This window comes from Pseudoxanthomonas helianthi (genome assembly GCF_017939625.1).
Lineage (GTDB): Bacteria > Pseudomonadota > Gammaproteobacteria > Xanthomonadales > Xanthomonadaceae > Pseudoxanthomonas_A > Pseudoxanthomonas_A helianthi.
Genome location: NZ_JAGKTC010000001.1, coordinates 1,384,718 through 1,440,448, shown reverse-complemented (window position 1 = coordinate 1,440,448; position 55,731 = coordinate 1,384,718). Strand labels below are relative to the sequence as shown.

The window sequence follows — 55,731 nt, the reverse complement described above, 5'->3', positions numbered from 1 at the left end:
ACTCGGCGTGGGATTCACCCTCCAGGTCGCCAGTCAAGCCAATGAACAGATGGCTCGCCGTTGCCGCGTACCAATGCCGGATCGATGGGGTCGCCAACGGCTCGGTCGACTTCCAGGTCCGCTATTTCGATCTCCCCGCCGCCTCCGATGTCGAGGAGACGCTGCGCGGCGAACTTCCGCACGAGTACGAGAACGATCTCGGCGAAACGGTGTCCTGGCCGCTGACCCGGATCTTCGAAATCCGATGCCTGCTGGCGATGGCCACCGGCGACGAGATCGTCGGTTTCACCGCGACTACCGAGGAGCTGAGCGCCCTCGGGTTGCCGAACACGGCGTGATCGCTTTCGGAGCGGGACCGGCACCGACGCAACTTTTCGACTGCGGGTCGCATCCAAGCAAGTCCTGCCCGCAACCGCGGCACGACAACCAGGACCTTCGATGCCCTCGTCACGCTCGTTCCTTCTCGCCCTGCTGCTGGTAGCCGCCAGCAGCCAAGCCGCCGAACCGCTCGCCCGCCTGCCGCTGGAGCCTTACCGCAACCGTCTCGCGGCGCGCGTCGAGGTCGCCGGCAAGCCCCGGCTTTTCCAGTTCGATACCGCCGGCGGCCTCAGTTCGGTATCGCCCGCTTTGGCCGATGAAATCGGCTGCAAGCCCTGGGGCGCGCTGACCGGCCTGCACATGACTGGCGCGAAGATCAGCATGCCGCGCTGCGATGGGGTGAAACTGGACTGGCACGGCACCGCCTTGGAAGTGCCGACCGCCGGGATCGCGGAAATGGGATCGAAGGAATCGCCGCTCGATGGTTTGCTTGCGCTGGACGCCTTTGCCGGGAAGATCATCACCCTCGATTCCGTCAGCCGCGAACTGATCGTCGAGTCGCCCGCGAGCGCGGCGCAGCGTGTCGCAAGCGCCATTGCCGTGCCTGCGCACCTGGCCCGGGAAATCGGCGGACGGGCGCTATCGGTGTTCATCGACGTACCCGCCGCGCACGGAACGCTGCGCATGGAATTGGACAGCGGCAACGGCGGCACCATCCTGGTCTCGCGTCCGCTGCTGGGCGAACTGGGCTTGCCCGACAAGGGCGACGAAGCTCAGGACGCCTCGTTCCCCATCGCACCCGGCCTCGAAGCGAAAGGCCGGATCTTCAGCCCGGAACTGGTGATCGACGGCAACCTCGGCATGCCCTTCCTGAAAGACTGGATCGTGACGCTCGACCTGGACCAGGGGCGGGCCTGGTTCAAACGCAATCCCGTGCGGCCTCCAGCGGGCATGGGAGTGCCGCCGCCGAAAAAATAGACGGGTCTATTGCCGCTTCGACGTCTTCGCGCTTTCGGGCCGCGAGGGCTTCCCCGCGAGCCGTCGCTGCCGCCGCTCGTGCTTGCGGTCGGCAAAGCCGAGGAAAAGAACCGCCGCCCTCACGAAGAAGGCGGCGGCTCGTTGCCTGCGGGTAGCCGATGCCGATAACGTCCTGGGTCAAGGACGGGTCGGGGGACGATCCATGCCGGCAGTCGTAGTCGGCATATATCGGGTGCCGCCGGGCGCACTCCCATACGACACGCGCAGGCCGAAGCTGTTGGCAGTGGTTTCGTGCGCCTGTTCGCGCAGGAACAGGAACGACAGCGCCCAGCCCGAACCGAAGTCGATGTCCAGGCCTCCGCCGAGGCTCAGCACGTCGTCGTTGTAGCTGCGCAGCCCCAGGAGGTAGTCGCTGGAGCGCGGCGCGACGACGTAGTTGATCGCCGCATCGCCCTGGTTCTGCAACGCCTGGCGGTACTCCAGCTTCCAGTACGGCCGCCACAGCGACGCCGTTCGCCTGAAGGCGTAACGGTTCTCCACGCCCAGCGCCATCGTGTCGTTCTCCACGTCCTGGCTGGCATAGCGCAGGTCGTAGATGCCCAACCCGTTTTCGCGATACGCATCCAGGCGCATGCGGAGCATGTCGTAACGACCGTAGCCGGTCAGCGCGCCGTGTTCACCATTCCACTCGTAACCGAAGGTCAGCGAACCGAAGGTTTGTCCGCCCTCACGCCGCGCCGTCGCCTTTTTGCCAGCCGCCTCGCTCCAACGATCGATCTCGAACTCCAGCTTGCCCACGCCCAGCACGGCGTCGGCGAAGGCATGCTTGCCGTTGTGCCACAACCCATATAGCGACACCGAGCGTTGCTTGGCGTCGAGTTCCGACACGCTGCGGTCGAAGTCAGTGGTGTTCCAGCCCATACCCGCGGCCACGCCCAGTACGACCTGGTCACCGAACAGGCGGTCGATGCCGACGGTCAGGCCATCGCTGCGCCAATCGAAGCCCCCGTTCGCGTTGCGCGCATCGCGATCGCCCAAGGCGACGACGCCCGCGGTCCACACACCCCAATCCTTCGGCAAAGTGCTGGCGCCGGCCACCTGGTCGGCATTCAACGACAGCCCCGGACCATTGTCGCCGGTCATGCTCACGCTCAGGTTGTTGCTGGATGCATTGCCGCCGGTGCTGCGCAACTGGCGCAGGCGATCACTGATGTTCGCCTGTTGCGCCGTGGCGAAACGCACCGCCGCGTCCAGCTGGGCCTGCAGGCCACCGACGACTTCCGCATCCCGGGTCGGATCGGGACGATCGTCGACGGTCAATATCAGGCTGACCGAGCCGGCCAGGTAATTGCCCGCTGCCGCCTGCGTCGCCACCAGCGTGGCCTGTCCCGCGCCGACGACGGTCACCGTGCGGCCACTGATCGTCGCGACCGCCGGATTGTTGCTGGTGAAGGTGAAGGTGCCGCTGCTGTTGCTGGTCGGGTTCGGCAGGTCGAAGGCGGCTTCGCCGACGATCTTGTGCAGGTTGCCGAGCCAGCCCAGTGTCGGAGCGGCGGCGCCAATCACCACGTTCAAGGTCAACTGCGGCGCCGCAGTCGAATTCGCGTCGCCCGCCTGGTTGGCGGTCAGCGTGCAGACGCCAGCGGCCAACATGGTGACAGTGCCGCCGGAAACCGTGCATACGCCGGGAGTGGTCGAAGCGAACACCACCGGGTTGCCGGAAGCACCGCCGGTTGCCGATACGGCAAACGTGCCGCCAGCCGCGTACACCGGAGCGGCCGGATTCGCCATGAAGCCGACGATCGTCTGCGCTGCTTTGCCGATGGTGATCGTCTGCGTCACCTGCGCTGCGGCCAGGTAGTTGGGGTCGCCGGCCTGATCGGCGGCGATGACGCAGTCACCCGCCGACAACATCGTGACCGTCGTGCCGCTGATCGAACACACACCGGCCGACTGCGAGCTGTAGCTCACCGCCAGACCGCTGCTGGCGGTAGCCGGCGGATTCAGCACGAATGTGCCGTTCGCCACATAGCTCTGGCTCGGCTGCGCCGCGAAGGTGATCGTCTGGCTGGCACCGCCAACCGCCAGGGTATAGGCGATATCGGCGTGGTAGCCCGCGTCGTCGGTGGAACGGACGGTGAAGCTGTAGCTTCCTGCCAGGACCGGCGTGCCGGAAAGCACGCCCGCGGACGAAAACGCCACGCCAGGCGGCAACGCGCCGGCGGTCAACGAGTACGTGTAGGGCGCGATGCCACCACTGGTCGACAGCGTCTGGCTGTAGGCCACGCCGTTGCTGCCCCCCGGCAAGGTCGCCGGACTGATCACCAGCGTCGGCGCTGCGATGCTGAAGGTATACACGCGACTCGCGCTCTGGCCGTTGCCATCGGTGGCCCGCAGGGTCAGGCTGAAGTTGCCGTCGCTGCGTGGCAGGCCCGAAAGCACGCCCGCCGAGGAAAGGCTCATGCCGATGGGCATCGCGCCCGCCAGCAGCGAGAAGCTGTACGGCGCCACGCCACCGCTGGCGCTGAAGGTCTGGCTGTAGCTCACGCCAACCGCACCGTCGGGCAGACTGGCCGGGTTGAGGGTGATGCTCGGCGTGGCTACCACGATCGTGTAGCTCTGGTCGATGCGGAAGGGCGCGCCCGCACCAGCGCTCGAGTCTGTCGCGCGCACGGTCAGGTTGTAATTGCCCGGCGCTGTCGGCGTGCCACTGAGCACGCCCGTGGAACTGAGGCTCGCGCCCACCGGCAACGATCCGGCAACCAGACTGTACGAATATGGCGCGGTACCGCCGCCAGCGGCGAAGTTGATCGTCGTGGCTTGGCCGTAAGGCATCGACAGGTTGCCGGGCGCCGGTGTCAGCGTCAGCGTCGGTGCGCCGACGATAAGGGTATAGGCGCGCGAACCAGCGAAACTCGTCGCATCGGTCGCCGTCACGGTGAAGTTGAACGTACCGGCCGCATTCGGCGTTCCCGACAGCACGCCGTTCGAACTGGACAAGACGAGCCCCGCCGGCAGGCTGCCGGCCGTTACCGCGAAGCTGTATGCCGCAGTGCCGCCACTGGCTGTGAGCGTCTGGTTGTATGCGGCACCGACTTGCGCATTCGGCAACGACGCTGGCGATAGGATGATTGTCGGCGCAGCGATCGCAAGCGAAACCGTGGCCGGCGCCGAGGTCCCGCCGGGTCCGGTGGCGGTGTAGGTAAAGCTGTCCGTACCCGCGTAACCGGCCGTCGGCGCATAGGTCACCACGTCCCCCGCAACGTTGACCGTGCCGTGTGCCGGCGCGCTTCCGACCGCGATACTGGTGTGCACACCGGTGATCGAGCCCGACAGATCGATGGCCGTACCGGAACTGTTGTACGGCACCGCTATGCCCGACCTGTCGCTCGCGACGGGTGCCGGCGGAGTCGCCACGGTCAGGCTGACCGTGGCGGGTGCCGACGTGCCCGCCGAGTTGGTCGCGGTGTAGGTGAAACTGTCTGCGCCGAAATAGCCGGCTGCGGGCGTGTACGTGATCGATGTTCCACTGGCGATGGCCGTGCCGTGCGCCGCGGCAGCGGCTACCGCCACCGAGGTTGGCGCACCACCCGTGATGTTCAGGGCGATAGGATTGCTGCTGCTGCCATAAGCGACGGTGGCGCTGACGTCGTTGGCAACGGGCGCTACCACGACGATATAAGGAACGGCCAGCGTGTTGGTCGTGCCGGTACGGTTGGCGCCGCCGGTACGCGTCACCGCCCAGCGCTGGAGGGCACTGATCCCGCCAAGGGCCACGTCAGTGGCCGTCGTCGTATAGGTGAACGTGCAATTGGTGGTGCTCAGGATGGCCACCGGCAAGCCGGGACATGTCGGAACCATGCCCGCCGGGTTGCCGCTGGTGAAGGTCAACCCAGTCACTTCCACGTTGCCGGCGTAGAGCGCCACGTTGAACGTGATGAGCTGACCCGCTCCAGAAAAAGACGCCGGGTTGGCGCCGGTGATCGTCACGCTAGTGGCGTTCTGGGCCATCGCCGGCACCGCGAATACGCCGACGGATAACGCCAATGCGGCACCTATCGCCCGGACGCGACCGGCATGAAGGCGCAATACTGCCCACGCTCTGCGGCAATGCCGCGCCAATTCGCTCATCTTCATTGTTTTTCCCCTTGATGCCGCAGGCCCGGCTGTGCGGACCCTATGCGGCCTTATTCCCCCAACGTAGTCTAGCCGGCATTCAGGACACTCTCCATCACTCGCGTCTTGAACGAATGTTTCGCGCGCTCGGGTGGTGATAGGCGTCTCGTGTTTTTGTCGGTATGCGAAGATGCGCCGCATGAGCGCCGATTCTCCGATCCGCGTCGCCCTGATCGGCTATGGCTACGCCGGCAAGACTTTCCACGCGCCGTTGATCGCGTCGGTGCCGGGCCTGCGGTTGGCCTGCATCGCATCGAGCCGGCCTGACGACGTGCATGCCGATCTTCCCGATGTCGAGGTCGTCGCCGATCCGTTGCAGGCCACCGTGCGCGACGACATCGACCTGGTCGTGATCGCCGCACCGAACGCGCAGCACGCGCCATTGGCCGCCGCTGCGCTGCGCGCGGGCAAGCATGTCGTGGTGGACAAGCCGTTCACGCTGACGCTCGCGGAGGCGCGCGAACTGCGCGCACTGGCGAAGCGGCACGGACGTTTGCTGTCGGTGTTCCACAATCGGCGCTGGGACAGCGATTTCCTCGGCATGAAGCAGGTGATCGACGGCGGCCGCATCGGCGAGGTCGTGCATTTCGAATCGCATATCGACCGCTTTCGTCCACAGGTGCGCGCACGGTGGCGCGAGAGCGCACAGCCCGGCGCCGGCATCTGGTTCGACCTGGGGCCGCACCTGATCGACCAGGCGCTGCAGCTGTTCGGCCTGCCGCAAACCGTGCAGGCCGGACTCGCCGCGCTGCGCCCCGGCGCGCTGAGCGACGATTGGGCCCACGTCGTGTTGGATTACGAAACGCGGCGCGTAGTGCTGCACGCGAGCATGCTGGTCGCCGGCGGCAGCCTGCGCTTCGTCGCGCATGGCACGCGCGGCAGCGTGGTCAAGCCGCGCATCGACCCGCAGGAAACGCAGATGCTGGCCGGAATGAAACCCGGCGATGCCGGCTGGGGCGAAGACGACGATGCGTTGTTGCTGTATCCGGGCGACGCGCCGGTGGAAACGATCCCCTCCCCACGTGGCGACCAGCGGCTGTACTACGCGGGCATCCGCGATGCGATCCGCAGCGTGGCGCCGTCGCCGGTGACCGATGCGCAGGCGTTGGCGGTGATGGCCGTGCTGGAAGCCGGAGTGGAATCCGCGCGAACGGGACGCGTCGTCGCGCCCAGTCTCGACGGCGAGGAACGGGAAAGCTTCGGTCAGGCGAACGACCCGTAGTAGCGCCCTTCAGGGCGCGACCGGAAACTCCATCGATCGGAGTTTCCGGCAACGGCATTCTCCCGGTCGCGCCCTGGAGGGCGCTCCTACAAAATGCGCAATCGCGGTCTCAGCGCGGCAGCGGCAATTTGTCCGTCTTGTAGATCGCCACGTGCGGCACGCCATCGGCGCCGATCCAGCCGCGATACATGCCGCCGGTGTTGAACGGGAACGCGGCCACGCCCTGCGCATCCAGCGCAATCGCGCCGCCATCGCCGCCGGCCTTGGGGATGTCGCCGTTGATCACGCCCTCGCCTGCCTGGCCGATCGATTCGCCGGCCAGGCGCACGCGCGCGCAGATCTCGTGCGCGGCGGCATCGCGGATGTAGAACTCGCCCCAGCCGGTGCCGGATACCGCGCAGCGCGCATCGGCCCAGGTGCCCGCGCCGATGATCGGCGAGTCGCCGACTCGGCCGTAGCGCTTGTTGGTCATGCCGCCGGTCGACGTGCCCGCGGCCAGGTGGCCTTGCGCGTCCAGTGCTAGCGCGCCAACGGTGCCGAAATAGGCCTTGCCCGGCAGTTCCAGCGGCGTGTGGCTGGCCTGCGCGTTCTTCTCCGCGGCCAGCGCCTTCTGCAATTGCTGCCAGCGCTTCTCGGTGCGGAAGTACGAAGGATCGACCAGCTCGATGCCCTGTTCCTTCGCGAACATCTCCGCGCCGTCGCCGACCATCATCACGTGCTTCGATTTTTCCATGATCGCGCGCGCCAGGTTGATCGGGTTCTTGACCCGGTGCAGTCCCGCCGCCGCGCCGGCCTTGCCGGTCGCGCCATCCATGATCGAGGTGTCGAGTTCGTTGCGGCCGTCGTGGGTGAACACCGCGCCGCGGCCGGCGTTGAACTGTGGCGCGTCTTCCATCACGTTGATCGCGGCGGTCACCGCGTCCAGCGAAGACGCGCCGGCCTGGAGCTTCGCGTGGCCTGCGCGCAACGCCGCTTCCAGCGCAGCCCGCGCGGCTTGTTCCTCTTCCTTGTTCAAATCGCCCGGTTCGACGCCGGCGCCGCCGTGGATCACCAACATCGGCGTATCCATCGCGGTCAGCACGCCGTTGCGCACGGCGTAGCGGCGTTCGAACGCCGGCTTGTCCACGCGTCCGTCCGGCAGGTGCAGCACCGAGCCGGTGCCCGCGCCGACGGTGTCGACGCGATCCAGTTTCATCGGTTCGTCTTCGGCCTGTTTGGCGAAGCCACCCCTCACCACCGTCGCACCCGCCATCGGCGCAGTGGCATAGACGCGTGCGGTGCCATCGCCTTCGACCGCGACCGCGGCGTCCTCGTCCACGCCCAGCCCGATCAGCGGACGCCCGGCCATCGATTCGGCCTTGGCGACGAAGGCGATCAGGCGGCCGAGGCGGTTGCGCTCGGTGAAATGCGTATCGGTGACGATGCCCTTCAGCAGGTCCAGGTGCAGGAAGCCGGTCTCGATGGTGTTCTCCGGACCGAGCGGATCGGCCAGCGCGCGCGGACTGATCTGGCTGCCGCCGTCCATCGCGCCGTACAGGTATTCGCCCTGCATCGCCAGGCCGGCGCTGGTACCGCCCAGCGGCTTGCCGGCGCGCACGTGCGCGTCCAGCGCTTCGGCCACCGGCGTGCCGCGCCAGTAGCGCACGTAGCGCGACTGGTCGCCGCCGGCGATGAAGATGCCATCGGCGCGCTTGAGCGCGGCGAGGATCTTCGGATCGGTGGATGCCTCGCGATCCTTGAACACGAAGGTCTCGACCGACTTGATGCCGCCGACTTCGTTGAAGAATTCCTCGCCGATCTCGCCGCCCAGCGAGGCGCGCAGCACGACGATGTGGCCGTTGCCCGCGTGTTGCATGAACCAGCGCATCGCGTCGAAGTTGCGGTCGCCGCCGCCCATCAGCAGCAGACCGGGTTGCACCTTGCCCGGCGTTTTCGCCGAGGTGTCGCCGAGCAGGTAATGGCCGTAGTCCGCCGCTTGCGCCGGCAGCGCCAATGCCAATGCCAACACCCCTGCCGCGCCGCAACGCAACACACCGAACACAGACGCCATGCTCTCGCTCCCACGATCGAAGGTCGCGGCAGGATGCCACGCACCGATGCCTTTGGAGACGAACCGGCATGCGCTTCCCCCCATGCGGCGGGCCCCGGGCTTCGGCTAGAGTGCGGCCATGCCGACCGAGTTCGACGACTGGTTCGTTCGCGAGATCCTCGTCCACGAGCGGGCGCTGGCGCTGTTCCTGCAGCGCAACTGGCCGCATCGCGACGAACTGCACGACCTGCGCCAGGAGGTCTACGCACGGGTCTACGAAGCGGCGGCGCGCGGCCGGCCGACGGCGCCCAAGGCGTTCCTGTTCACCACCGCCCGCCACCTGATGACCGACCGGTTGCGGCGCAGCCGGGTGGTGTCGATCGAGCCGGTGGGTGATTTCGAGTCCTCGAACGTCTACCTGATCGACGAGGTTTCGCCCGAACGCTGGATGGGCACGCGTCAGGCGCTGACGCGATTGGCCGAAGCGCTGGACCGCCTGCCCGACCGCTGCCGCGAGGTGGTGTGGTTGCGCCGGGTGGAGGAACTGCCGCAGAAGGGCGTCGCCGAGCGATTGGGCATCAGCGAGAAAACCGTGGAAAAACATCTGGCCAAGGGGATGCGCCTGATCGCCGACTACCTGTACGGCGGCGATGCGGCGCATCCGGCTGCGGCCATGGACGAAGACGATGGACAGGGACGACGACAGCAGGCGGATTGAACAGGCGGCGGCCGAATGGCTGGCGCGACGCGATACGGACGCGTGGACCGAACAGGACCAGCGCGCGCTGCAGGCGTGGCTGGACGCGAAGACCACGCACCGCGTGGCCTTCCTGCGTCTGGAATCGGCCTGGCGCGAAGCCGGCCGCATGCAGGCACTGGCCGCAGGATGGCCCAAGGGCGTGCTGCCGCCACGGGGTTATTGGGCGGTGCGCACCACGGACCCGCTGCAGTCGGAGGCGCCGCGGGATGACGAAACCCCGTCGCTGGCGCCGCCCGACTTGCGCGGCCTGAGCTTCGCTCCGCGCAAGCAGGACAAAGCCAGCCGCTGGGGCCGCGTGGCCGCCGCCGCGGTGGCCCTGGTCACCCTCGGCTCGCTGGGCTGGGGCAGCTGGCAGCTCAGCGGCCGCCAGCAAGCCAGCTACGCCAGCGGGATTGGCGAAGTGAAGAGCGTCGCGATGGCCGACGGTTCCACCGCGACGCTGAGCAGCGACAGCCAGCTGCAGGTACTGATGACGCGCGGCGAACGCCACATCGCGCTGGTGCGCGGCGAAGCCTTCTTCGACGTGGCCCACGACGTCGGCCGGCCGTTCATCGTCGAAGCCGAGCATCGCCAGGTCCGCGCCGTGGGCACGCGCTTTTCGGTGCGCCGCGACGCCGACGCGCTGCGCGTGGTGGTGACCCAGGGCAAGGTGCGCCTGGACAGCGCGCCGGGCGCCGCCGGCCATGGGCAGCCGGCGGCATTCCTGCCCGCCGGCAGCGTGGCCACCGCCGGCCGCGACGGCGTGCTGGTACGTTCGTTGTCCTTGGCCGAAGCCGAACGCTTCCTGGAATGGCGCAGCGGCTACCTCAGTTTCGACGACGCGCCGCTGTCGGCGGTGGCGGCCGAGTTCAACCGCTTCAACGTGCGCAAGCTGGAACTGGCCGATCCGGCCGTGGCCGACCTCCGCGTCGGCGGCAATTTCCGCTGGGACAACGCCAACGGTTTCGCCGGCCTGCTGGAGCAGGGCTTCCCGGTGCGGGTCGAACGCCGCCCGGACCGCATCGTGCTGCACGCGCGCTGACGCTCGACGCCGTGGGGGGAACGCCGCGTTCGTTCGTCCTGTGCTTGGGAAGGCGCCTTTTCCGGGCGCGCGGGGAGAGAAGTTCCATGCGGCAGCCGTTGCGTGTCCTGTTGTTGAGTCTGGCCTGTTCCACCGCGTTGGCGGCGCAGGCGCAAGCTTCTTCCAAGCCCGGCCGGATCGACGTCCCGGCGGGCGACCTGGCCAGTGCGCTGAACACGCTGGCCAAGCAGTCCGGCACGCAACTGGTGTACCGCGCCGACCAGCTGAAGGGACAGCGCACCGCCGGGGTGAAAGGCGCCGCTTCCGCCGACCAGGCGCTGGACGGCCTGCTGCGCGGCAGCGGTTTCAAGGCCAAGCACGACGCCGCCTCCGGCGCGGTGCTGATCGTCCGCGCCGATCCCGCGCCGGCCGCCCCACCGCCGCCGCGCCCGGCCCAGCAGGAAAAACCCGCAGGCGGTGGCTCGGCCACCGCCGAGGAGCCGGCCCCCACCGAACTGCAAACCCTGCAGGTCACCGGCTCGCGCATTCCGCGCGCGCAACTCGAAGGCCCCGCGCCGATCACCCTGATCACCGCCGAGCAGATCCAGTCCGCCGGGCTCACCTCGGTGCCCGACCTGCTGCGTTCGCTGAGCCAGAACAGCGGCAGCGTCTACGGCCAGCAGAACACCACCAACGCGCAGTCCACGCCGGGCGCGCAGGCGGTCGACCTGCGCGGCCTGGGCCCGAACCACACCCTGGTGCTGATCAACGGCCGCCGCATCGCCGACTTTCCGCTGCCGCTGAACAGCCGCAGCAACTTCACCGACATCGGCAACATCCCGCTGGGCATGATCGACCGCGTCGAAGTGCTGACCGGCAGCGCATCGGCCGTGTACGGTTCGGACGCGATGGCCGGCGTGATCAACTTCATCCTGAAGAAGTCGACCGACGGCACCATCATCGACTACCGCTATGGCGATACCGAGCGCGGCGGCGGCGAATCCCATCGCCTGTCGCTGACCACCGGCTTCGAACGCGACGCATTCAGCGGCATCGTCGGCCTGGAACTGCTCGACAAGCGCCCGCTGTGGGGCACCGACCGCAGCGTGCAGGATTCGACCCTCGACGCGCCGACCTCGCGCCGTCGCCTGCCGCGCATGATCGCCCAGCTCTACGACTGGGACGACGACGTCAACATCGCCCCCGCCGACAACTGCGCGGCGCTGGCGGGCCTGAACCAGGGCACCACGGTACTGGCCGAGGACCGCTTCGGCGAACCCTATTGCGGCAGCGAACGCGCCATCGCGTACCGCACGATCCAGAACGAGCGCAAGGGCGCCAACCTGTACGGCTCGTTCGAATACCGCTTCTCCGAGAACCTGTCCTGGTTCGCGGACCTGCAATACGGCCGCCAGACGGTCAAGTTGCTGACCGGCACCAACGGCAACGACGTGACCAGCGACCACATGGCCTGGGAATTCCACGATCCGAACTCGACCGACAACGCCGACAAGATCTTCTACAACGCCAACACCGGCCACTACGAAATCTGGTCGCGCCAGTTCTCGCCCGAGGAAGTCGGCGGCCTGGAAAACCGCATGAACAGCACCGTGCAGAAGACCCTGGCGGTGACGACCGGCTTCAACGGCACGTTCGGTGCGAACTGGAACTGGGAAGCGGCCTACAACCATTCCGAGTACAAGGCCGACGTGAAGATGCCGCGCATCAAGGCCGACGTCGCCAACCGCTTCTTCCTGGGCGAACAGCAGGGTTACGACGAAGACGGCTATGCGATCTTCGCACCTGATCCGAACCGCCTGTTCACGCCGCTGACGCCCGCCGAGTTCGCCACCTTCGGCGTGATGTCGGTCTGGCATCCGGTGGCCAAGAACGACAACGTCAGCTTCACCGCCAACACCCCGGCGCTGTTCTCGATGCCGGCCGGCGACGTCGGCTTCGCCGGCGCGATCGAATACGGCGGCCAGTCCTACCGGATCAACCCCGACCCGCTCGCCCTGACCGCCGATGCCTACTACGGCCCGCGCTACGGCGATGGCCACGGCAGCCGCGACCACTGGAGCGCGGCCGGCGAGTTGCGCGTGCCGCTGCTGGCTTCGCTGCAGGCCAGCCTGGCCGGCCGGTACGACCGCTACAGCTACGGCAACCAGAACCCGGGCAAGTTCACCTACAGCGCCGGCCTGGAATGGCGTCCGATCGACACGCTGCTGGTGCGCGGTTCCTACGGCACCGGTTTCCGCGCGCCGGACATGCACTACCTGTTCGCTGGCGCGGACTACTACCGCACGCTGTCGACCGACTACTACAACTGCCGCACCGACGCGCCGGACATGAGCGACGGCGACTGCTACGACGACGGCAGCTGGGACGCGAACACGATGGACGTGTACGCCGGCAACATGAAGCTGGACGTGGAAACCAGCAAGTCGTTCACCGCGGGCTTCGTCTGGTCGCCGAGCGCCAACTTCGACCTGGCGGTGGACTACTACCGGATCCGCATTTCCAACCAGGTGCAGGCGCAGAGCCGCGAACAGCTGCGCATCGACGAAGCCAACTGCCGGCTGGGCGTCACCAACGACGGCGCGTCGGTCGACATCAATTCGCCGACCTGCGTGGACGCACTGGCTCGCGTGATCCGCGAAGATCCGAACGATCCGTTCAGCACCATCACCAGCGTCCACTTCGCCCCGATCAACATCGCCAACGAAGAAACCTCGGGCATCGACGTCACCGCCAACTACCGCTTGCGCACGGCGGACGCCGGCGACTTCAACTTCAACGCGAACTACAACTGGTCGCACAAGCACACCCGCCAGCAGTACCCCGGCGATCCCGAAGAGGACATGCTGGACGTCAGCTTCGCCGCCACCACGCTGCCGCGGGCCAAGGGCAACGTCGGCGTGAGCTGGGACCGCAACGCCTGGGGCGCCAGCCTGTTCGGCACCTATGTCGGCCGCGTCGCCAACTACGACAACGACGCCTGGACGCAAGCCACCTGGCGCTTCAATGCCGGCGCGCGCTACGACATCAACGACCATCTGCGCGTCTCGCTGTCGGTCAACAACCTGTTCGACAAGATGCCGCCGAAGGACCCGACCTGGGCCAACTATCCGTACTACGACACTTCCTGGTTCGACAGCATGGGCCGCAGTTACTACCTGCAGGTCACCTGGAAGCTGGGCGGCAAGCCGCTGTAAGTTCGACGCGAATGGCAACAAAAAAGGCCCCGGCATGCCGGGGCCTTTTTTTGCTTTTCGAAATCCGGCGGGTTCCTTCTCCCCGCATGCGGGGAGAGGGAGTCGCTATCCGGTTCCGAACTGGAACCCGGATGCCTTTACTTCGTCACTTGCCGGACGGCGGTTCGCCGACGAAATCCCGATAACCGAGATAGTGGTGGAACACGAAACCGGCGAAGGCCGATTGGCCGCGATACGCCGCTTCCACCTTGGCCGCCTCGCGTTCGAAATCCGCCGGCTCCATGCCGTGGAAACTGAGCTTGGCCGGCTCGCCGGGATTGAACTCCAATCCGATCACGACCCGCTTGCCGGTCTTGCCGGCATAGGCCATCTCGTCTTCCGCATGCGCCAGGATGCCGTCGCCGCCTTCGGCGCGGTTGCGGTAATCCATCAGCGCCACGTAATCGGTGAGGTCGATGACGTGCTCGGCGACCGGCTTGCGCGCGCCGTGCCAGTCCAGTTCGATCCCGTCCCACCAGAACGGCATCGCCGGCCCCACCGGCAGGTGCTGGCCCGACTCGCGCTTGGCTTCCATCAGCATCGCGCTCATGTCCAGGAAGCCGCGCAGCAGTCGCAGGCGCGTGGCATCGTCCCATTCGTCCAGCAGATGCGGTTCGATGTCGTAGTTGACGCCGTCGAAGCGCTCGACGGGCTCGGCGGCGGCGTTGTAGTCCAGCACTCGCTGGAGCATCGCTTTGGCCTCGGCCTGATGCCGTGGCAACACGTAACGCTCGGTGTGCAGATACCAGGAGCCCAGCAGCGCATAGACCCGGATGTCGCGCGCGTGCGCGGCGCGAATGAAATCGCGATAGAGCTGCGGTTTCTGTTCGACCAGGTTTCGCCCTTCGAAGGCGTCGGCATACAGATAGACGATGTTGATCTTTTCGCGCTGCAGGAACGCGAGCGCCTCGCCGGCGGCCTCCCGCGATTCCAGCATCGCGTAGGACGGCCCTTCCCAGGTCCACACCGCGCGCGGCGCGGAGGGTTCCGTTCGTGCGCTGGCATCACCGGCCAGCAACGCGAGCGCCAGCAGCGCCGCCCCCGCCATGCATGAAGAGCGGCTCATGGCGCGCTGGCGGCCACGTCCATCGGGATGCGGTAACGGCCGCGTCCCACCGGTTTGCCGTTGTCCGGGTCCGAAGGCAGCACCGACACCGTGTAGCGGCCCGGCGCCAATCCGGGCGCCCGCAGCGCCAGCAGCACCTCGCGACGCTCGCGCGGGCGCAACTGAATGGCGCTGCCGTAGCCTTCGCCCAGCTCGCGTCCGTCTTCTCCGGCCAGCACGGCCAACGGCACGAACACCTTCGAAACGGCGGCGTCCCCGTTGACGAACGTGGCCGTCACCCCGACTCCGCCGGGATTGTGTTCCAGCCGCACCGCATCCAGTCCCAAGCCGGGCGGCAGCGCCGCAATCGGCGGCGCGACCGGCACGGCATCCGCGGCACCCGCCTGGAACCCGACCAGTCGCGGCGCGCCACCCTCGGGCGACAGCGCCATGCGCTTCAGGAAGCCGGCATTGGCGGCGAGATAGGCCTGCAGCCGGGCGGTCACTTGCGCGCGCAGCCCAGGATCGTCGACTTCGGAAGCGCGAATGCCGTCCTGCAAGTCGAACACCTGATTGTCGTGCAGGAACCAGCGACCGGACACGAAATCGGGGACGCTGGTCTTGGTCTGCTTGAGCGGGAACTCGTGCTGGCTGCGGAACGTCTCCGCCATGTCCAACCCGCTGCCCGTCCAGGTCGTCATTGCCGGCCGCTGCAAGCCGTAGGTATTCGATAGCAGGGCCAGCAGCGAAGGCGTCACGTCCAGGTGCGAGGATACCGCCTTGCTATGCGCCGGCTTGCGCAACAGCGGCGAGTAGACGATCAACGGCACGTGGTAGCGCTCGATGTGGGTGTCCTGCGGCAGCTCCGCCAGGCGGTGGTCGCCGGTCACCAGGAAAATCGTGTCCGCGTACCAGGGCGCGCTGGCGACCGTCTCGAAATAGCGTCGCAACTGGTCGTCGGTGTAGAGGATTGCGCTGTAGATGTCGGCATGCGCGCGATACTCCGGCCGCTTCGACGCCGGAACATTCAACTCGTCCAGCCGTCGTTCCATCCTTTGCCGGTAACGCTCCTGGCCCGGGAAGGCATAGGAGGTGTGCATGCTGATGGTCTGGATGCCCAGCACGAAGGGTGGACGCAGACGGTTGCTGTCGGCTAGCACGCGCGAGACCAGTTCGCGGTCCGCATAACCCCAGTCGCTGAACGGGTTGCGCTGGTAGCCCGGACCGAAATTGCTCAGATCGACGACATCGTCGACTTCTTCCAGTTGCAGGAAGGCACGCTCGTTGTCGAAGGCGGCGTCGGTGCCGCTGTAGAAGGCACTGCGGTAGCCCTGGCGATGCAGCACGTTGAACAATCCGGCATGGGCCGGCATCTTCGGACCGAGCGCGGCGAAACCCTGCTCGGCCGTCGGCAGCGACCCGAACAACGACGGCAGCACGCCGAAGGTGCGGCCCTGGTTGGCCATGAAGTTGTCGAAGTACAGGCTGCGCGCGGCCAGTTCGTCGAGGAACGGGGTGAAGCTGCCCAACGCAGCGTCCGGACCGGAGAACGAACGTCCCAGTCCCTCGACCACGATCACGACGATGTTCGGCGGACGACCGTCGCGGGTCGGGCCGAAGTACGGGCCGAGCGCATCGGGCGTGGTTTCGCGGCGGAGGAACGGATATTCGGGATTGGCCGCGCCTTGCGCCGGCGAAGCCGTGGAAGTCGCCGCCGCAGCGACCGGCACGACCGCTGCCGCCGATGCATCGCGGCGCGCCCAGCGCAGGCTGTCGGCGACGAAATAGGCGCCTTTGCTGGTGGCGATATCGCGCGCATCGCTGCGCAAACCACCCATGCCCACCGCCACCGGCAACAGCCAAGCCGCCGCGCCGGCCAGCAGCAGGACCAGCAACGGCAGGAATCCGAACGCGCCTCGCGAACGCGCGCGCCAGGCCAGCAGCGACCACAGCAGCACCAGCGGTACCGCCATCGCGGCCCAGCCGTCCAGGCCGACGCCGCTAGCGGCCGCACCACCGACCGTGGTGCGGATTTCCGCCAGGCTGTAGCCGAACAGATCGGCGCCCAGCGGCACCCGCGACGTCAGGTAGTACTGCTCGAGCCCGGCCTGCAGCAACAGGAACAACGACCACAGCACGCCTACCGCCAGCACGCACAGGCGCGCATTGCGCAGCGCCAGCAGGGGCCAGCTCAACAGGAACAGGATCGGCAGCGCACGCAGCAGGAACAGCAGCTGGTTGCCCACCGCCAGCGCAACCACCCGCCACGCGCCATCCGGCGGCAAGGCGCGACTGGCGGTCCAGGCCGACAACGCCGCCTGCGCCAGCAGCAATGCCGGCAGCCAGGCGATGAAACGCGACGCGGCCGATCCGGCCGCGTCGCCCGCACGATCAGGTGCCATGCCCCGCTTCACCAGCGGTGGTACAGATAGAACGACACATCCTGCTCGGTGTAGCCGCCGGCATCGTCGGCATAACCGGCGCCCAGCTTGAAGCCCCACTGCGGATGGAAGTAATGCATCCAAGACGCGCCGACCGCGTAATGGCTGTCGCGCACCAGGCCGCCGTTGCGGTCCAGGTCGGTGCTGCGCCCGGTGCTGGCGTTGACCTCGACGTAATCGTCCGCGTCGCCGCGATAGTAGTTGCGCACCACCACGCGATGGCTCCAGCTGCCCGAGCCGGCGCCCGGCACGTGCTGCAGCTTGTAGCGCGCGTACCAGTTGCCGAAATATCGACCCACGCCGACGCCGTAGAACTCGGTGTCGGAATCGAAGCGCAGGTGGTCGATGCTGGCCGACAGTTCCCAGCCCTGGCCCACGCCCTGGAACAGTTCGAGCCGCCATGCGTCGCGCGGCAGGATGCCGTCGCTCGGTCCGCGCTGGTAACGCGCGTTGCCGTAGGCGCGCGACCACAGCGAAGCGTAGCCGTCCAGCGCCCAGGCCGTGTCGCTCTGGTCGAAGCGATGCGCGCGCAGGGTTTCCAGCGCGAGCGAACCGCGCGAGAAACGGCGGCGCAGCGACAGCTCGGCGTCGGTCCAGTCCGAGCGGTTGCCGCTGAACATGGTCCGGTCCACGCCGCCGCGCAGCTGCCAGCGGTATTCGCCGCCGATCATGGCGTCCGGCGCGGCGGACGGCATGATCAGGCTGGCCTGCAGGCGCGCCACTTCGCCGGCATCGGCGCCGTGCGCCTGCGCGGCATCGAAGTCCGCACGCGCACCGGCCAGATCGCCCGCGGCGCGGTGCGCGCGCCCGCGCGCGATCAGGGCGGCCGGTTCGTCCGGCGCCAGTTCCACCCAATGCGCGTACGCGGCTTCGGCGTCGGCCGGCCGATCGCTCCACAGGTACAGGTCGCCCAGCGCCGACCACGCATCCGCGTAGTCCGGCTTGCGTTCGACCACCGCCTTCAGATCGGTTTCGGCCTCGGCGTGGCGGCCCATCCAGGCATAGGTGCGGCCGCGCGCCAGCAACACGTCGGTGTTGTCCGGCGAACGCGCCAGCATCGCCGCGTACAGGGCCAGCGCCTGTTCGCGCTGCGCCGCATCGCCGGACGTGGCCAGCGCGCGCGCACGCTGGAACTGCGATTCGTAGCTTTCCTCGACCGGCGCGGCGTCCTGCGCCACCGCACCCGCCGCGGGCGCGCTCCCTGCCAACGCAGCCGCCTGCAACATCGCGGCAAGAACCAGACTCATGGCGAAATCCCTTGCGAAATTGATTTGTTGTCGTCGGTGGACGCGCTGCTGTCCTGCCAGCGCGCATGCCGGCGCATGTGTCCCCAGGTGGAGCGGGTACGCCACAGCGAACCCAGCCAGCGGAACAGGCCGAACACCCGGAACATCGACACCATCTGCCGGTAGCCGAGGTTTTCCAGGATCGCGGCGAAGAACAGCTTGACCTGCTGGCCGGGGCGCGGATACAGGTGGAACGACAGCTCCTCCAGGACCATCGCGTTCAACGACAGCAGCATGCCCAGGCCGATGGCCGCGAACAGGAACACGAAGAACGCCTGCACCGACAGCAGGCCGGCCAGCCACAGCACGACCACCGACGCGTAGCCCAGGATCTCGATGATCGGGCCGATGCATTCGAACAGCATCATGAACGGGTACGCCACCCAGCCGACGATGCCGCCCTTGCGCCGGAACATCAGCCGCCAGTTGCCGAACAGGCTCTCGGCCAGGCCCTGCTGCCAGCGCGCGCGCTGGTTGTACAGGGTGCGCAGGTCTTCCGGCACTTCGGTCCAGCAGATCGGGTCGGGGACGAAGGTGATGCGGTACGGACGGCGTTCCTTGCGCATCTGGTCATGCATGCGCACCACCATCTCCATGTCCTCGCCGACCAGCTTCTTGCGGTAGCCGCCGGCGGCGATCACGCGTTCCTTGTGGAACATGCCGAATGCGCCGGAAATGATCAGCAGCGCGTTCATCGGCGACCAGCCCAGCCGGCCGAACAGGAAGGCGCGCAGGTATTCGACCGTCTGCATCAGCGGCAATGGCCGGTTCGACAGTTCGACGTCGGCCAGCATGCCGTTCCTGACCTTGCAGCCGTTGACCACGCGGATCACGCCGCCGGAGGCGATGGTGCGCGCGTCCTCGAGGAACGGCTGCACCACGCGCGACAGGCTGTCGGGCTGCAGGATGCAGTCGGCATCGGTCACGCAGAACAGCGGGTAGCGCGCCGCGTTGATGCCCGCGTTCAGGGCATCGGCCTTGCCGCCGTTGACCTTGTCGAGCAGGCGCACCCGCGGGAAAGCCTGCGAAGCGTAGATCCGCTTCACCGGCTGGGTCTTCAGGCGGTCGCGGTAGGCTTCGGGGAACTCGCTCAGCCCGAAGGCCTCGGTAACCACCTTCAGGGTGTCGTCGGTGGAACCGTCGTTGACGATCAGGATCTCGAACTCCGGGTAGCCCAGGCGCAGCAGCGAATTGACCGTGGAGACGATGGTCTTCTCTTCGTTGTACGCCGGCACCAGCAGGGTGACCGGCGGCTGGTACGAGGCGAAGTTGCGGATCCTGAACTTGGCGATGTGCTCGCGCGTGTAGCGCAGGATGCCCGCCATCGAGATGAAGTTCAGCACCAGGTACACGGCGTTGATGCACAGGAAGTAGGCGAAGAACGCCCACTGCAGGCCTTCCAGCAGGTTCTTGGTGCCTTCCGAAAGCACGATCGTGTTGATCATCGCACCGCTCCCAGGGTCTGTTCGGCGATCACGTGTTCGAGGATGTCGCGGGCGAAGCGGTCGCTCAGGCCGTCGCGGATGCGCTGCAGCTCCTCGCGGGCCCCGACCAGCTTGCGCAGCGCCTGCGCCGAGCGGTAGCGCACCCACCATTGCGAATCCTGCAGCAGCGGCTGCAGGGCCTGCGCGTCCTGCGCCGCGCCGAAGCGGCCCATCGCGGTGGCCGCATGCATGCGCACGTGCCAGCGCGGATGGCGCAGCAGCTTGCGCACGGAATCGAGTTCGGTGCCGTCGCTCATCACCTGCAGGCAGGTGGAAACGAGGTGTTCGTCGTGCGCTTCGGCGAGGATCTGATGGATCACCGGCATCGCCGCTTCCGGGTCGATGCCGGCCAGGAAACGCACCAGTCGCGAGGCGACGCCGTCGTTGACCTGCAGCGTGGTCATCGACAGTTCGGGCGCGACCACGGCCGGGCCCGCTTCGCCCAGCATCTGGGCGATGCCGCCGTCGACCCAGTCGTTGCGGTCGACGATCTTCGGCACCACCAGCCGCACCGCGCGCTCCGGGTCGATCTTCATCAGCGCCCGCGCGGCGCTGAGCGAGACGATCGGGCTGTTGTCGCCCAGCAGGCGCGACAGCTTGTCGAAAGGCTTGTCGCTCTTCAGGTGGCCGGCGGCGATGATCGCCATGATCCGGTTGTGGAAAGCGCCCTGGTCGATCGCGCGATTCAGCCGGTCTTCCAGGCCAACCTGGGCGGCGATCCGGGCCATGCCCGCGCGCGCGGCGACCGTGGTTTCGGGCGCGTCGTGCAGTTCGTTCCATACATCGAAGAAGCCGGGCTCTTCGCTGCGCGGCATGCTCGGCGCGGTCACCGGCGCGCCGGTCGCGGCCTCGGCCAGGATCTTGCGCCACTGTTCCGCCGCGCGCCGGTGGATGCGTTCGCCGCGCGCCACCCATTGGCGGATGACCAGGATCGCGACCAGCAACACCAGCGACGCGATCACCACACATACGCCCAGCCAGAAGGCGAATACCAGCCTGGCCTCACTGGAACTCAGGAAATCCATGATTCACGCCCCTCTTCGTTTCGGGCACGGCCTGCACCGTGCGCCGGCTCCGCATCGGCGGCCCGCTGCGCCGAAGCGCCGGTTCCGTCGATCCGCTTCAACATTTCGTCCGCTTCCCCGTTTCCCGGGTCCAGTTCGATCACCCTGGAAAACTGCTGCCGGGCTTCGTCCCTGCGCCCCTGGCGGTAGCGCACGTGGCCCAGGCCCGTAATGGCCGACACCTCGTCGGGGTCCGCGGCCAGCACGCGCGCGAACGCGGCTTCGGCCTGCTCGAGTTCTCCGCTGGCGAGTTCGACGTAGGCCAGGCCGACCTGCGCATCGTTGTCTTCCGGGTACGCCCGGACCACGGTCTGGAACGCCTCGCGCGCTTCCGGCAGGCGCCGCAGGCGGTAGTAGCTCCAGCCTTCCAGCCGCGCCGCGCGTTGGCCCTTGTGTGGGATCTTCGCCAGCGCGGCCAGGCTGCGCGGGAAGTCGCCCGCATCGAAGGCGGTCTGGGCGATGTGTTCGTTGTCGAGGTCGGCGGCGCTGGCGACCGCGGTGCTGCCGCCGTAGGCGGTGGTCTTCACCTGCGCGGCGAGGTATTCCTGCACGTTGCGCGCACGATGCAGGCCCAGGTAGCAATGGATGTAGGCCACGCCCGGCGCGTCGATCGCCGCCTGCGCCGCCGCCTTGGAGTTGGTCGCGTAGGCGTCGCCGAACTTCTGCCCGAGGATGCTGCCCATCGGGAAGTTCCGCACCGTCATGCCATAGCGCCCGGCGCGCTCGCGTTCCTGGTCCAGCAGGACCTTTTCGTACGGCACGTTCGGTTCCAGCAGGCTGATGATCGTGGTCACCCCGCGCTTCTTCAGCTCGATGAAGTCCTGCTCCACCGGGTACGGGCCGACCATCACCCCGTCGACCGGCGAAGCCGCGCGTTCCGCGCGCCACGGCTGCACGAAGATGCTGGCCGGGTGCAGCAGCACCCAGACCCCGAACGTACCCAGCACCACCCCCAGGAGCAGCACCGCAACGACGATTCGCTTGCTTGGCTTGTACATGGTCCGCACGCTGTCAAAAGCCCGCCATGCCGCAAAACCATCGGCGGCCTCCGGGCAATCACGGGTATCGATCGGCTGCGTCCGCAACGCTGGTACCCGCCCCCTGTTGGCGCGGGTCGCTGGATCCGTGCCGTCATACCGCGCCGATGGACAAGCGCGGCAACTGCTGGCCGTATGGACGCAAGTCCCGTGCCAGACAGGCGGCTATTATGTCAACAATGTCACATTAAGTGTGCAGCCCATCACACTGACGCGGTGCGTCAGTTAACGTCACGTCAGGGGCGAGTGAATGTCACGCTACTGACATTCTTGGGTCGGAGGCTGAACGACGTCGTGGTTGCGGCCCCGGTACGGGGCGTACCAGCGCTGCAGGCGGGCGATGTCGGCCCGCATGTCCTCGCCCAGCTCGAAGGTCGGGCCGATGCCGATGGTCCGGCTGGGATAGTCGAAGTACGCCGGCAGCACCGGCACGCCGGCGGCGCGGGCGATGTGCCAGAACCCCGGCTTCCAGCGCTCCACCTTGCGGCGGGTGCCCTCCGGGGTCAGGGCGAACCACATCCTGTCCGAATCGCGGATCAGCGCCACCGCCTGTTCCACCGTGCCGTGCGGCGAGCTGCGGTCGACCGGCACCGCGCCGAGCTTGCGCAGCAACGGGCCGAGCGGCCACCAGAACAGCTGCGCCTTGCCCAGCACGCGCACCTTGAAGCCCAGCGCGATCTTCGCCGCCATGCCCCAGATGCCGTCCCAGTTGGACGAATGCGGCGCGACGATCAGCACCAGCTTCGGGATGTCCGGCAAGGTGCCGACCACCTTCCAGCCGAACACGCGCAGGAAGCTGCGCCCCAGCCAGCGGGTGAAGCGGTTCGGCGGCACCTGCGGCATGTTCGGCGGGATCGCCGGGATGCTGCCGGGTGGGGTGGAATCGTATCCGTCCAAGCCCTACTCCCAATGGCCCTTGCCGGAACGGCCGCGCTTGATTTCGCCGCGTTCGCGCTTGGCGTCCAGCCGGCGCGCCTTGGCCGCGCGCGAGGGTTTGGTGGCCACGCGCGGCTTCGGCACCGACAGGCCGGCGGTAATGAACGCGGCCAGGCGTTCGCGCGCATCTTCGCGGTTGCGATCCTGGGTACGGAAGCGTTGCGCGTCGATCACCAGGACGCCATCGTCGGTCAGCCGGCGGTCGCGCCGGGCCAGCAGGCGCGCCCTGAGGGGTTCCGGCAGCGATGGCGAATGGGCCACGTCGAAGCGCAGTTCCACCGCGGTGGACACCTTGTTGACGTTCTGCCCGCCGGCACCGCTGGCGCGCACGAAGCGTTCGACCAGCTCGTCGTCGGGTATGGTCAGCTTCGGATTGATCTGCAAAGGGCCGCTCCCCATGGCCGGCATTGTAGACAGGAAGCATGAAATCCGTGGGAGCGGCTTTTGTGGGAGCGGCCTTGGCCGCGGATGCTTTCGGGTGGGGGATCGAAGAAGCATTCGCGGCCAAGGCCGCTCCCACAAAGGCTCCCACACCGTTCAGTCCAGCGACCAGCCAAAGCGGTCCAGCACCTTCTGCCATTCCGCGTCCACCGGCGCCGCGACCCGCAATTTCTCCCCGGTCGCGGGGTGGATGAAACCCAGCCGCCGCGCATGCAGCAGCATCCGGTGCACGCCGAGCATGCGGAAATTGCGGTTGTGGCGCCCGTCGCCATGGCTGGTGTCGCCGATCAGGTGGTGCGACACATGCTTCAGGTGGCGGCGGATCTGGCGGAAGCGGCCGGTCTGCGGTTCGCAACGCAGCAACGCATAGCGCGACGTGTCGAAACCGGAACCGGGCGCGTCCAGTTCGCCGGTCGCCAGCCGGGTGAAGCGGGTCAGCGCCGGCTTCTTCTCCGGTTTGCCGGGACCGCCGTCGAGCGGATGGTCGACGACGAAGCTTTCCTCCGGCCAGCCGCGGCACACGGACAGGTATTCCTTGTCGAAGTCGCCGGACATCAGCGTCTTGCCCAGCGCCGAGGCGGTGTCGCGGTCGAACGCCAGCAGCAGGCAGCCGCTGGTCGCGCGGTCGAGCCGGTGCACCAGGAACACCGGCTTGCCGAACTGTTCGCGCAGCCGGTCGGCGGCGAAGTCGGTTTCGCCGCGCGCCAGCTTGCTATCGTGGACCATCAATCCGGCCGGCTTGTCGACCACGGCCAGCGCGTCGTCGACGTGCAGCACCCGCAAAGCCTGCGTGTCTTCCACGCTCAAATCGTCGCGCAATCGATCACGAACCTGTATTTCACGTCGCCCTTCAGCATGCGCTCGTAGGCGGCATCGATGGCGTCCGCGCGGACCATTTCGATGTCGCTGACGATGCCCTTCTCTGCGCAGAAATCCAGCATCTCCTGGGTCTCGGCGATGCCGCCGATCAGCGAACCGGCGATGGCGCGGCGCTTGAAGATCAGGTTGCCGATGTTCGGGGTCGGGTGCGGGTGCTCGGGCACGCCGACCAGCACCAGGGTGCCGTCGCGCTTGAGCAGGCTGGTGAACGCGTCCAGCGAATGGCTGGCCGCGACCGTGTTGAGGATGAAATCGAAGCTGCCGGCATGCGCCTTCATCTCGGCCGGGTTGCGCGACACCACGACTTCGTCCGCGCCGAGGTCGCGCGCGTCCTGACGCTTGTTCTCGGAGGTGGTGAACGCAACCACGTGCGCGCCCATCGCATGCGCCAGCTTCACGCCCATGTGGCCCAGTCCGCCGATGCCGACGATGCCGACCTTGCTGCCGGGGCCGACGTTCCAGTGGCGCAACGGCGAATACGTGGTGATGCCGGCGCACAGCAACGGCGCCACCGCCGGCAGCTGGTCCTGCGCATGGCGGATGCGCAGGACGAAACCTTCGTCCACCACGATGCGCTGCGAGTATCCGCCCAGCGTGTGGCCCGGGGCATCGGCGGTCGGCCCGTTGTAGGTGCCGATGAAGCCCTTCTCGCAGTACTGCTCCAGACCCTCGTCGCAGGCCGCGCAGTGCTGGCAGCTGCCGACCATGCAACCGACGCCGACGGTGTCGCCGACCTTGAATCCGCTCACCTCGGCCCCGACCGCGCTGACCTGGCCGACGATCTCGTGGCCGGGCACGCAGGGGTACCGCGTGCCGGCCCATTCCGAACGCACCGTGTGCAGGTCGGAGTGGCAGATGCCGCAGTAGGCGATCTCGATCTGCACGTCGCGCGGCCCCGGCGCACGGCGCTCGATGCCGATGGCGACGATGGGCTGGTCGGCGGCGTGCGCGCCATAGGCCTTGGTGGTCATGCGGGTTCCTGAGGGAAAGGGACCCGAACGATACGCCTGTCTCAGCGCGCCGGCAGCACCAGCAGCGGCAACAATGCGTTCAGCAGTTTTCCGGTGATCTGGTGCGGCTGGCGTTCGTTGTAATTGGTCGTGGTCACCACGATCACCAGGCGCTGTTCGGGGAAGACCTGCACGCTGTTGCCGCCGGTGCCGTTCATCGCGTACGAGCGCCAGGTCGCGTCGCCCACCGGCCAGCGCATCAGCCACCACAGGTAACCGTAATCCATGTCGTCGTTGGCCTTGGCGTGCGCCGCCACCGAGGCCGCGACCCATTCCGCGGGCAACACGCGCTTGCCGCCGTGCATGCCGCCATCGAGGTAGAGCTGGCCCAGCGCGAGCAGGTCGCGGCTGCGCAGGCCCAGGCCGCCACCCGCCTGCGCCAGCCCGAGCGGCGAGTACTGCCACTCCGGCGCTTCGATGCCGAGCGGCGCGAACAGGCGGCGCTGCGCGTAGGACGGCAGCGGTTCGCCCACCGCCGACTGCACTACCGCCCCGAGCGTGGTCACCCCGGCGGTGCAATAACGGAAGCTGCGCCCGTGCGGCGAATCCTTCGGCTTCGGCATCCACGCCGGGAACCCCTGGATCGGCAGGTCGAGGTAGAACTTCACCCAGTCCTCGACCAGGTACATGCGTTCCTCGTTGCCGCGCGAAAACTGGTTCTCGTCGTCGCATTCCAGCAGCGAGGACATGGTCATCAGGTCCTCGACCGTGATCGCGTCCTTGCGCGGATCCGGGTTTTCCACCGGCAGCTTGTAGCGCAGGTAGCGCAGCACCGGCGCCTGCGCGTTCGGCAGCTTGCCGTCGGCGATGGCCGCGCCGACCAGCATGCCGGCCACGGTCTTGGTCGCCGAGCGCGTGTTGCGCCGCGCCTGCGCGCCGCCCTCGTCGAAATACGCCTCGTGGACCAGCTTGCCGTCGCGCGCGACCAGCACGCTGGTGATGTGCTTGTAGTCGCCGGCGCGGATCGCCTTGTCCAGCGCGTCGAAACGGGGATCGTCCGCGGCCGAGGCCGGCGCAACGGCGAAGGCAAGGCAGGCGAGCAACAGGCGGCGGATCATGCGATGGCGTCCAGTTCGGCGAAGCCGGCAGTCTGCAGGCGCCGGCGCCGGCGTTCTTGCAGATCCGCAACCTCCAGCCGGCCCAGCCGACGCAGGGCGCGGGGGGTCATCCCGGTGTCGCGGCGCAGCGCATGGGTCATGTGGCTCTGGTCGACATAGCCGCAACCCAGCGCGATCTCGGCCAGGGGCGAACGCCCGGCGCAAACCGCTGAGATCGCCAGTTCCACCCGCCGCCGGCGCAGGTAATCGCCGGGCGAGCAACCGAAGGCGCGGCGGAACGCCCGGGCGAAATAGACCGGATGCAGGTCCGCTTCGCGCGCGAGCTGGGCGATGCCCGGCACGTTGCCGGCATCGTCGTGCAGGCGCTCGCGGGCGCGCTGCAGCCAGCCCGCGGCGGCTTCGGGCGAAGGCTCGCCGTCCCGCGTCGACGCGCGCGCCAGCAACTCCAGCACTTCGGCCTCGATCGCCAGCGCCGAGGCATCGTCGAAATCCAGCAAGGCGCGCCAAGCCCGATACGCGGCCGGCAGTGCCAGCGCCGACAGGCGCACGGCCTGCGCCGACAACGGCCTGGCATTGGCGACCCCGCGCCATAACGCGTCGTCCAGCGACAGGGTCAGGAAGCGCGCGCCGTCCAGCGAATAGAAACAGTCGCGATGCTGGGTGCCGGGCGGATTGAGGATCACCACCGGTTCGGTGCAGACCTCCGGCATGCCGCGCGCACTGCTCAGGTAGGCGCCGCTGTGCAGCACCAGCAGGTGCGCTTCCTCATGCGTATGCGTGCGCACCTCGTGGCGCGGCACGGTCGGCCGCATGTCGGCCAGTTCGATGCCGGCTACGCGCCGGCGCAGGTGGCGGTCGCCGAGAAAGTGGCCGGGCGCGAAGCGCATGCGCGACTAGCGCCGCGGCCACGCCGCGAGCAAGGCCCACAGGCCGCCGACCCCGGCGATCCACGACGACACCGGCACGCCGAAGAAATGCGGACCCCCGCTGCCCAGGCCATACAGCACCGCCGCGACGATCAGCAGCGCGGCGCCGAGGATCGCGGTGATGGTGCGGCGCTCCAGGCGCTTCATCGTCTGCGCCAGTTCCTGCAGGTCCTGCGAACGCATCGCCAGTTCATGGCGGCCTTCGACCTGCTGCTTCAGCCAGCCATGCACCAGCCGCGGCATCTCCGGGGTGTGGGTCATGATCTCGGGCAGGCGCTTGCGCAGCTCGCGCATCACGTTCTGCGGGCTGTACCTTTCGACCAGGATGCGTTCCAGCACCGGCTTGGCCACCGCCCAGATGTCCAGTTGCGGATCGAGCTGGCGACCGACGCCTTCGATGTTCAACAGGGTCTTCTGCAGCAGGATCAGTTGCGGCTGCAGGGTCAGTTCGTAGCGCTGCGCGGTGCGGAACAGCTTGACCAGCACCTCGGCCAGCGAGATCTCCGACAGCGGCCGGGTGAAGTACGGTTCGCACACCGCGCGCGCCGCCGCTTCCAGCTCATCGATGCGCACCGTCGCCGGCATCCAGCCCGCCTCGACGTGCAGTTCGGCGATGCGCCGGTAATCCTTATTGAAGATGGCCATGAAGTTCTCGGCGAGGTAGTACTGGTCCTCGGCCGAGAGCTGGCCCATGATGCCGAAATCGAGCGCGATGAAGCGCGGGTTGGCCTTGCGCGCCGGATCCGCATCGACCCAGATGTTGCCGGCGTGCGCGTCGGCGTGGAAGAAGTTGTCGCGGAACACCTGGGTGTAGAACACCCGCACGCCCTTCGACGCCAGCGCCTTGCGGTCGATGCCGGCCGCATCCAGCGCGGCGATATCGTCCGACGGAATGCCGCGCACCCGCTCGATGGTCAGCGCGCGCTCGGCCGTGTGCGTCCATACGATCTCCGGCACGTACAGGTCGTCGGAATCCTTCCACAGCCGGCGCATCACGCTGGCGTTGGCGCCTTCGCGCTGCAGGTCGAGTTCGGCGGCCAGCGTGGTTTCGATCTCGGCGACGATCTCGCGCGGGCGGATCTTGTCGGCGGAGGGATGGGTGCGGTCGACCAGCGCGGCGGCGGACTTCAGCAGCGAAATGTCTGCGGCGATCTGTTTCTCGATGCCCGGGCGCAGCACCTTGACCACGACCTCGCGCGCCGCGCCGTTCGCATCGGGCTGCAGCGTGGCCGCATGCACCTGCGCGATCGAGGCCGATGCCAGCGGCGAGGTGTCGAAGTGGGCGAAGGCGGCGTCGATCGGCCGGCCCAGCGCCTGCTCGACGATGCGGCGCGCGGTTTCGCCGTCGAACGGCTTGACCCGGTCCTGCAACAGGGTCAGTTCCTCGGCGATGTCCGGCGGCACCAGGTCGCGGCGGGTGGACAGGATCTGCCCGAACTTGACGAAGATCGGTCCCAGTTCCTGCAACGCCAGGCGCAGGCGCGCGCCGCGCGGCAACGCGGCGATTTCCGCGGAAGCCCGCGGCACGAACGGCTTGGCCAGGTTGAGCCAGCGCTCGGCCGGAGTGTCGTCGAGCAGGGCGTCGAGCCGGTAGCGCAGCACCACGCGACCGATCTTGCTGGCGCGCAACGCGGCGCGCAGGTTGCCGCTCATACGCCACCGCCCAGGCGGCGCACGCGCGCGGCCAGCCGTTCCACGTCGTCGCGCAAGGCATCGACATCGTCGTGGAAGGCGCTGAGTTCGGCCTTGCCGACGACATCGCGCGATTCTTCGACGACGAATTCGGCGGCGTTCTCCGCGAGATTGGTACCGGCGTTGCGCAGTTGCCGCAGGGCGCCGCGGGCGGCATTGGCCACCTGCACGCCGACCACGTCGCCGAATACCGCGGTGAAAGGTTGCTGCCAGTCCGGATCGAAACGCTCGGCGAGGGTCTGCAGGCGTCGTGCCAGCTCGGCGTCGCCGGATACGCGCACGCGTCCGACCGGCGCTGCGTCGTCGCGTTTCAGGAACGGCAACTGGGCCAGCAAACCGCCGAGCGTGCTGCGCACGGCCAGGTCGGGCTCTTGGGTCGCATCGACCGGACCGACCTGCAGGCGCTCGCCGGCGACCCGGATCTGCAGGGCGACGGCCGGCGCTTCCAGCGCCAACGCGACGCGGCGGCCGTCCAGCGGCTTCAACGCATCGCGCGTGTCGGGGTCCAACGCCAGCGCGCGGTTCAACGCGGTTTCCAGCGCGCGGCCGGCGACCGGCTTGAGGGAATCTAGGGGGGACGGAGCCATGCCGGCATTCTAGCGGCAAAGGCCCCGTCTCTTGGCCGCCGCAACGCTGCGTGACGCAGCGAAGGGCGGCCGCTTTCGCACTCGTCAGGTCACGCTTCTGCCCCGCAGCAGCGCGATGATCGCCAGCACGACGAAGACGACGAACAGGATCCAGGCGATGTTCGAAGCCGCACCCGCGATCCCGCTGAAGCCCAGCACCGCGGCGATCAGGGCAATGACGAAGAAAATGACGGCGTAACGCAGCATGGGTGACTCCTTTGGCACGCAGCCGGTCTGACGGCCGGGGAATCGGCCACGCACCATGCTCTGCGCGGGCAGGTTGCCAGCATGTGAGCACGAATGAATGCCGGCGCAGGCGCTTCAGCCTTGTGAGCAGGCAGTCAACGGCGTTTACACGGGATGCTCGCGCAACCAGGCGCGCAGGCGCTCGAATCCTTGTGCCATGCCGACCCGCGGTACGTACCCGAAGTCGCGCCGCGCCGGCGCCATGCTGTACCAGTGCGCGGTGCTCAGCTGCTCGGCAAGGAAGCGCGTCATCGGCGGCTCGCCCTTCAGCGGCAAGGTCTTCCACAGCGCTTCGCAGACTGCGCCGATGCGATACGCCGCCTTGAACGACAGGGTCTTGTCCACGCGCGGGGCGCCTGCCGCATCGAGCAACGCGTTCAGCAGATCGCGCATCGGCCACGGCTCGCCGTTGGAGATGAAATAGGCCTTGCCGGCGCAGGCCGAACCCGGCGCAAGGTGGTCGAACGCATCGAAATGCGCCTGCGCGGCATTGTCGATGTAGGTGGTGTCGACCTTGTTGTCGCCGTCGCCGACGATGCGCAGGCGCCCGGCCTTCGCGCGTTCGACCAGCCGTGGCAGGATCTGCTGGTCGCCCGGGCCCCAGATCAGGCGCGGGCGCAACGCGACGGTGGCGAGGTTCGCATCATTGGCCGCCAGCACCGCTTTCTCGGCGATGGCCTTGGTCGTCGCGTACGGCGCCTGGAAGTTCTCGCCATACGGCACTTCGTCGGCGCCGAGGCCTTCGACCGGATGGGTCGCGCGATGGGTCACGCTCGGCGTCGAGGTGTACACGAGCCTGCCGATGCCATGCACGCGGCAGGCATCGAGCACGTTCTGCGTGCCGACGACATTGGCCTGGTGGTAACTGTCGTAGCTTCCCCACGCACCGGCCTTGGCCGCGTTGTGGAAGATCGCGTCGCTACCTTGGGCCGCAGCGACCATCGCATCGCGGTCGGCCAGGTCGCCGCGGATCTGGCGCACGCCGAGCGCATCGAGCGCCGGATAGTGCCCACGGTTGAAGCTGGCGACTTCATGGCCGCGTTCGACCAGTCCGCGGCACAGGGCCTGGCCCAGGAAACCACCGCCGCCGGTGACCAGAATCTTCATGATTCGCCTGCCTTGCTGTTGCTGTTGCTGTTGCTGTTGCTGTTGCTGTTGCTGTTGCTGTTGCTGTTGCTGTTGCTGTTGCTGTTGCTGTTGCTGTTGCTGTTGCTGTTGCTGTTGCCGTGCCTCCTCCCTTTCGCCGCAGGCGAAGGGGAGGACCGAGGAGGGGTGCTTTTGACCTTGCCGTCGGTTCGGGCACGCCCCAACGCGCGCAGAATATCTTCCAGCACGTCGTCTGTCCGCAACAACACTTCATCGTTCCAGTAGCGCAGCACGCGATAGCCAAGACCTCGCAGCGCTTGCGTGCGCCGTTCGTCATAGGCCGCATGCTCCAGGTGTTGCCCACCGTCCAGCTCGATGATCAACTTCGCCTCGGGGCAGGCAAAGTCGACGATGTAGCCTGAAATCGGCACTTGGCGGCGGAAGCGATGCCCCTCGAGTTGTCGCAGCCGCAAGTGCTGCCAAAGCCGACGCTCGGCATCGGTCGCGTTGTTCCGCAATCGCCGCGCGCGAATTCTCATCGCATCCATGCAAATCGGCTCCGGGTTCACCCCTTCCCAACCCTCCCCTTTCGCCTGCGGCGAAAGGGGAGGGGGCATTCCCACCCGCATCATGTTGAACGGAGCTTCGGGATGCTGTCTGTCGGGAAATTCCGAATTTGTGGCGACCAAGCGGCCTCCTGCCTTGGCAGGAGAGTTGTCAGGCGCGTTTCTCGATCTGCCGCGCCGCCCACGCCGCCAATTTTTCCCGACCTATCTTCGCGTTGTGGCGGATGTCGACAGGGAAAGCGGGATGGCAAAGGAAAATATCGATCCCTGCCGTGTGCGCGAATTGCGCGGCGCGTCCGCGCAATGCAGCCATGACATCGCTACGTTGCGCTTCCGTCGCCTCCACCCGCATTTCGTAGCACAGCACCGGTCGCTGCCCGCCGGAATCGCCAACGCCGACCAGCGCGGTGCGACGGATCCCGGGAACGGTGTTGAACACCGGCTCGACCTGTTCGGTATACAACGGACCCCCTGCGGTCTCGACGCGCTGGGTCTTGCGGCCGCAGAACCACAACCTTCCCTCGCCGTCGAAATAGCCGACGTCGCCCATGCGGTGGACGATGCGCTCGCCGCCGTCGGACAAGCGTTCGCGGATTTTCGCCGCGCGTGTCGCCGCTTCGCGATTGAAATAGGCATCGGTGGCGGTTGGCCCGGCGACGGCGATCTCGCCGATCTCGCCGCGCGCGACGAGCAGATCGTCCGACCATTCCTCGATCGGCGCATCGACGATGCGGATGATGCGCACCTCGTTCGGCGATACTGCGCGACCCACGCAAGTGCCGGCGCCGGCTTCCGTGGCAACGCGCGTGTCCTGCAACTCGCGGCCTTCGATCACCGCGACCGGCAAGCATTCGGTGGCGCCGTACGGCGTCCAGAATTGCGCGCCTGCCGGCAGCAGCGCGCGCATCTTCGCCACCACCTCGGGCGGTACCGGCGCACCGGCGGAGGTGACCCGCTGCACGCCCGGCAAGGCTTCGCCGTGATCGGCCAGCACCTTCATCAAGGCGGGCGAGCCGAACAACTGGGTCACGCCGAACGCACGGATCGCCGCGTGCAGCTTGCGCGGATCGGCTTGCGCCGGGCGGGTCGGATCCATGTCGGGGATCACCGAAGTCATGCCCAGCGCCGGATCGAACAAGGCGAACGGCGGGAAGGTCGGCAGGTCTACGCCGCCGGCCGGCATACCGAATGCGTTGCGCAACAGTTCGATCTGGGCGACGAAGTGGCGGTGGCGATAGACCACGCCCTTGGGCACGCCGGTCGAGCCGCTGGTGAACAGGATGCCGGCGACTTCGTCCGGCTGCGTGTCGGCCAGTTGCGGGCCCGCGCCGGCGCCTTGCGCCTCGATCTTCGCCAGCGTCGTGCCGCCCCAGCCCCAGCGGGCGCCGACGGTGACGATGCGTTTCGCCGATTTCGCCCAGCCCAGCACGATGCGTGCGAACTGCGCCAGGGGAATGCCGATGAAGGCGTCGGGCTGGGCCTCGTCCAGGCATTGCTTCAGCGCGCGCTTGTCGATGCCCGGATCGACCAATACCGGCACGGCACCGGCCTTGAACAGCGCGAACATCAGCAGGAAGAATTCCGGCGTCGGCCGCACCATCACCACGGTGCGCGTGCCGCGGCCGATGCCGTAATCCGCCAGCCCGGCCGCGATGGCATCGCTGCGCGCGTCGAGCTGGGCATAGGTCAGTTCGACCGTGTAGCGACCCTGCTTGTCGGCACACCGCATGGCAATGCGCTGCGGCGCCTCGGCCGCCAGTTTCGGCAGCGCAGCGGCGATGTTGCAGATCTCGCGGGCAGGGACGTCGTTCATCCGCGTATTGTCGCCGCTGGCGCCGCTTGCGTCTGCCCGGCGAGGCGGCAGAATGCCGCTCCCGTCCCTTCCCTGCCTTCGATGCATCCCTGCCTGAGCTGTGGCGCCTGCTGCGCCATTTTCCGCGTCAGCCTGCACTGGTCCGAAGCCGACCCGGAACAGGGCGGGCGCGTGCCGATCGAACTGACCGAGCCGCTGCGCACGCACGAGCGCGCGATGCGCGGCACCTCGCAGGCGAACCCGCGCTGCATCGCGCTGGACGCGCGCATCGGCGAATACTCCCGCTGCACCATCCACGACCGCCGCCCGCTGGTGTGCGCGCAGGTGGCGGCGTCGCTGGAATTCGGTGAACGCAGCGTGCAATGCGATCGGGCGCGGCAGGCGCACGGGCTGCCCATGTTGGTGGAAGCCGATTGGATTGGCGTCGCCGAGGCGGAAAAGAACCCGTTGCCGGAAATCTGAGTGCGGGAGCGACGTAAGTCGCGAAGCTCTTCGCGCAGATCCCCGCGACTCCATTCGCGACTTACAGGCCACGGCATGCCGCAGCCACTCCCACGCCGGGTTTCAAAGCGGATTTGCGTCGAGGAAACGGCGGATCGCGGGCACCAGCACGTCGGCCTTGTCTTCCAATACGTAATGGCCGGCATCGTCGAAGGCCTGCACTTCGGCGTTCGGCAAAGCCGCGCGGAAGCCGTCGAGGAAGTGCCGGTCGAACACGAAATCCTTCAGGCCCCAGCCGAGGAAGGCGGGGCGATCGGCGAACTCGTGCAGGCGCTTGCCGGCTGCTTCGACCAGCGGCCAGGCCTTGTCGCCCGGCGCCAGCGGAATGTCCTGCATGAAGCGCACCGTGGAGATGCGGTTGGCCCACGAGTCGTACGGCGCCACGTAGGCGCGGCGCACGTCGGCCGGCATCTTCTTCTCCACGCCGAGGTACGAGGCGCCGCCGGAGAACGCGTTGAACGCGCGGATCGCGAAGGCGCCGAGCTTCCAGTCGCGGCCCAGCGCGATCTGCCACGGCATCTTCTTCGTCGCCGGCAACGGGAACGCGCCGGTATTGGTGATCACCAGCCGCTTTACCTGCGCCGCATGCGACAGCGCCCAGCCGAAACCGATCATGCCGCCCCAGTCGTGCACCGCCAGCGTGACCGGACCGGTGACGCCGAGGTGTTCGAGCAATGCGGCCACGTCGTCGACGCGCGACTGCAGCGTGTAGTCGTAGCGCGAATCGTCCGGCTTGTCCGACAAGCCCATGCCGATGTGGTCCGGCACGATGCAGCGATACCTGTCCGACAGGCCCGAAACCAAGTTGCGCCAGTAATAGCTCCACGACGGATTGCCGTGCAGCATGACCACGACTTCGCCATCGCGCGGACCTTCGTCGAGATAGCTCATCGACAGGCCGGGGCGGACTTCGAAGCGTTGCGGCTGGAACGGGTATCCGGGAAGGCGCATGCGTGAGGGCATCAATGAAAAGGGCCGGCGAACCGGCCCTTGGCGGCTAGGTGCGGCGAGTGGCTTACCACTCGACCTCGGCCATCGTGCAGTTCAGGCCCGAGCCGATGCCGAGCAGGGCGATGCGGTCGCCCTTCTTCAGCCGACCCAGTTCCTTCAGCTTGCTCAGCACGATCGGCACCGAGGCCGGGCCGATGTTGCCGTGTTCGTTGAAGATGGTCATGACCTTCTTCGGGTCGATGCCGAAGGCCTTGATGAAGGCCTGGGTGTGCGGACGGCTGACCTGGTGGATGACGAACTGGTCCAGTTCGTCGACCGCCCAGCCCAGCGCGACCTTGGCGGCGACGAAGGTCTTCTGCGCCAGTTTCATGCCCTCGATCAGCAGCATGCGGGTGTCGGTGACCATGCGGTCCAGGTTGCCGCGGCACAGCTTGTTCCATTCGGTCGCCGAGCGGGTCACGCCGCCCTTGTAGCGCGGCGCTTCCGGCACCAGCTCGCGACGGGCCATGACCATGGCCACGGCGCCGCAACCCAGGGTCAGCGCGGCCAGTTCGTCGCGGAACTGTTCCTCGGTGATGCCGGGGGCGTTCATACGCTCGATGGTCTTTTCGTAGACCAGATTGGCGGTTTCGCCGTCGACGACCAGGGCGTAGTCGATCTCGTTGCGCTCGATCATCCGCGCGGCGATGTCCATGCCGTTGATGAACGCGAGGCAGGCATTGGCCACGTCGAAGGTCTGGCAGTTGTCGCTGACGCCGAGATTGCCGCAGACGATGCTGGCGGTGGACGGCTCCAGGTAGTCGCGGCTGACCGAGGTGTTGACTAGCAGGCCGAGCTTGTCGGCGCCGATGCCCGCGTCCTCCAGCGCCTTGCGCGCGGCCAGGGTCGCGGCGTCGGAGGCCTGCACGTCGGCGTCCCACAGGCGGCGCGCGTGCACGCCGGCGATGTCGTTGAGCACGTCGGTCTTGATGCCCAGCCGCTGCAGGGTCGGGCGCAGGCGGTTGTTGATTTCGTCGGAGGTCAGGGTATGCGGCGCGTCGATATGCGCCAGCCCCGCGATGGAGACGTTGTTGAAAAGCATGGGGGTGTCGCCGGTACTGGCCCGGGCCGGGCCGAAGGGCGGTAAGGGTACTCGTTCCGGGCCTTCACCGCACCTTTACGGGCTTAACGCCTCGGACCAGCTTCCTTAACGGATCAGCGCCCGCAGCGGTAAGCGGCGAAGCGCTGCCCGCCGTTGGCCGGCTCGCCTAGCGGCTGGATGGTGTCGGCCTGGATGCCGGGGGCCTCGTTGCGCGCCAGTGTCTCCAGCTCGTCGCGGACCCGCAGGTTGTTGCGTTCATAGAACGCCACCTTGTCCTTGACCGAAACCGAGACCTCGCCGCGCTGTTCGCAACCGGCCGGGGCCGCGCCGGCGGCGATGACCTTGACCGACCGGGCCGCCGGCTTCAGGGCCACCCAGGTGCAGGCGCTCAGCGGGAGCAGGACGGCTAACAGGAGGGCAGCGCGCATGGCGGGTTTCCGGGACGGGACTGCGGCGATTATCGGGCGGAGGAAATGAATCCGGCAAAACCCGCGCGGCGGAAACATTGGGGCGGAACCGGCGAAGCGGATTCCGCCACCCGTGCACAACCGAAAGGCGGTGGAATCGCCGACGGCGGTTCCACCTTGCGGCTTACTTCTTCTGCACCGGCTTGCCATCGGCGTCGAGCACCGTGGCTTCGCCCAGGTTCAGCGCGCGCACCGGGGCCTCGATCTTGCCCAGGTCGCCGACCACCACCCAGGTCAGCGCCTCGGGCTTGAGCGTCTTCGCCGCCTCGGCGACCTGGTCGACGGTCAGGCCTTCGATCTCGGCCTTGCGCTTGAACACGTAGTCGTCCGGACGACCGTAGCGGACGATGCCGGCGATGGTGCCCATCACCGCCGCGCCGGTTTCGTAGGCACCGGGCAGGCCGCGGATCTCGGTGGCCTGGATCTTCGCCACTTCGGCCGGCTTCGGCGGCGCCTTGCCGTCGGCGTAGTCGGTGATTTCGCGCTGCAGTTCCTTCGCCGACTCGGCGGTCTTGTCGATCTGCACCGCCGCCTGCGCGCGCCAGGTGCGCTGGCCCAGCGCGCCGTTGATGCCGCTGTAGGAACCGTAGGCCCAGTGCTTGTCCTCGCGCAGGTTCATGTTCAGGCGCGAGGAGAACTCGCCGCCCAGCACGCTGTTGGCGATGTCGAACTTGGTCGCGCCCGCGTCGGTGGTCGAGGGCACCAGTTGCGCGGCGTAGATGTTCGCCTGTACCGCGCCCGGCTGGTCGAGCAGGAACACGCGCGGCTTCGACGGCAGCGGCGCGGCCGGCAACGTCACCGCGGCCGGAGCCGGGCCTTCGCCCTTCCAGTCGCCCAGGTGCTTGTCCAGCAACGGCACGATTTCCTTCAGCGTGGTGTCGCCGACCACGATCAGGGTGGCCTTTTCGGGGCGCAGCCAGGCGTGCTGGAACGCGATCAGGTCGTCGCGGGTCAGCGAGGCGATCGAGGCTTCGGTACCGGTGCCGCTGGACGGCGCGGCATAGGGATGGCCTTCGCCGTACAGCAGGCCGGGCAGCACGCGGTTGGCCAGCGCGCTGGGACGGGCCTTTTCCTGGCCGATGCCGGCGATCCAGCTGGCCTTGACCCGGTCGATTTCCTTCTGGTCGAAGTTCGGGCGACGCAGCATGTCGGCGTACAGCGCCAGCGAAGGATCGAGGTTCTCCTTCAGTGCCGACACGAACACCGTGCTGCCGTCCAGCGATGCTCCGGCGCCGAGGTTGGCGCCCAGCGCTTCGGCCTTGTTGGCGAAGTCCAGCGCACCGATGCCGGCCGCGCCCTCGTCGAGCAGGCCCAGGGTGAAATTGGCGGTACCCGGCTTGCGGCCCAGGTCGGCGCTGTAGCCGCCGCCGAACTGGTAGCTCAGCTGCACCACCGGAATGTCGTGGCGCTCGGCCAGGATCACCGTGGTGCCGTTCTTCAGCGTGGCGCGCTCAAGCTTCGGGAACTTCAGTTCCGGGAACGTCGAGGTCTCCGGCACGCCCTTGCTGCGGTCCACCGTGCTGGGCGTGGTCGTGTACTTCGCATCGACCGCCGGCAGGGTGAATGGTGCCGGGGTGCCCGCCGGGGCTTCCGGCAGCGCGGTGCGCTGGCCCGGCGTCACCACCAGGGTGTGGTCGCCGGTATCCAGCCACTTCGCGCCGAGCGCCTTCAGGTCGGCCGGCGTGGTCGCATCCAGCGTGGCCAGGCTTTCGCGGAAGCAGCCTGGGTTGCCGGTGTAGATGGTGCATTCGGCCAGCGCGTCGGCCTTGCCGCCGAAGCCGCCGATGCGCTCGATGCCGCGGATGAAGCCGGCCTTGAACACGGTGCGCGCCTGCGCCAGCTCGGCGTCGCTCGGGCCGTTGGCGAGCAGCTTCTTCAACTCCTCGTCGATGATCGCCTCGACCTTGGCCGGGTCGATGCCCTGCTTCACGTCGGCGGTGATGACGAAGTTGGAGCCGAGCTGCTGCACGTCGAGGCCGGCGCTGACGTTGTCGGCCAGCTTGTCTTCATGCACCAGGCGCTTGTCCAGGCGCGAGGACTTGCTGCCGCCCAGCACCTGGGCCAGCAACTGGAACTGGTCGGCTTCCTTGCTGCCCGCCTGCGGCACGTTCCAGACGCGGTAGATGCGCGCCTGCGGCACTTTGTCCTGCATCACCTCGCGGGTGGCCTTGGCGCGCTTGGCCACGTCGACCTTCGGCTGGGCCATGGTCGGGCTGGCGGGGATGTCGCCGAAGTACTTGGCCACCTTTTCCTTGGCCGTGGCCAGGTCGATGTCGCCGGCCAGCACCAGCACCGCGTTGTTCGGGCCGTACCAGGTGCGGAACCACGTCTTCACGTCCTCCAGCTTGGCCGCGTTGAGGTCGTTCATCGAACCGATCACGGTGTGGTGGTACGGATGGCCCTCCGGATACATGGTCTCGGCGAGCTTGGTCCAGACCTGGCCATACGGCTGGTTCTCGCCCTGGCGCTTCTCGTTCTGGACCACGCCGCGCTGTTCGTCGAGGGTCTTCTGGTCGATCGCGCCGAGCAGGTGGCCCATGCGGTCCGATTCCATCCACAGCGCCATGTCCAGCGCGGTGGTGGGCACGTTCTCGAAGTAGTTGGTGCGGTCGGTGTTGGTGGTGCCGTTCTGGTCGGTGGTGCCGGCCAGTTCGAAGGGTTCGAAGTATTCGCCCGGATGGTTCTCCGAGCCGTTGAACATCAGGTGTTCGAACAGGTGGGCGAAGCCGCTGCGTCCGGACGGTTCGTCCTTGCTGCCGACGTGGTACCAGATGTTGACCGCGACGATCGGCGCCTTGCGGTCGGTGTGCACGACCACGCGCAGGCCGTTGGGCAGGGTGAACTCCTGGTAGGGGATGTCGACCTGCCCCGCCTTCGGGGCGGCCAGCGCGGCCGGGGCGGCGACCAGGCCGCCGAGCGAGGCGGACAGGGCCAGGGCAAGCAGGGACGTGCGGTACGAAAGCGCGCGCGGACGCAGCAGGGACATCGCAACACTCCTTGGCGACAGGGGCCAGTGAACAGGTGGTCCGCCAATGGTAGCGGCCCGCGCCGGACCGGCGCATAGGCCACAAGGCACGCGCGCCGGTCAGTCGGTGAAGCGGCTGCGCGGGGAGTAGTCGGTCGGATACAGGACGCGATCCTCGATGCCGCCCATCACGTCGCCATGCGCCTTCACGCTCTCGAGCTTGATCCGCTGCCATTCCTCGTCGGCGCGGAACGCGGCCCAGCGCGATTTCATCGTGGCCTCATCGGGCCATTCGAGCAGGTAGACGAACTCGGTCCTGCCTTCGAAAAGGGTTTCCCATTCCGCAACGATCCGGAACCCATGCCGGGCCATGATGCGCGCGGCATGGTCGCGGAAACGTTCGTGGAAGGCCTGCTTGTTCCGCTCCACGACTTCGTAGATGCGCAATTCCTGGATCGGTCGTTGCGCGGTGGGCTCCGAGGCGAACGACGTCCGGGTGCAGACTGCCTGCAACGCCAGCAGGGCGATCAGCCATCCGGCGATCGCCAGCGACGAGGCGGCTCCATGTCTAAGGCCGATGCTCATGCGGAATCCGGGTGGCTGAGATCGTACTAACGTATCCACGGCGCCGGATCGGTGCGCGTGCAGGAAGTTCCGGCTGGATTTTCCCACCCAAAGAACAACGGCCACCCGAAGGCGGCCGTTGCGCAAGCGTCGACAGCACGCAGCTGGTTCAGAAGCGATATTCCAGCGCCGCGGCGGCGGTCTGCAATTTGATGTCCACGCCGGAGTAGTCGGCCTTGACGTAGTCGTAGTTCAGGCTCAGGCCCAGATTGCGCGAGAAGTCGTAGCCGAGGCCCACGCCGGCGTACGGCTTGGTCTCGTGATCGCTGCCGCTGCCGAAACCGTCGACGCTAATCTTGGCCTTCAGGCGGACCGCGCCGGCGCGACCGCTGACGAACCAACCCGTGTCCATGCCTTCAGCGAAATACAGCTTGCCGGCGACGCCCGCGCCGACGCCGTCCAGATCGATCGACACACCATCCTGCGACTTGCTGTAGTAGCTGTTGTAGAAACCTTCGACGGCGAAGTTCTTGTTGAAGTAGTAGCCGCCACGCACGCCGTAGCTGACGTCGTCCTCGCTATCGCTCTCGCCCTCGGCGGACAGCTTGGTGTTGGTGCTGCCCAGCTCGCCACGGATGAAGCCCTGGCCGCCCACGCCGTCGGCCGCGAAGGCCGAACCGGTGAAGCCCAGCAGCGCAATTGCGGACGCCAGAATCAGTCGCTTGTTCATGAGTCTTTCCTGTTTTCGATATTCCCCGCCCGTCATTGGGCGCGCGCAGGATATCGGCGGGTTCATGATCGTCAAATAAACGTTAGCCAACGAAAATGGCCTGTGCAGGCCCAACCCCGCGTAACCCTTTCCACGCTTCACGCATCCGAACTGTTGTGACCCTCCCGGGCGCCTGGCGAACCGGATGGCCACGCCGGACCACCGTCCGCCGTACAGCTTCGGACCGCCCCTGCGGACAGTCGAAGCGGACAGCGGACACAACCGCCAAGCAACTTGTCTTTATTAATCAACAAGTTGGATTTGGCACGGCGCATGCGTTATCCCGAATAAGCGCAACCTCCGCCCCCACAACCTGACTGAAGGCTGAACTACGGAACCGCTGATTCAAGTTCCAGTTGACCTGACTGATTAGGTGTATTACTTTACTACCACACCACTGATCACGAACACTGAAGAGGCTCCCATGAACACCAAGACCCTGCTGCCGCTGACCGCCGCCGCCCTGTTCGCCGCCTGCACCGCCTCCATGCTGTTGTCGGCCCGCGACTTCTCCAATGCCCCGCTGGCTTCGTCCGCGGTTTCCGACACCATCGTCGACCTGCCGACCGTCACCGTGCGCCCGGCTGCCGAAGACCTGGCCTGGTACCAGTCGCACAAGATCGTCGATCTCGCCGCGGTGACCGTGCGTCCGGAAGCGGCGGACCTGGCCTACTACCAGGCCAGCAAGAAGATCGTCGACCTGGCCGCGGTCACCGTGCGTCCGGCCGCCGAAGACCTGGCCGTCTACCTGGCCAGCCAGGCCGCCGATATCGTCGACCTGCCGGCCGTGACCGTGCGCCCGAGCGCCGAGGACGTGGAAACGGTGATCGGCGTTGCCACCCTGGCCACCCAGATCGCGCGCTAAGCGCTGGCGACAACGCCAGCGCAAGCTCCACCCTCGGTTCCAGGCTACCGTTACTTCCGTTTCATCCGGGCGCCAGCTTCAACACCACGATGCCGGCCATGACCAGCGCGATGCCAAGCAGCCGCACCGCGCCCAGCGATTCGCCGAAAAGCCAGGCGCCCGCGGCCACCGTGCCGACCGCACCGATCCCGGTCCAGACCGCATAGGCGGTGCCGATCGGCAGCACGCTCAGGCTCTTGCCGAGCAGCCACACGAACGCGCCCAGCAGCGCGAACGACGCCAGGCTCCAACCCAGCCGCGTATAGCCTTCGGCCTGCTTCATCGCCAGGGCCCACAGCACGTCGAGCACACCGGCGAGCAGCAACATCGACCATGCCAGCGCTTTGCCCATGGCGCGCTCAGGCCGCGGCCGCCAGGGCCATTCCTTCGGCGCGCATCGCCTCCCGCACGGCCGGACGCGCCGCGATGCGCTGCAGGTAGTCGCGAAGATGCGGGAACGGGGCCAGATCGATGTCGACGAACCGGGACCAGCCGATAACCGTGAACGCATACGCGTCTGCGGCGCCGAAACGTTCGCCCAGCAGATAGGCATTCGTCGCCAGGTGCTTTTCGATCAGGGCCAGACGCCCCACGATCTTCGCCCGCGCAGCCTGCTGCGCCGTCTCCCCGAGCTCGGGATGGAACAACCACGGGCTGTAGGCCTTGTGCAGTTCGGTGCCGATGAAGGTCAGCCATTCCAGCAGGCGGTAGCGCTCGGCCGTTCCCTCGGCGGGCGCCAATCCACTCTGCGGGGCCAGGTCGGCGAGATACAGGGCGATGGCCAGGCCTTCGGTCAGCAGGCTGCCGTCTTCCAGGCGCAGCGCCGGCACATAGCCTTTCGGATTGATCGTGGCGAAATCCTCGCCGGCCGCGGTCCGGTGCGGCGCCCTGCCGATGTCGACCTTTTCCAGTTCGAGGACGATGCCGGCTTCATTGGCGATGATGTGCGGCGAAAGCGAGCAACTGTTGGTGGCGTAGTAAAGCTTCATGGGACAACTCCGGTTGGGGAGCCGCCAGCATGATGTTGTACTGTTCGCAAACCAATACGGCGAAAATGAACTTTCCCCTTGCGTAAAAAGCAAACAACGCCTTCTCCCGGTGGCGTCGCGCTCGACGATCTGCGCCTGCTGCTCGCGATTGCCGACAGCAAGAGCCTGGGCGGGGCGGCAAAGCGACTGGGCGTGGATCACTCCTCGGCCTTCCGGCGCCTGGCCGCGCTGGAAGACCGCCTCGGCACGCGCCTGTTTGATCGCGGCCGCGGCGGCTACGCGCCAACGCCCGCCGGCGAAATCGCCATCGCCTCGGCCGGCCGCATCGGCGAGGAACTCGATGCGCTCGATCGCCAGTTGCTCGGCCAGGACCTGCGCCTGTCCGGCCGCATCCGCGTCACCACCACCGACACCCTGCTGCACATCCTGGCGCCCCTATTGGCCGAGTTCCGCCAGTGCGAACCCGGCATCGTGGTCGAAGTCGCCGCGGCCAATGCCATCTTCGACCTGAGCCGGCGCGATGCCGACATGGCCTTGCGCCCCGCGGCGACCGTGCCCGAACACCTGGTTGCCCGGCGGCTGACCACGGTCGCCATCGCCCGCTACGCTGCCCCGGATTACCTCGCGCGGCAGACGGCCAGGGGGCTGGACCACGACGACTTCGCCGCACACGACTGGGTTGCCCCCGACGAATCGCTGTCCCACGCCGGCAGCGCGCGCTGGATCGCGTCGAACGTCCCGCGCGAACGCATCGTCCACCGCGGCGATTCCCTGCTGGCCTTGCTCCAGGCAGCCAAGGCCGGCATCGGCATGGCTGCCCTTCCCTGCTACCTCGCCGACTGCGAACCCGCGCTGCGGCGGGTCGGCGCGACCCTCGACGAAGCCGCGGTGCCCTTGTGGCTGATCACCCATCCGGACCTGCGTCCGGTGCGTCGGATCCGCGCGCTGGGCGAATTCCTGTCCGAGCGCCTGCGCGCGCAGGAAGCGCTGTTCGCCGGCCGCGAAAGCGTATTCGCCGAACACTGAACCACGCCGCATGCGGCGGCTTCTACAATTCGCGCATGTTCGACGTACTGCTGTACCAGCCGGAAATCCCCCCGAATACCGGCAACGCGATCCGCCTGTGCGCGAATACCGGCGCGCGGCTGCACCTGATCGAACCGCTGGGTTTCCAGCTGGAAGACAAGCAGCTAAAGCGCGCCGGACTGGATTACCACGAGTACGCCCGCGTGCAGGTGCACGCGACGCTGGAAGCGGCCCTGGCCACGATTTCGCCCCCGCGCCTGTTCGCCCTGAGCACCCGCGGCGCCCGCCGCTACGACCAGCCGCGTTACGCCGCTGGCGACGCCTTCCTGTTCGGTCCCGAAACCCGCGGCCTGCCCCAGGAAGTGCTGGACGCCCTGCCGCCCGAGCAGCGCCTGCGCCTGCCGATGCGCCCCGACAACCGCAGCCTGAACCTCTCCAACACCATCGCGGTGGTGGTGTTCGAGGCTTGGCGGCAGCTGGATTTCGCCGGCGGGGCATAGCGTAGGAAGTTCCCGAAACGCCGCCTGAATTTATAAACCGGTCAGTATTAAATTCAGGGTCGATTCGGGGCCCTAACGGATAATTCACATCCACTGGCAGCGAACGACACCCGTCCCAGCGCCGGTCATAACCATAAAATTCAGAGGTTTACCCATGAAGAAGTCCTTGCTTGCTCTGTCCCTGCTGGCCCTGGCCCCGTTCGCTGCCTCCGCGGCCGATGGCGTCAGCTACAACTACGTCGAAGGCGGCTACGTCGCCACCAACGGCAAGGGCAATGCCGACGCGGACGGCTGGGGCCTGAACGGCTCGGTCGCCATCTCTCCGAACTTCCACCTGTTCGGCGGTTACAGCAACCAGGAAATCGACCACACCAGCATCGATTTCGACCAGTGGCGCGCCGGCGTGGGCTACAACCACCAGATCTCGCCGCGCATGGACCTGCTGACGCGGGTCGCCTACGAGAAGTTCGATGCCGGTAACCTCGGCGATGTCGACGGCTACAGCGCCGAAGTGGGCATCAACGGCGCGATGACCAACAACTTCAACGGCTATGCGCTTGTCGGCTACGAAGACGGCGACCAGTACGACGGCGACTTCTACGGCCGCCTCGGCGCGCAGGTGAAGTTCAACCCGAACTGGTCGGCTTCGGCCGACGTGAAGTTCGCCGACGGCGACACCCAGTGGTTCGTCGGTCCGCGTTTCAGCTGGTAAGGCGTTAACAGGTGTACGGGCGGCGCGCCCCTCTCTCCCGCGTCGCTCCCCCCGGGGCCCGGCCGAAAGCCGGGCCTTTTTGATGGCCGGCGGAACCGGCTGAACGGACGCGCAATGCGACCGCCTGAGGGCTCAACGGTTTTGCCGTCCGGATCATCCACCTTGTTGCGGTGCTCCCCTCTCTCTCCTGCACCGCTATCCCCTTGAAGCCCGGTTCGCCGGGCTTTTTTTCGACTCAATCCTTGAACAGGGTCTCCGGGTATTCCGGTTTCTGCTCGCGGGCCAGCAACTGGCGCAGGCCGTCGGTCGGGGTCAATTCGCCGTGCAGCACGGCGCGCACCGCGGCGGAAATGGGCAGTTCGATGCCGCAGCGGTCGGCCAGGCGCATCACTTCGTTGGCGGTCTGCACTGATTCGACCACTTGGCCGATCTGGCGCACCGCTTCGTCCAGCGATTCGCCGCGTCCCAGCGCCAGGCCGAGCCGGCGGTTGCGCGACAGGTCGCCGGTGCAGGTCAGCACCAGATCGCCGAGCCCGGCCAGGCCCATCAGGGTTTCCGGACGCGCGCCCAACGCGGCGGCCAGGCGCAGCATTTCGTTGAGTCCGCGGGTGATCAGGCCCGCACGGGCGTTGAGCCCCAGCTGCATGCCGTCGGCGACGCCGGTGGCCACCGCCAGCACGTTCTTCATCGCACCGCCCAGCTCGGCGCCGACCATGTCGTCGCCGGTGTAGGCGCGGAAGGCGGGCCCGTGCAGCACGTCGGCAACCTGCTGGGTGAAGGCGGCGTCCTCGCCGTGCACGGTCACGGCGGTGGGCAGGCCGAGGGTCACTTCCTTGGCGAACGATGGCCCGGTGACCACGGCCAGCGGCACGCCGGGGCCGACGATGTCTTCGGCCACTTCGTGCAGGAAGCGCCCCGACCCTGGTTCGAAGCCCTTCGTCGCCCACGCCACGCCGGCGGTGGTCGGGCGCAATGGCGCGATCGCACGCAGGGTTTCGGTGAAGGCGTGCGAAGGCACCACTACCAGCACCAGGTCGCAACCGGCCAGCGTCTCAGCCAGGTCGGTGCTGGCACGCAGGTTGTGCGGCAGCGGAATGCCCGGCAGGTAGCGGGGGTTTTCGTGGTCGCGTTCGATCGCGGCAGCGACGTTCGCGTCGCGCCCCCACAGCGTCACGGCGTGCCCGTTGCGGGCCATCAGCGCGGCCAGCGCGGTGCCCCAGGAGCCCGCGCCGAGAACGGCGATGTCCAACGCCGCGTTTTCGAGTGCTTCGGTCATGCGACCCCGGCTATCGGTGACCCGCCCCGCCAATGTACGGCGGGGCGAATCCTTCGGTCGTCCCCCTCCGCGGACGGAAGGGGCAAGTACTCAGGCGTTGCCCGCGGTTTCCGCGTTGGCCAGTTCGCCGCCCTGGCCCTGCGCGGCGCGCTGGCGCAGCGTCTCGGCGTACAGCGCGTCGAAGTTGATCGGCTGCAGGAAGAACGGGGGGAAGCCGCCGGCCTGGATCAGGTCGCTCATCAGCTGGCGGATGTACGGGAACAGGATGTGCGGGCACTGGGTGCCGAGCAGGCCGTCGATGGTCTGCGCATCGAAGCCGGCGATGCCGAAGATGCCGGCCTGCTGGACTTCGGCCACATAGGCCGTCTTGTCGCCGGCCTTGCAGGTCAGGGTCACGCCGAGCACGACTTCGAACGCGTTGTCGTTGAGCTGCTGCACGCGCTGGTTCAGGTTGAGGTTCAACTCCGGCTGCACGGCCTCGTTGAAGATCGCCGGGGCGCCAGGCACTTCGAACGACACGTCCTTGACGTAGACCTTCTCGACGGTGAAGACCGGGCCAACGGCCTGTTCGGGGGCGGCGGCGCCGTTGCTGGTTTCGTCGGACATGTTGCGTTTGCTCCGTTAATTCGGTGGAAAAGAGGGCGATTATGGCACGGCATGAGGGCGCGGCCGGGCCCGATCAAGGGCCGGCGGTCGGCGATCTGGCGGTTTCCCGGTTCAGCGGCCTTTGACCAGCGGCAGGTCGGCCTGCTGCCAAGCGGCGACGCCGCCGTCCAGCCAGTACACCTGCTCGAAGCCGGCCTTCTTCAGTTTCGCGGCAGCCGTGGCCGAGGCCTGGCCATTGCGGCACACCAGCACCACCGGCTTGGCCTTCGCCGCGGCCACCGCCTTGTGGTCGGCGGCGAACTGGCTGGCGACGATGTTGCGGCTGCCGGCGATGTGGCCTTTCTCGAAGTCGGCCGCCGGCGACAGATCCACCACCAGCGCATCCTCGCGATTGATCAGCTGGGTCAGCTGGGCCGGCGCCAGCGACTTGTAGCCGCGGAACAGGCGCATGACCTCGGTGACGATGATCGCGATGGTCAGGCCGGCGAGGGCCAGCCACAGCATCGGGCTGCTGGCGATGAAGGCCTGGAGTCGTTCGAAATTCACGGGGATTTCGGCAGGGCGGCGGAAAGGGCGGCGATTGTCGCACAGTGCCATCCGGCAAGGCGAAACCCCAAATCTTTGCCGCACGGCACACTTGAATGCCGTCTATTATCCATTGCCACGGCAAGCGAGCCGCTTCCCAATACTGTCTGTATTCACATCGAATGGCCGTCTCGGACAAACAAAATCCACCTGCCGGAACCATTCAGGTCGATCCGGAAGAAGGCTTTGGACCACATGTCACGGAACGCTTCCTGGATTTTTACGGTGAAGGTTCCGTATTTGTCACTGCCACTGTCGACTGCCTAAACCATCGATTCGCAAGTGTCCTCATGAAGTCAGGGGGACTTCCGGCGGACCATGTCGCTTTGCAGTACGGAACTCCGGAGATGCGCGGCTCGTTAGAAAGCTTGCTGAAGGCACTGGCTATGCAAGGCCTAAGTAAACCGCCCGTCCTGCTCATGCGCAGCGCCACCGGTTACGAAGAACCACAGCAGTTCATCTCGACAGCGAGTTCGATTCTAGGTGCCGAATTGGTGACCAACTGGATGCACCTGTTGGAACAAGAAGATTATGCCGGCGCAGACGCGCTCCTATCGATTCACTAAACAGACGCCACAATTTCGAACCGACACTGCTCGGCGCTCGCCTCAGGTCACTCCCCTTCCCAGAAATCCGGCAACCCGCTTTGCAGCCACCAGCGTTTCTGTGCCTCGTCCCACTGCCAGCGTTCGCGATAACGAATGCTGCGCTCGGCGAGGGTGTGGCGGTTGACCACGCCGATCTCGATGTCGCGCACCGCGGTGCCGTCGTCGAAGGTGCTGCTGCCGATGTCGCGGTAACCGGACACCTGGATCTGGCCGTAGCGGGCCAGCTGCAACTGGGTCATCGGGTGTTCTTTCCGGTACTTCGGCTCGACCAGGCCCCATGCGCCTTCGAAATCGCCCCAGCGCACCGCGCCGGAGAATGCGTTCTGCGCTTCGTAAAGCTTGTCGTTCTTGCTGCCGCCGGCCGTGGCGCAGGCGCCCAGCAGCACGGCCACGAACAACGCGAACAGGATGTTGATCGATCGACGCACGGCCTTCTCCCCCGGTGGAAGCGCCATCGTAACGTGCTTCGCGGCGTTCATTTGCGGGCAATGGCCACGAAACGGCCGCTGAGCGTGGTCGCCACGCCGCCATCGGGCAGCGCCACTTCGGCCTCGACCTGCACGCGGGCGCGACCGCGCGCGGCCAGGGTGGCGAAGAACGCATCCCATCCGTCTTCGTTGGCTTGCCCGCCTTCGCCCAGCCACGCCCGCGCCAGCAGGTCGTCGCGCAGCGGCGCCAGGTAGCGGATCGCGCTGTCGGCGACGTAGACCTCGGCGGACAGGCCGCGCAACTGCAACTGCAGGGTCACCAAGCCCCAGCCGGCGAGGGTCATCAGCGAGGTCAGGCTGCCGCCGAACGCGGTGCCCTTGTCGTTGACGTTGGCGGCCAGCGGTGCGCGCAACGACAGGCATTCGCCGTCGTAACCGGCCACGTCGACCTGCATCGCCGCAACCGGCGGCATCGAGGCGCAGTACTCGCGCAGGGATTGCAGGACTTCTTCCAGGGGCATCGCGGATAATCCGGACATGGCGACAGAGAACGGCGAATGGTACGTGATCTCCCTGCGACCGCAGGGCGGCCACGAGGGCATGCGTGCGGCCGCGGCGCGCCACGGCGCGCGCGTGCTGGCGCTGTCGCCATGGAAGCTGGTCGGCAACGACGCCGCCGGTTCGCGCGCCGAACTGCGCGCCGCGTTGGCCGCACCGCGGGTGATCTTCACCAGCCCCGCTGCCGTGCGCTTCGCGAAGCAACTGGCGACGCTGCGGCGCAAGCGCGGGCAGGTGTTCCTCGCGGTCGGCGCCGCCACGGCCGAAGCCTTGCGCCGTGCTGGCGTGGACGCCGTGGTTTCCCCGCAACGCATGGATAGCGAAGGGCTGCTCGGCCTGCCCGAGCTGCAAGGCTTGCGCGGAAGCGGCGTCGGCCTGGTCACTGCGCCCGACGGCCGCGACGTGCTCGCGCCAGCGCTGCGCCGGCGCGGCGCGCGACTGTTGCGCGCGGACGTGTATGCGCGAATGGAAATCCCGTTGTCCGCCGCGTCAGTGCGCCGCCTGCTCGAACTGCGGGCGCCCGCCTGCGTCGCGCTGAGCAGCGGCGCGGCGCTGGAATCCGCGTTGTCGCGCCTGCCCCCCGGCGCCCGCGCGCGCCTGCTCCGCCTGCCGGCCGTTGCCGCCAGCGAACGCCTTGCCGATCTGGCCCGCAACGCCGGTTTCGCCAAGGTGTACGTGGCGGCGGGGCCACGGCCCGCGCAACTGTTGTTGGCCGCACGAAAAGCGAGCGGGCGTTAGCTCGGTTCAGACCCGCCACGCGCGCTTCCACTAACATGGGAGCGCAACGCATGGATTCGAACGTCATGAACGACACCGACGCCGCGCCTCGGCGCACCTCCCTCAGCTGGCTGTTCGTCGCGCTCGTGGTCCTGCTCGCGATCGGTCTGGGTGGCTGGCGCGGCTGGAACTGGTGGCAAGCGCGCGAAGCCGCGCGGCAGACCCGCCTGGACATCGCCGAGCAGCGCGTTGCCGCGCTCGAAGCCCGCGTGGAAGCGCTGCGCCGCGACCTGCGTGCGCAATCGCAGCGCATCCAGGACGGCGCGGCGACCAACCGCGTGCTCCGCGACGAAGTGCTGGGCCTGGGCCAGCGCGGCGCGCTGCTGGAAGACACCGTGGCCAAGCTGGCCGACAGCCGGCGCTCCGGCGCGCAGGCATTGCGACTGGACGAAGTGGAATTGCTGCTGTCGCAAGCCGGACAGCGCCTGCAGGTCGCCGACGACGCCGAAGGCGCACGCCGCGCCTACGCGCTGGCCGCCGGTGCACTGGACGGCATCGACGACCCGCGCCTGCTCAACCTGAAGCAAGCGCTGGCACAGGAACGCGCCGCGGCGGACGCGTTGGGCCCCGGCACCCAGGCTACAGCTGCGCGTAGGCTCGCCGCGTTCCGCGCCAAACTGAAAACCCTGCCCGTGCAGCCGGTGGAAGCCGCGCGTCCAGCCTGGCAACGCCTGATCTCGCCGCTGGTCGAAGTGCGTCCCAGCCAGCAGACCACGCTGGACCCGGCGCAACGCACGGCCGCGCAAGCCGCGCTGGAACTGCAACTCGGCTTGGCCCAGGCCGCGCTGGAACGCGGCGACGACGCCGGCTTCGATCGCGCCCTTTCCGCGGCCGATGCCTGGTTACCGCGGCTATGGCCGGCATCCCCGGCGCTGGCCCAATGCCGCGCCGAGCTGAAGGCCCTGCAGGCCATGCCGCTGCGCGACGCCGCGCCGGTGCTGGGCAGTACCCTGCAGCAATTGCGCGCGTGGCGCGCGGGTGGCCTGCCGCCATCGCCGGCGCCCACGACGATGAGCATGGGAGACAAGCGTTCATGAAGAAGTGGATTGGCTACGCGGTGATCCTGCTGGTCGTGGTGCTGGTCGGCGCGCTGGGTTCGCAATGGCTGGCGCACAACGGGCGCGATTTCGGCGAAGTGTTCCTCCGCGTCGGCGGGTACGACTACAGCGCTTCGCTGCCGGGCGCGTTGCTGGCGCTGCTGATCGCAGGGCTCGCGCTGTGGCTGCTGTGGTCGCTGCTGGCACTGCCGTTCCGCGCCTGGGGCCGTTACCGGCGTAAGCAGGGCCGCGCGCGCTTGACCGAAGGCCTCGAAGCCCTGCACGGCGGCCACTGGCAACGCGCCGAAACCCTGCTGGACCGCGCCGCGCACGACAGCGAAGTCGGCACCATCGCGCGCATCGCCGCGACCCGCGCCGCCGTTGCGCGCGGCGACGAGGCCGGCGTGCAGAAACACCTGTCCGCGCTGCAGGCGCATAGCCCCGCCGCACACGCCGTGGCCGCTGCCGAACTGGCCTTGGCCCGCCAGGATGCGGCCGCCGCGCTGGACTCGCTTTCCGCTGCCGCCGCACAGCCGTTGCCGCCGCGCGGACTGGTGCTGCAGGCGCAGGCGCTGGTCGCGCAGAACCGCGCCGCCGAGGCCTACGGCCTGCTTGGCGCGATCCGCCAGCAGCAGGCGCTGGCACCGACGGAATTCGCTGCGCTGGAAGCGCAGCTAGCCGCGCAGACAATCGCCCAGGCCGGCGATGCCAACCAACTCGCCGAACGCTGGGAAAGCCTGCCGAAAACGCTTCGGGCCGAACCAGCCATCGTCGCCGCGTACGCCGAACGCGCCGCCGCGTTGCGCTGGGAAGACGCCGCGACCCGCGCGTTGGAACAGGCCATCGATGCGCGCTGGGACGAATCGCTGGTTGCGCTGTACGGGCGCCTACCGGTCGCCAAGCTCGACTCGCGCCGCGCCAGCGCGCAGCGCTGGCTGTCGACGCACCCCAGCAGTCCCGCTTTGCTGGTGACGCTGGCGCAACTCGCGCGCCTGCAGGGGCAATGGCCGCAGGCGCAGGACTTCCTGCATCGCGCACTGGCCCAGGGCGCGGGCGCCGATGCCTGGGAAGAACTCGGCCACGGCTATGCCGCCGCCGGCGACGAACTGTTGGCCCGACGCAGTTACGCAAATGCGCTGAACGCCGCACGCGGCCAGGCCACCACCGAGTTGCCGGGTCGCGACCTGAAGCAGCGCATCCGCGACGAAGTGGCCGTCGAGGAACGCGACGAGCACGGCGTGCCGCGTTTGCGCGGCTGAGCCATTGCGACGCGTTTTCGTAGGAGCGCCCCTGGGCGCGACCGGACGAATGACGCTACGCGGATGGTTTCCCGATCCGGAGGCTATCCGATCGCGCCCAGGGGCGCTCCTACGAGAAGCGATGCGACCGCTGGCATAGTAGCCGGATGCAAACGCCTCCCCTGCTCGCCCTGACCACCGCACTCGGCGCCGGCCTGCTGGTCGGGCTGGTCTACGAACGGCGCAAGGCCGAAGACCCCAGCCTGATCGCCGGCCTGCGTTCGCATACGCTGGCCGCGCTGATCGGCGTGGTGTCGCTGTGGCTGGGCCTGCCGGTGTTCGCCATCGCCGTGTTGTTGTGCGGCGCGTTCGTCGCATTGGGTTACTACCGCACCAGTGCGACCGATCCGGGCGTAACTTCGGAACTCGCGCTGGTGCTGAGTTGCCTGATCGGGGGTCTGGCCTTGCGTTCGCCCGCTGTCGCCGGCGGGCTGGCGGTGCTGACCGCGATCCTGATTTTCGCCAAGTCGCGCCTGCATCGTTTCAGCCGCGAAGTGATCAGCAACCGCGAAGTCGCCGACGGGTTGATCCTGCTCGCTTTCGCCCTGATCGTGCTGCCGCTGCTGCCGGATCGCACAGTCGATCCGTGGGGCCTGCTGAATCCGGCGCAGGTGTGGAAGCTGGCGGTGCTGGTGATGGCGATCAGCGCGCTGGGCCATGTCGCGCTGCGCCTGGTCGGGACGCGCTGGGGCTTGCTGGTCGCGGGGTTCTTCTCGGGCTACGTGTCTTCCACCGCGGCAACCGCAGGTTTCGGCAAGCAGTCGCAGGCGCAACCGGGACTGCTGGCTTCGGCGGTCGGGGCGACGATGCTGGCGAACCTGGCTTCGTTGAGCATGTTCGTGCCGATCCTGCTGGCGATATCGCCGGAGTTGTTGCGCGAGACACGCTGGATCCTGGTGGCAGCGGGCGCCGTGTTGGTGCTGGGCGCTGCGCTCGGTGCGCGCCGTGTGCAGCAAGCGCAAACTCCGCCGCCGACTTCGGAAACGCGCATGTTCCGCATCGGCCACGCGCTGGGTTTTGCGGCGATGATCACCGCGGTGATCGTGGTGTCGAAGTTGCTCGGCCAGTGGCTCGGCCCTGGCGGCGCGCTGGCGGCGACCTTGCTCGCAGCGACGGCGGAATTGCATTCGGCGACCGCCGGCGTGGCCAACCTGTTCCGCGATGGCGTGCTCGATGCGAGTTATGCGCGATGGGCGGTGGTTGGGTTGATCGCGACGAGCTCGCTGGCGAAGTCGGGAGTGGCGTTCGCTAGCGGCGGAAAGGCGTTTGGTTGGCGGATTGCGCTCGGTCTAGGTGGAATGACCCTCGCAGCGGCACTGGCAGCGGTTTTCATGCGGTAAGGCGGGTCATGACCCGCCCTACCCGGGCATTGGGTTCACTGCCGGTCAAGCCGAGTGATCAGTTTCTCGGACGTTTGCGAAAAGGACTCCAGCGAATACTCGCGATAGAGCAGCTTGTTCTGGTCTTCCAGCAACAGGCCAAGCGTCTCGCCATCCGCATTCACGCTCTGATCCAGCACCCGCGATACCGGCTTGCCTAATTCGACATAACCCGAACCGTTGGTGTGCACGAGCGCCGGCACCACCTCGCGCTCGACTTCGGATTCCGCATGCAGTCCCTTCTCCACTTCCAGGTAAATCGCCACCACGGGCCCCGGATGGTCATCTGAGTCGACGCTCAGCATTTCCGTTTTGCGGATCAATTGCTCGTTTGCATCGAACAGCCAGCGGACATTCCCATTCCCGGGTTCCAGGAAGATCAGGTTGCGCGTCCTGTAATCGGGACCGTAGCTACCGGAAGATAAGTCCCTGCCGCTATCGTCCGTTTCCGCCTCGACCTCGAGCAGCTTCACGTCCGTTCCGCGGATCACCTTCAACTGATCGAAGCGCAAGCGTTCCTTCTTCGCACGTCCATCCGCGCCTTGTTGCGCGACTTCGACGGTATTGCGTGCACGCCAGCGCTTACCGGCCAACGAGCTCTGCACCCAGACGTAGGCGATTGCCAGCAACATGAGCAACCCGCCGACGGCAAGCAATCGATATACCCAACGAAAAAACACACTCTGATCGCTCACGACTCCCCCGGACTGCTGTAGCTCGGCAAGCGTAACCCAGATAAGGTTTCCATAGCCGGCGAGCTGACCTCCCGACGAGGTGTATGCTTTCAAAAGCGGCAAGACGGATCATGATCCTCTCTAATCGGATCAACCGCCCGTTCCAGCCAAACCGGTCGACGCGAACCGGCCTGATCAGGCGCTAGACGACATAGGGGAAATCGATGAGTTCCGTCCAGCATAGAAGTGTTACCGAATTCCAGGCCAATCGCGCGAGCGGCGCGCCCCGGCGATGGACGTACTGGGTAGCCTTATTCACCGCCGTAAATGGGCTTTTGCTCTTATCTGGGCAGGACCTGACTTTTCTCGCGGGCCTGGTCGCTCCCTTTGCTTTCGCAGGCGCAACTTCCCATTTCGTGGCTGCAGCGTTATTTGCAGCTATCGCATACGCATCGCTGAGGTATCGACCCATTCTTCTAGTGGCGCTTGTTCTTTATCTCGTCGATACAGCCTTTGCCGCGTACTCGACCCTGTGGTCTGGCGTAATCATGCATGTCGTGGTCTTGGCCCTTGTAGGGATCGCCGTGACCGCAGGTCGCCGCCTGAAGGCTCAGCTTGCGGCGGAGACTGGCGGCAATAAGGTCTGATGGTCCGCCCTGACGGTAGATGCTTCGCGATTTGACTACGGCAAGGCGAATCGTGACCCCCTACCCAGTTCAAGCCTCCAGCCTGACAACCCAACTTGGATCACTACTCCGTTTGACAGGTGGGCATGGACAAATCAACGTCGGATGACACCTTGATCCTTGACCAATTTGGCAGACCAATGCCGGCAAAACCGCCTCCAATCGACGAGAGACGCCAGCGTGCGCTGATTGATCGGCTGAAGGCTCTTCCCCTTATGGACGCAGCGTATCTATACGAAGAAAACCTTGGGAGCTTCGACAGGATACCCTTGCCGCACCTCAGGGATTTGTTTCCCGACCATCCCGGCGCGGAAGTTGTAGCTGCTTATCGCAAAGCCTCTCAGCTACTGAGAGATGCCTACGAGTTCGGCGACAGATGTCTGGCCCCCAAGCTCGAAGACGGACTCGCACTCGTGGAAGAAATGCGACAACGCCATCCAGGTTTTTCCGCCCAAACATACGGACTTGCGCTTCTTTGGGGTTGTAACAGAGCACGTTAAGCCGAGGCATTACGCGGCTTGGTTCGTCTCGATTTCGATGTAGATGAAGGGAGGGAACATGGCAGCCCGGACAAGATCGCTCGTCGCCTTCGCACATGTCGCCGACGTTCAGCGCAGCATCGATTTCTACGCCGACCTTGGCTTCAAGGTCGGCAACACCGTCGTTCCGGACGGTCAATCGGCGCCGGTATGGGCCTGGCTCCAGAGCGAGAAGGCCGATCTCATGGTGGGCTTGGCGGACTGCCCGGTCGACGCATCCCTGCAAGCCGTTCTTTTCTACCTTTACTTCGACGACATCGCGCATACGCGTGCCGCCCTGGTCGAACTGGGCCATTCGCCGGGCGAAATCAAATACCCGTTCTACATGCCCGGTGGCGAATGCCGGCTGGAAGATCCGGACGGTTACGTGCTTATGCTGGCTCAGATCTGAAGCAAAGAGCCGTGGGCTGGGATGGGGCGCAGCGTAACCCAGCACTTCGCGATGCTGGGTCGATAAGGCGACTCAGCCTACCAAAGC

At 67.2% G+C, this 55,731-nt stretch carries 53 protein-coding genes and 1 pseudogene; 19 read left to right on the top strand and 35 right to left on the bottom strand.

Annotation, left to right across the window (positions count from 1 at the left end; translation table 11 throughout):
• Positions 1–41: 41 nt before the first annotated feature.
• Both J5837_RS06625 and J5837_RS06620 read left to right on the top strand, forming a co-directional pair.
• On the top strand, positions 42–338 hold the full coding sequence (locus J5837_RS06625; protein ID WP_210535890.1) for a hypothetical protein: 297 nt from the start codon (positions 42–44) through the stop codon (positions 336–338).
• Positions 339–438: 100 nt separating this feature from the next.
• Positions 439–1,296, top strand: coding sequence for a hypothetical protein (locus J5837_RS06620; RefSeq protein ID WP_210535889.1), 858 nt, complete (start codon positions 439–441; stop codon positions 1,294–1,296).
• Positions 1,297–1,473: 177 nt separating this feature from the next.
• Here the strand turns inward: J5837_RS06620 and J5837_RS06615 are convergent, their stop codons facing one another.
• Positions 1,474–5,343 (bottom strand): putative Ig domain-containing protein, encoded by a 3,870-nt coding sequence (locus tag J5837_RS06615; protein WP_210535888.1) that lies wholly within the window; start codon positions 5,341–5,343, stop codon positions 1,474–1,476.
• Positions 5,344–5,611: 268 nt separating this feature from the next.
• On the opposite strand from J5837_RS06615, the gene J5837_RS06610 reads away from it, so the two are divergent.
• On the top strand, positions 5,612–6,694 hold the full coding sequence (locus J5837_RS06610; protein WP_210535887.1) for an oxidoreductase: 1,083 nt from the start codon (positions 5,612–5,614) through the stop codon (positions 6,692–6,694).
• A gap of 109 nt (positions 6,695–6,803) precedes the next feature.
• On the opposite strand, the gene J5837_RS16550 is transcribed toward J5837_RS06610, so the two are convergent.
• Positions 6,804–7,763 carry an isoaspartyl peptidase/L-asparaginase family protein gene (locus J5837_RS16550; protein WP_342345517.1) on the bottom strand — a complete coding sequence of 320 codons (960 nt, stop codon included), beginning with the start codon at positions 7,761–7,763 and terminating at the stop codon, positions 6,804–6,806.
• A 219-nt stretch (positions 7,764–7,982) separates the two neighbouring features.
• Positions 7,983–8,549 (bottom strand): annotated as a pseudogene (locus J5837_RS16545) (cyanophycinase); the annotation flags it as partial.
• A gap of 313 nt (positions 8,550–8,862) precedes the next feature.
• Here J5837_RS16545 and J5837_RS06600 point away from each other — a divergent pair.
• The 3 genes from J5837_RS06600 (at position 8,863) to J5837_RS06590 (ending at position 13,698) form a co-directional block, all read left to right on the top strand.
• A complete protein-coding gene (locus tag J5837_RS06600; protein ID WP_210535885.1) occupies positions 8,863–9,441 on the top strand; it encodes an RNA polymerase sigma factor in 579 nt (192 codons plus the stop codon).
• Positions 9,410–10,504: a FecR family protein gene (locus J5837_RS06595; protein ID WP_210535884.1), complete on the top strand. Its 1,095-nt coding sequence runs from the start codon at positions 9,410–9,412 to the stop codon at positions 10,502–10,504. The genes J5837_RS06600 and J5837_RS06595 overlap by 32 nt, the downstream gene beginning before the upstream one ends.
• Before the next feature lie 86 nt (positions 10,505–10,590).
• Positions 10,591–13,698, top strand: a complete 3,108-nt coding sequence (locus tag J5837_RS06590; protein ID WP_210535883.1) for a TonB-dependent receptor — start codon at positions 10,591–10,593, stop codon at positions 13,696–13,698.
• A gap of 145 nt (positions 13,699–13,843) precedes the next feature.
• Here the strand turns inward: J5837_RS06590 and J5837_RS06585 are convergent, their stop codons facing one another.
• The 18 genes from J5837_RS06585 to oleC form a co-directional block, all read right to left on the bottom strand.
• Complete coding sequence (locus tag J5837_RS06585) at positions 13,844–14,803, bottom strand: hypothetical protein (RefSeq protein ID WP_244755676.1); 960 nt, start codon at positions 14,801–14,803, stop codon at positions 13,844–13,846.
• The gene (locus J5837_RS06580) at positions 14,800–17,184 is read right to left on the bottom strand and encodes an LTA synthase family protein (RefSeq protein WP_210535882.1); all 2,385 of its coding nucleotides are present in this window, start codon (positions 17,182–17,184) and stop codon (positions 14,800–14,802) included. The genes J5837_RS06585 and J5837_RS06580 overlap by 4 nt, the downstream gene beginning before the upstream one ends.
• 8 nt (positions 17,185–17,192) lie before the next feature.
• Positions 17,193–18,470, bottom strand: a complete 1,278-nt coding sequence (locus J5837_RS06575; protein ID WP_210535881.1) for a YaiO family outer membrane beta-barrel protein — start codon at positions 18,468–18,470, stop codon at positions 17,193–17,195.
• Positions 18,467–19,954, bottom strand: coding sequence for a glycosyltransferase family 2 protein (locus tag J5837_RS06570; protein WP_210535880.1), 1,488 nt, complete (start codon positions 19,952–19,954; stop codon positions 18,467–18,469). The genes J5837_RS06575 and J5837_RS06570 overlap by 4 nt, the downstream gene beginning before the upstream one ends.
• Entirely contained in the window at positions 19,951–21,018 is a 1,068-nt protein-coding gene (locus tag J5837_RS06565) for a HEAT repeat domain-containing protein (RefSeq protein ID WP_210535879.1), read from the bottom strand. Before J5837_RS06565 ends, J5837_RS06570 begins: the two co-directional genes overlap by 4 nt.
• Positions 21,006–22,055: a tetratricopeptide repeat protein gene (locus tag J5837_RS06560; RefSeq protein ID WP_210535878.1), complete on the bottom strand. Its 1,050-nt coding sequence runs from the start codon at positions 22,053–22,055 to the stop codon at positions 21,006–21,008. Before J5837_RS06560 ends, J5837_RS06565 begins: the two co-directional genes overlap by 13 nt.
• 297 nt (positions 22,056–22,352) lie before the next feature.
• A complete protein-coding gene (locus tag J5837_RS06555) occupies positions 22,353–22,937 on the bottom strand; it encodes a lysophospholipid acyltransferase family protein (protein ID WP_210536173.1) in 585 nt (194 codons plus the stop codon).
• A 57-nt stretch (positions 22,938–22,994) separates the two neighbouring features.
• Complete coding sequence (gene arfB, locus J5837_RS06550) at positions 22,995–23,429, bottom strand: alternative ribosome rescue aminoacyl-tRNA hydrolase ArfB (protein WP_210535877.1); 435 nt, start codon at positions 23,427–23,429, stop codon at positions 22,995–22,997.
• A 138-nt stretch (positions 23,430–23,567) separates the two neighbouring features.
• Positions 23,568–24,272, bottom strand: a complete 705-nt coding sequence (locus tag J5837_RS06545) for a pseudouridine synthase (RefSeq protein WP_425504820.1) — start codon at positions 24,270–24,272, stop codon at positions 23,568–23,570.
• 2 nt (positions 24,273–24,274) lie between these two features.
• A complete protein-coding gene (locus tag J5837_RS06540) occupies positions 24,275–25,321 on the bottom strand; it encodes an NAD(P)-dependent alcohol dehydrogenase (RefSeq protein ID WP_210535876.1) in 1,047 nt (348 codons plus the stop codon).
• A gap of 41 nt (positions 25,322–25,362) precedes the next feature.
• Positions 25,363–26,418 (bottom strand): serine hydrolase domain-containing protein, encoded by a 1,056-nt coding sequence (locus tag J5837_RS06535; RefSeq protein ID WP_210535875.1) that lies wholly within the window; start codon positions 26,416–26,418, stop codon positions 25,363–25,365.
• Positions 26,415–27,305: a helix-turn-helix transcriptional regulator gene (locus J5837_RS06530; RefSeq protein WP_210535874.1), complete on the bottom strand. Its 891-nt coding sequence runs from the start codon at positions 27,303–27,305 to the stop codon at positions 26,415–26,417. Before J5837_RS06530 ends, J5837_RS06535 begins: the two co-directional genes overlap by 4 nt.
• 6 nt (positions 27,306–27,311) lie before the next feature.
• Positions 27,312–28,985 carry a ubiquinone biosynthesis regulatory protein kinase UbiB gene (gene ubiB / locus J5837_RS06525; protein ID WP_210536171.1) on the bottom strand — a complete coding sequence of 558 codons (1,674 nt, stop codon included), beginning with the start codon at positions 28,983–28,985 and terminating at the stop codon, positions 27,312–27,314.
• A gap of 8 nt (positions 28,986–28,993) precedes the next feature.
• The gene (locus J5837_RS06520) at positions 28,994–29,623 is read right to left on the bottom strand and encodes a ubiquinone biosynthesis accessory factor UbiJ (protein WP_210535873.1); all 630 of its coding nucleotides are present in this window, start codon (positions 29,621–29,623) and stop codon (positions 28,994–28,996) included.
• 84 nt (positions 29,624–29,707) lie between these two features.
• The gene (locus J5837_RS06515) at positions 29,708–29,869 is read right to left on the bottom strand and encodes a DUF1328 domain-containing protein (protein ID WP_210535872.1); all 162 of its coding nucleotides are present in this window, start codon (positions 29,867–29,869) and stop codon (positions 29,708–29,710) included.
• 144 nt (positions 29,870–30,013) lie between these two features.
• Complete coding sequence (gene oleD, locus J5837_RS06510) at positions 30,014–31,015, bottom strand: 2-alkyl-3-oxoalkanoate reductase (RefSeq protein ID WP_210535871.1); 1,002 nt, start codon at positions 31,013–31,015, stop codon at positions 30,014–30,016.
• Positions 31,012–31,683 carry an endonuclease domain-containing protein gene (locus J5837_RS16540; RefSeq protein WP_342345511.1) on the bottom strand — a complete coding sequence of 224 codons (672 nt, stop codon included), beginning with the start codon at positions 31,681–31,683 and terminating at the stop codon, positions 31,012–31,014. Before J5837_RS16540 ends, oleD begins: the two co-directional genes overlap by 4 nt.
• Before the next feature lie 28 nt (positions 31,684–31,711).
• On the bottom strand, positions 31,712–33,373 hold the full coding sequence (oleC, locus tag J5837_RS06500) for an olefin beta-lactone synthetase (RefSeq protein ID WP_210535870.1): 1,662 nt from the start codon (positions 33,371–33,373) through the stop codon (positions 31,712–31,714).
• An 81-nt stretch (positions 33,374–33,454) separates the two neighbouring features.
• On the opposite strand from oleC, the gene J5837_RS06495 reads away from it, so the two are divergent.
• Positions 33,455–33,835: a YkgJ family cysteine cluster protein gene (locus J5837_RS06495; protein ID WP_210535869.1), complete on the top strand. Its 381-nt coding sequence runs from the start codon at positions 33,455–33,457 to the stop codon at positions 33,833–33,835.
• A gap of 102 nt (positions 33,836–33,937) precedes the next feature.
• Here J5837_RS06495 and J5837_RS06490 read toward each other — a convergent pair whose 3' ends face one another.
• The 6 genes from J5837_RS06490 to J5837_RS06465 all read right to left on the bottom strand — a co-directional run bounded on the left by J5837_RS06490 (position 33,938) and on the right by J5837_RS06465 (position 40,632).
• Entirely contained in the window at positions 33,938–34,825 is an 888-nt protein-coding gene (locus J5837_RS06490) for an alpha/beta fold hydrolase (RefSeq protein ID WP_210535868.1), read from the bottom strand.
• A 64-nt stretch (positions 34,826–34,889) separates the two neighbouring features.
• Positions 34,890–35,906 carry a 3-oxoacyl-ACP synthase III gene (locus tag J5837_RS06485; protein WP_210535867.1) on the bottom strand — a complete coding sequence of 339 codons (1,017 nt, stop codon included), beginning with the start codon at positions 35,904–35,906 and terminating at the stop codon, positions 34,890–34,892.
• A 113-nt stretch (positions 35,907–36,019) separates the two neighbouring features.
• Positions 36,020–36,334, bottom strand: a complete 315-nt coding sequence (locus J5837_RS06480) for a DUF4156 domain-containing protein (protein ID WP_210535866.1) — start codon at positions 36,332–36,334, stop codon at positions 36,020–36,022.
• Between the two features lie 163 nt (positions 36,335–36,497).
• Complete coding sequence (locus J5837_RS06475; RefSeq protein ID WP_210535865.1) at positions 36,498–39,359, bottom strand: M16 family metallopeptidase; 2,862 nt, start codon at positions 39,357–39,359, stop codon at positions 36,498–36,500.
• 99 nt (positions 39,360–39,458) lie between these two features.
• Entirely contained in the window at positions 39,459–39,923 is a 465-nt protein-coding gene (locus J5837_RS06470) for an NIPSNAP family protein (protein WP_210535864.1), read from the bottom strand.
• 148 nt (positions 39,924–40,071) lie between these two features.
• On the bottom strand, positions 40,072–40,632 hold the full coding sequence (locus J5837_RS06465; RefSeq protein ID WP_210535863.1) for a porin family protein: 561 nt from the start codon (positions 40,630–40,632) through the stop codon (positions 40,072–40,074).
• Between the two features lie 463 nt (positions 40,633–41,095).
• Here J5837_RS06465 and J5837_RS06460 point away from each other — a divergent pair, with 463 nt between their 5' ends.
• Complete coding sequence (locus tag J5837_RS06460; RefSeq protein WP_210535862.1) at positions 41,096–41,536, top strand: hypothetical protein; 441 nt, start codon at positions 41,096–41,098, stop codon at positions 41,534–41,536.
• Between the two features lie 61 nt (positions 41,537–41,597).
• Here the strand turns inward: J5837_RS06460 and J5837_RS06455 are convergent, their stop codons facing one another.
• On the bottom strand, positions 41,598–41,927 hold the full coding sequence (locus J5837_RS06455; RefSeq protein WP_244755674.1) for a DMT family transporter: 330 nt from the start codon (positions 41,925–41,927) through the stop codon (positions 41,598–41,600).
• 7 nt (positions 41,928–41,934) lie between these two features.
• A complete protein-coding gene (gstA, locus tag J5837_RS06450) occupies positions 41,935–42,564 on the bottom strand; it encodes a glutathione transferase GstA (protein ID WP_210535861.1) in 630 nt (209 codons plus the stop codon).
• Positions 42,565–42,642: 78 nt separating this feature from the next.
• On the opposite strand from gstA, the gene J5837_RS06445 reads away from it, so the two are divergent.
• From J5837_RS06445 to J5837_RS06435, 3 genes are all read left to right on the top strand, one after another.
• Positions 42,643–43,590 (top strand): LysR family transcriptional regulator, encoded by a 948-nt coding sequence (locus J5837_RS06445; RefSeq protein ID WP_210535860.1) that lies wholly within the window; start codon positions 42,643–42,645, stop codon positions 43,588–43,590.
• A gap of 35 nt (positions 43,591–43,625) precedes the next feature.
• Positions 43,626–44,090 carry a tRNA (uridine(34)/cytosine(34)/5-carboxymethylaminomethyluridine(34)-2'-O)-methyltransferase TrmL gene (gene trmL, locus J5837_RS06440; RefSeq protein ID WP_210535859.1) on the top strand — a complete coding sequence of 155 codons (465 nt, stop codon included), beginning with the start codon at positions 43,626–43,628 and terminating at the stop codon, positions 44,088–44,090.
• Between the two features lie 154 nt (positions 44,091–44,244).
• On the top strand, positions 44,245–44,802 hold the full coding sequence (locus J5837_RS06435) for an OmpO family porin (protein WP_210535858.1): 558 nt from the start codon (positions 44,245–44,247) through the stop codon (positions 44,800–44,802).
• Between the two features lie 235 nt (positions 44,803–45,037).
• Here the strand turns inward: J5837_RS06435 and J5837_RS06430 are convergent, their stop codons facing one another.
• The 3 genes from J5837_RS06430 to J5837_RS06420 form a co-directional block, all read right to left on the bottom strand.
• Positions 45,038–46,078: an NAD(P)H-dependent glycerol-3-phosphate dehydrogenase gene (locus tag J5837_RS06430; protein WP_210535857.1), complete on the bottom strand. Its 1,041-nt coding sequence runs from the start codon at positions 46,076–46,078 to the stop codon at positions 45,038–45,040.
• A gap of 90 nt (positions 46,079–46,168) precedes the next feature.
• The gene (gene secB, locus J5837_RS06425; protein ID WP_210535856.1) at positions 46,169–46,684 is read right to left on the bottom strand and encodes a protein-export chaperone SecB; all 516 of its coding nucleotides are present in this window, start codon (positions 46,682–46,684) and stop codon (positions 46,169–46,171) included.
• A 111-nt stretch (positions 46,685–46,795) separates the two neighbouring features.
• Complete coding sequence (locus J5837_RS06420; protein WP_210535855.1) at positions 46,796–47,230, bottom strand: rhodanese-like domain-containing protein; 435 nt, start codon at positions 47,228–47,230, stop codon at positions 46,796–46,798.
• Positions 47,231–47,391: 161 nt separating this feature from the next.
• Between J5837_RS06420 and J5837_RS06415 the strand changes: the two genes are divergently transcribed.
• Complete coding sequence (locus J5837_RS06415; RefSeq protein ID WP_210535854.1) at positions 47,392–47,835, top strand: hypothetical protein; 444 nt, start codon at positions 47,392–47,394, stop codon at positions 47,833–47,835.
• Between the two features lie 47 nt (positions 47,836–47,882).
• Here the strand turns inward: J5837_RS06415 and J5837_RS06410 are convergent, their stop codons facing one another.
• Together J5837_RS06410 and J5837_RS06405 are read right to left on the bottom strand one after the other, a co-directional pair.
• Positions 47,883–48,305, bottom strand: coding sequence for an outer membrane protein assembly factor BamD (locus J5837_RS06410; protein ID WP_342345510.1), 423 nt, complete (start codon positions 48,303–48,305; stop codon positions 47,883–47,885).
• Positions 48,306–48,352: 47 nt separating this feature from the next.
• On the bottom strand, positions 48,353–48,826 hold the full coding sequence (locus tag J5837_RS06405; protein WP_210535853.1) for a YiiD C-terminal domain-containing protein: 474 nt from the start codon (positions 48,824–48,826) through the stop codon (positions 48,353–48,355).
• Positions 48,827–48,842: 16 nt separating this feature from the next.
• On the opposite strand from J5837_RS06405, the gene J5837_RS06400 reads away from it, so the two are divergent.
• The 4 genes from J5837_RS06400 (at position 48,843) to J5837_RS06385 (ending at position 53,315) form a co-directional block, all read left to right on the top strand.
• On the top strand, positions 48,843–49,601 hold the full coding sequence (locus J5837_RS06400) for a uroporphyrinogen-III synthase (RefSeq protein ID WP_210535852.1): 759 nt from the start codon (positions 48,843–48,845) through the stop codon (positions 49,599–49,601).
• 65 nt (positions 49,602–49,666) lie between these two features.
• The gene (locus tag J5837_RS06395) at positions 49,667–50,677 is read left to right on the top strand and encodes a uroporphyrinogen-III C-methyltransferase (RefSeq protein ID WP_210536167.1); all 1,011 of its coding nucleotides are present in this window, start codon (positions 49,667–49,669) and stop codon (positions 50,675–50,677) included.
• Positions 50,674–51,936, top strand: a complete 1,263-nt coding sequence (locus J5837_RS06390; protein WP_210535851.1) for a heme biosynthesis protein HemY — start codon at positions 50,674–50,676, stop codon at positions 51,934–51,936. Before J5837_RS06395 ends, J5837_RS06390 begins: the two co-directional genes overlap by 4 nt.
• Before the next feature lie 146 nt (positions 51,937–52,082).
• Positions 52,083–53,315: an MgtC/SapB family protein gene (locus J5837_RS06385; protein WP_210535850.1), complete on the top strand. Its 1,233-nt coding sequence runs from the start codon at positions 52,083–52,085 to the stop codon at positions 53,313–53,315.
• Positions 53,316–53,350: 35 nt separating this feature from the next.
• On the opposite strand, the gene J5837_RS06380 is transcribed toward J5837_RS06385, so the two are convergent.
• Positions 53,351–54,151 (bottom strand): hypothetical protein, encoded by an 801-nt coding sequence (locus J5837_RS06380; protein WP_210535849.1) that lies wholly within the window; start codon positions 54,149–54,151, stop codon positions 53,351–53,353.
• A gap of 101 nt (positions 54,152–54,252) precedes the next feature.
• On the opposite strand from J5837_RS06380, the gene J5837_RS06375 reads away from it, so the two are divergent.
• The 3 genes from J5837_RS06375 to J5837_RS06365 all read left to right on the top strand — a co-directional run bounded on the left by J5837_RS06375 (position 54,253) and on the right by J5837_RS06365 (position 55,644).
• A complete protein-coding gene (locus tag J5837_RS06375; RefSeq protein WP_210535848.1) occupies positions 54,253–54,675 on the top strand; it encodes a hypothetical protein in 423 nt (140 codons plus the stop codon).
• 125 nt (positions 54,676–54,800) lie between these two features.
• Entirely contained in the window at positions 54,801–55,214 is a 414-nt protein-coding gene (locus tag J5837_RS06370) for a hypothetical protein (RefSeq protein WP_210535847.1), read from the top strand.
• A 58-nt stretch (positions 55,215–55,272) separates the two neighbouring features.
• Complete coding sequence (locus tag J5837_RS06365; RefSeq protein WP_210535846.1) at positions 55,273–55,644, top strand: VOC family protein; 372 nt, start codon at positions 55,273–55,275, stop codon at positions 55,642–55,644.
• Positions 55,645–55,731 lie beyond the last annotated feature (87 nt).

What these genes read in the sequence shown, in the direction of transcription:
- J5837_RS06625 (WP_210535890.1), top strand. Translation starts at nt 42, where the DNA reads ATGAACAGATGGCTCGCCGTTGCCGCGTACCAATGCCGGATCGATGGG.
- J5837_RS06620 (WP_210535889.1), top strand. Translation starts at nt 439, where the DNA reads ATGCCCTCGTCACGCTCGTTCCTTCTCGCCCTGCTGCTGGTAGCCGCC.
- J5837_RS06610 (WP_210535887.1), top strand. Translation starts at nt 5,612, where the DNA reads ATGAGCGCCGATTCTCCGATCCGCGTCGCCCTGATCGGCTATGGCTAC.
- J5837_RS16550 (WP_342345517.1), bottom strand. Translation starts at nt 7,763, where the DNA reads ATGGATACGCCGATGTTGGTGATCCACGGCGGCGCCGGCGTCGAACCG.
- J5837_RS06600 (WP_210535885.1), top strand. Translation starts at nt 8,863, where the DNA reads ATGCCGACCGAGTTCGACGACTGGTTCGTTCGCGAGATCCTCGTCCAC.
- J5837_RS06595 (WP_210535884.1), top strand. Translation starts at nt 9,410, where the DNA reads ATGGACAGGGACGACGACAGCAGGCGGATTGAACAGGCGGCGGCCGAA.
- J5837_RS06590 (WP_210535883.1), top strand. Translation starts at nt 10,591, where the DNA reads ATGCGGCAGCCGTTGCGTGTCCTGTTGTTGAGTCTGGCCTGTTCCACC.
- J5837_RS06585 (WP_244755676.1), bottom strand. Translation starts at nt 14,803, where the DNA reads ATGAGCCGCTCTTCATGCATGGCGGGGGCGGCGCTGCTGGCGCTCGCG.
- J5837_RS06580 (WP_210535882.1), bottom strand. Translation starts at nt 17,184, where the DNA reads ATGGCACCTGATCGTGCGGGCGACGCGGCCGGATCGGCCGCGTCGCGT.
- J5837_RS06575 (WP_210535881.1), bottom strand. Translation starts at nt 18,470, where the DNA reads ATGAGTCTGGTTCTTGCCGCGATGTTGCAGGCGGCTGCGTTGGCAGGG.
- J5837_RS06570 (WP_210535880.1), bottom strand. Translation starts at nt 19,954, where the DNA reads ATGATCAACACGATCGTGCTTTCGGAAGGCACCAAGAACCTGCTGGAA.
- J5837_RS06565 (WP_210535879.1), bottom strand. Translation starts at nt 21,018, where the DNA reads ATGGATTTCCTGAGTTCCAGTGAGGCCAGGCTGGTATTCGCCTTCTGG.
- J5837_RS06560 (WP_210535878.1), bottom strand. Translation starts at nt 22,055, where the DNA reads ATGTACAAGCCAAGCAAGCGAATCGTCGTTGCGGTGCTGCTCCTGGGG.
- J5837_RS06555 (WP_210536173.1), bottom strand. Translation starts at nt 22,937, where the DNA reads ATGCCGCAGGTGCCGCCGAACCGCTTCACCCGCTGGCTGGGGCGCAGC.
- arfB (WP_210535877.1), bottom strand. Translation starts at nt 23,429, where the DNA reads ATGGGGAGCGGCCCTTTGCAGATCAATCCGAAGCTGACCATACCCGAC.
- J5837_RS06540 (WP_210535876.1), bottom strand. Translation starts at nt 25,321, where the DNA reads ATGACCACCAAGGCCTATGGCGCGCACGCCGCCGACCAGCCCATCGTC.
- J5837_RS06535 (WP_210535875.1), bottom strand. Translation starts at nt 26,418, where the DNA reads ATGATCCGCCGCCTGTTGCTCGCCTGCCTTGCCTTCGCCGTTGCGCCG.
- J5837_RS06530 (WP_210535874.1), bottom strand. Translation starts at nt 27,305, where the DNA reads ATGCGCTTCGCGCCCGGCCACTTTCTCGGCGACCGCCACCTGCGCCGG.
- J5837_RS06520 (WP_210535873.1), bottom strand. Translation starts at nt 29,623, where the DNA reads ATGGCTCCGTCCCCCCTAGATTCCCTCAAGCCGGTCGCCGGCCGCGCG.
- J5837_RS06515 (WP_210535872.1), bottom strand. Translation starts at nt 29,869, where the DNA reads ATGCTGCGTTACGCCGTCATTTTCTTCGTCATTGCCCTGATCGCCGCG.
- oleD (WP_210535871.1), bottom strand. Translation starts at nt 31,015, where the DNA reads ATGAAGATTCTGGTCACCGGCGGCGGTGGTTTCCTGGGCCAGGCCCTG.
- oleC (WP_210535870.1), bottom strand. Translation starts at nt 33,373, where the DNA reads ATGAACGACGTCCCTGCCCGCGAGATCTGCAACATCGCCGCTGCGCTG.
- J5837_RS06495 (WP_210535869.1), top strand. Translation starts at nt 33,455, where the DNA reads ATGCATCCCTGCCTGAGCTGTGGCGCCTGCTGCGCCATTTTCCGCGTC.
- J5837_RS06490 (WP_210535868.1), bottom strand. Translation starts at nt 34,825, where the DNA reads ATGCGCCTTCCCGGATACCCGTTCCAGCCGCAACGCTTCGAAGTCCGC.
- J5837_RS06485 (WP_210535867.1), bottom strand. Translation starts at nt 35,906, where the DNA reads ATGCTTTTCAACAACGTCTCCATCGCGGGGCTGGCGCATATCGACGCG.
- J5837_RS06480 (WP_210535866.1), bottom strand. Translation starts at nt 36,334, where the DNA reads ATGCGCGCTGCCCTCCTGTTAGCCGTCCTGCTCCCGCTGAGCGCCTGC.
- J5837_RS06475 (WP_210535865.1), bottom strand. Translation starts at nt 39,359, where the DNA reads ATGTCCCTGCTGCGTCCGCGCGCGCTTTCGTACCGCACGTCCCTGCTT.
- J5837_RS06470 (WP_210535864.1), bottom strand. Translation starts at nt 39,923, where the DNA reads ATGAGCATCGGCCTTAGACATGGAGCCGCCTCGTCGCTGGCGATCGCC.
- J5837_RS06465 (WP_210535863.1), bottom strand. Translation starts at nt 40,632, where the DNA reads ATGAACAAGCGACTGATTCTGGCGTCCGCAATTGCGCTGCTGGGCTTC.
- J5837_RS06460 (WP_210535862.1), top strand. Translation starts at nt 41,096, where the DNA reads ATGAACACCAAGACCCTGCTGCCGCTGACCGCCGCCGCCCTGTTCGCC.
- J5837_RS06455 (WP_244755674.1), bottom strand. Translation starts at nt 41,927, where the DNA reads ATGGGCAAAGCGCTGGCATGGTCGATGTTGCTGCTCGCCGGTGTGCTC.
- gstA (WP_210535861.1), bottom strand. Translation starts at nt 42,564, where the DNA reads ATGAAGCTTTACTACGCCACCAACAGTTGCTCGCTTTCGCCGCACATC.
- trmL (WP_210535859.1), top strand. Translation starts at nt 43,626, where the DNA reads ATGTTCGACGTACTGCTGTACCAGCCGGAAATCCCCCCGAATACCGGC.
- J5837_RS06435 (WP_210535858.1), top strand. Translation starts at nt 44,245, where the DNA reads ATGAAGAAGTCCTTGCTTGCTCTGTCCCTGCTGGCCCTGGCCCCGTTC.
- J5837_RS06430 (WP_210535857.1), bottom strand. Translation starts at nt 46,078, where the DNA reads ATGACCGAAGCACTCGAAAACGCGGCGTTGGACATCGCCGTTCTCGGC.
- secB (WP_210535856.1), bottom strand. Translation starts at nt 46,684, where the DNA reads ATGTCCGACGAAACCAGCAACGGCGCCGCCGCCCCCGAACAGGCCGTT.
- J5837_RS06415 (WP_210535854.1), top strand. Translation starts at nt 47,392, where the DNA reads ATGGCCGTCTCGGACAAACAAAATCCACCTGCCGGAACCATTCAGGTC.
- J5837_RS06405 (WP_210535853.1), bottom strand. Translation starts at nt 48,826, where the DNA reads ATGCCCCTGGAAGAAGTCCTGCAATCCCTGCGCGAGTACTGCGCCTCG.
- J5837_RS06400 (WP_210535852.1), top strand. Translation starts at nt 48,843, where the DNA reads ATGGCGACAGAGAACGGCGAATGGTACGTGATCTCCCTGCGACCGCAG.
- J5837_RS06395 (WP_210536167.1), top strand. Translation starts at nt 49,667, where the DNA reads ATGAACGACACCGACGCCGCGCCTCGGCGCACCTCCCTCAGCTGGCTG.
- J5837_RS06390 (WP_210535851.1), top strand. Translation starts at nt 50,674, where the DNA reads ATGAAGAAGTGGATTGGCTACGCGGTGATCCTGCTGGTCGTGGTGCTG.
- J5837_RS06385 (WP_210535850.1), top strand. Translation starts at nt 52,083, where the DNA reads ATGCAAACGCCTCCCCTGCTCGCCCTGACCACCGCACTCGGCGCCGGC.
- J5837_RS06375 (WP_210535848.1), top strand. Translation starts at nt 54,253, where the DNA reads ATGAGTTCCGTCCAGCATAGAAGTGTTACCGAATTCCAGGCCAATCGC.
- J5837_RS06370 (WP_210535847.1), top strand. Translation starts at nt 54,801, where the DNA reads ATGGACAAATCAACGTCGGATGACACCTTGATCCTTGACCAATTTGGC.
- J5837_RS06365 (WP_210535846.1), top strand. Translation starts at nt 55,273, where the DNA reads ATGGCAGCCCGGACAAGATCGCTCGTCGCCTTCGCACATGTCGCCGAC.